Origin of the sequence: Paenibacillus contaminans, assembly GCF_003285015.1 — a bacterium.
Lineage (GTDB): Bacteria > Bacillota > Bacilli > Paenibacillales > NBRC-103111 > Paenibacillus_V > Paenibacillus_V contaminans.
Map to the genome: position 1 here is coordinate 1 of NZ_QMFB01000022.1, position 57,671 is coordinate 57,671.

The 57,671-nt window shown below is 54.5% G+C and carries 41 protein-coding genes and 1 pseudogene (1 of these 42 running past the window's edge); 19 read left to right on the top strand and 23 right to left on the bottom strand.

Going from position 1 to position 57,671, the window contains the following annotated elements; translation table 11 throughout:
• Positions 1 to 84 precede the first annotated feature (84 nt).
• Both DQG23_RS28965 and DQG23_RS28970 read right to left on the bottom strand, forming a co-directional pair.
• Positions 85 to 435, bottom strand: coding sequence for a thioredoxin family protein (locus DQG23_RS28965; RefSeq protein WP_113034539.1), 351 nt, complete (start codon positions 433 to 435; stop codon positions 85 to 87).
• A complete protein-coding gene (locus tag DQG23_RS28970; protein ID WP_113034633.1) occupies positions 426 to 806 on the bottom strand; it encodes a MerR family transcriptional regulator in 381 nt (126 codons plus the stop codon). Before DQG23_RS28970 ends, DQG23_RS28965 begins: the two co-directional genes overlap by 10 nt.
• A gap of 208 nt (positions 807 to 1,014) precedes the next feature.
• Here DQG23_RS28970 and DQG23_RS28975 point away from each other — a divergent pair, with 208 nt between their 5' ends.
• Complete coding sequence (locus DQG23_RS28975) at positions 1,015 to 2,421, top strand: protoporphyrinogen oxidase (protein WP_113034540.1); 1,407 nt, start codon at positions 1,015 to 1,017, stop codon at positions 2,419 to 2,421.
• 87 nt (positions 2,422 to 2,508) lie between these two features.
• Here DQG23_RS28975 and DQG23_RS28980 read toward each other — a convergent pair whose 3' ends face one another.
• Together DQG23_RS28980 and DQG23_RS28985 are read right to left on the bottom strand one after the other, a co-directional pair.
• On the bottom strand, positions 2,509 to 3,456 hold the full coding sequence (locus DQG23_RS28980) for an aldo/keto reductase family protein (protein ID WP_113034541.1): 948 nt from the start codon (positions 3,454 to 3,456) through the stop codon (positions 2,509 to 2,511).
• 35 nt (positions 3,457 to 3,491) lie between these two features.
• On the bottom strand, positions 3,492 to 4,370 hold the full coding sequence (locus DQG23_RS28985) for an NAD-dependent epimerase/dehydratase family protein (protein ID WP_238178090.1): 879 nt from the start codon (positions 4,368 to 4,370) through the stop codon (positions 3,492 to 3,494).
• Positions 4,371 to 4,526: 156 nt separating this feature from the next.
• Between DQG23_RS28985 and DQG23_RS28990 the strand changes: the two genes are divergently transcribed.
• The 5 genes from DQG23_RS28990 (at position 4,527) to DQG23_RS29010 (ending at position 8,483) form a co-directional block, all read left to right on the top strand.
• The gene (locus DQG23_RS28990; protein WP_113034543.1) at positions 4,527 to 4,904 is read left to right on the top strand and encodes a winged helix-turn-helix transcriptional regulator; all 378 of its coding nucleotides are present in this window, start codon (positions 4,527 to 4,529) and stop codon (positions 4,902 to 4,904) included.
• Complete coding sequence (locus DQG23_RS28995) at positions 4,895 to 5,857, top strand: phosphotransferase enzyme family protein (RefSeq protein WP_146762402.1); 963 nt, start codon at positions 4,895 to 4,897, stop codon at positions 5,855 to 5,857. The genes DQG23_RS28990 and DQG23_RS28995 overlap by 10 nt, the downstream gene beginning before the upstream one ends.
• A 107-nt stretch (positions 5,858 to 5,964) precedes the next feature.
• Entirely contained in the window at positions 5,965 to 7,128 is a 1,164-nt protein-coding gene (locus DQG23_RS29000; protein ID WP_113034545.1) for an iron-containing alcohol dehydrogenase, read from the top strand.
• 118 nt (positions 7,129 to 7,246) lie between these two features.
• Entirely contained in the window at positions 7,247 to 7,423 is a 177-nt protein-coding gene (locus tag DQG23_RS42310) for a hypothetical protein (protein WP_158560745.1), read from the top strand.
• Positions 7,424 to 7,820: 397 nt separating this feature from the next.
• Positions 7,821 to 8,483 carry a YitT family protein gene (locus DQG23_RS29010; protein ID WP_337589419.1) on the top strand — a complete coding sequence of 221 codons (663 nt, stop codon included), beginning with the start codon at positions 7,821 to 7,823 and terminating at the stop codon, positions 8,481 to 8,483.
• A gap of 80 nt (positions 8,484 to 8,563) precedes the next feature.
• On the opposite strand, the gene DQG23_RS29015 is transcribed toward DQG23_RS29010, so the two are convergent.
• Together DQG23_RS29015 and DQG23_RS29020 are read right to left on the bottom strand one after the other, a co-directional pair.
• Positions 8,564 to 8,932, bottom strand: a complete 369-nt coding sequence (locus DQG23_RS29015) for a 4Fe-4S dicluster domain-containing protein (RefSeq protein WP_113034547.1) — start codon at positions 8,930 to 8,932, stop codon at positions 8,564 to 8,566.
• Positions 8,929 to 10,563: an FAD-dependent oxidoreductase gene (locus DQG23_RS29020; RefSeq protein WP_113034634.1), complete on the bottom strand. Its 1,635-nt coding sequence runs from the start codon at positions 10,561 to 10,563 to the stop codon at positions 8,929 to 8,931. Before DQG23_RS29020 ends, DQG23_RS29015 begins: the two co-directional genes overlap by 4 nt.
• A 536-nt stretch (positions 10,564 to 11,099) precedes the next feature.
• Here DQG23_RS29020 and DQG23_RS29030 point away from each other — a divergent pair.
• On the top strand, positions 11,100 to 12,056 hold the full coding sequence (locus tag DQG23_RS29030; protein ID WP_113034549.1) for an alpha/beta hydrolase: 957 nt from the start codon (positions 11,100 to 11,102) through the stop codon (positions 12,054 to 12,056).
• Between the two features lie 268 nt (positions 12,057 to 12,324).
• On the opposite strand, the gene DQG23_RS29035 is transcribed toward DQG23_RS29030, so the two are convergent.
• The gene (locus DQG23_RS29035; protein ID WP_158560746.1) at positions 12,325 to 13,518 is read right to left on the bottom strand and encodes a copper amine oxidase N-terminal domain-containing protein; all 1,194 of its coding nucleotides are present in this window, start codon (positions 13,516 to 13,518) and stop codon (positions 12,325 to 12,327) included.
• 654 nt (positions 13,519 to 14,172) lie between these two features.
• Here DQG23_RS29035 and DQG23_RS29040 point away from each other — a divergent pair.
• Positions 14,173 to 15,030, top strand: coding sequence for an AraC family transcriptional regulator (locus DQG23_RS29040; protein WP_113034551.1), 858 nt, complete (start codon positions 14,173 to 14,175; stop codon positions 15,028 to 15,030).
• Positions 15,031 to 15,191: 161 nt separating this feature from the next.
• On the opposite strand, the gene DQG23_RS43115 is transcribed toward DQG23_RS29040, so the two are convergent.
• From DQG23_RS43115 to DQG23_RS29080, 8 genes are all read right to left on the bottom strand, one after another.
• On the bottom strand, positions 15,192 to 15,386 hold the full coding sequence (locus DQG23_RS43115) for a hypothetical protein (RefSeq protein ID WP_113034552.1): 195 nt from the start codon (positions 15,384 to 15,386) through the stop codon (positions 15,192 to 15,194).
• 50 nt (positions 15,387 to 15,436) lie between these two features.
• Positions 15,437 to 17,005, bottom strand: coding sequence for an FAD-dependent oxidoreductase (locus DQG23_RS29050; RefSeq protein ID WP_113034553.1), 1,569 nt, complete (start codon positions 17,003 to 17,005; stop codon positions 15,437 to 15,439).
• A 257-nt stretch (positions 17,006 to 17,262) separates the two neighbouring features.
• Positions 17,263 to 18,051 carry an alpha/beta hydrolase gene (locus DQG23_RS29055; RefSeq protein WP_113034554.1) on the bottom strand — a complete coding sequence of 263 codons (789 nt, stop codon included), beginning with the start codon at positions 18,049 to 18,051 and terminating at the stop codon, positions 17,263 to 17,265.
• Positions 18,052 to 18,165: 114 nt separating this feature from the next.
• The gene (locus tag DQG23_RS29060; RefSeq protein ID WP_113034555.1) at positions 18,166 to 19,002 is read right to left on the bottom strand and encodes a carbohydrate ABC transporter permease; all 837 of its coding nucleotides are present in this window, start codon (positions 19,000 to 19,002) and stop codon (positions 18,166 to 18,168) included.
• 267 nt (positions 19,003 to 19,269) lie between these two features.
• On the bottom strand, positions 19,270 to 20,220 hold the full coding sequence (locus DQG23_RS29065; RefSeq protein WP_238178091.1) for a carbohydrate ABC transporter permease: 951 nt from the start codon (positions 20,218 to 20,220) through the stop codon (positions 19,270 to 19,272).
• Positions 20,221 to 20,317: 97 nt separating this feature from the next.
• Complete coding sequence (locus DQG23_RS29070; RefSeq protein ID WP_113034556.1) at positions 20,318 to 21,796, bottom strand: extracellular solute-binding protein; 1,479 nt, start codon at positions 21,794 to 21,796, stop codon at positions 20,318 to 20,320.
• A gap of 27 nt (positions 21,797 to 21,823) precedes the next feature.
• A complete protein-coding gene (locus tag DQG23_RS29075) occupies positions 21,824 to 25,216 on the bottom strand; it encodes a DUF4838 domain-containing protein (protein WP_113034557.1) in 3,393 nt (1,130 codons plus the stop codon).
• Between the two features lie 274 nt (positions 25,217 to 25,490).
• Positions 25,491 to 27,737 (bottom strand): helix-turn-helix domain-containing protein, encoded by a 2,247-nt coding sequence (locus DQG23_RS29080; protein WP_113034558.1) that lies wholly within the window; start codon positions 27,735 to 27,737, stop codon positions 25,491 to 25,493.
• Between the two features lie 298 nt (positions 27,738 to 28,035).
• On the opposite strand from DQG23_RS29080, the pseudogene DQG23_RS29085 reads away from it, so the two are divergent.
• From DQG23_RS29085 to DQG23_RS29095, 4 genes and pseudogenes are all read left to right on the top strand, one after another.
• Positions 28,036 to 28,167, top strand: a pseudogene (locus DQG23_RS29085) (IS200/IS605 family transposase); the annotation flags it as partial.
• A gap of 27 nt (positions 28,168 to 28,194) precedes the next feature.
• Positions 28,195 to 29,274: an RNA-guided endonuclease InsQ/TnpB family protein gene (locus DQG23_RS29090; protein ID WP_113034560.1), complete on the top strand. Its 1,080-nt coding sequence runs from the start codon at positions 28,195 to 28,197 to the stop codon at positions 29,272 to 29,274.
• Between the two features lie 122 nt (positions 29,275 to 29,396).
• Positions 29,397 to 29,537: a hypothetical protein gene (locus tag DQG23_RS42315; RefSeq protein WP_158560747.1), complete on the top strand. Its 141-nt coding sequence runs from the start codon at positions 29,397 to 29,399 to the stop codon at positions 29,535 to 29,537.
• Between the two features lie 80 nt (positions 29,538 to 29,617).
• A complete protein-coding gene (locus tag DQG23_RS29095; RefSeq protein ID WP_113034561.1) occupies positions 29,618 to 30,100 on the top strand; it encodes a hypothetical protein in 483 nt (160 codons plus the stop codon).
• A gap of 304 nt (positions 30,101 to 30,404) precedes the next feature.
• Here DQG23_RS29095 and DQG23_RS29100 read toward each other — a convergent pair whose 3' ends face one another.
• On the bottom strand, positions 30,405 to 32,420 hold the full coding sequence (locus tag DQG23_RS29100; protein WP_113034562.1) for a YhgE/Pip domain-containing protein: 2,016 nt from the start codon (positions 32,418 to 32,420) through the stop codon (positions 30,405 to 30,407).
• Between the two features lie 120 nt (positions 32,421 to 32,540).
• Positions 32,541 to 33,116 carry a TetR/AcrR family transcriptional regulator gene (locus tag DQG23_RS29105; RefSeq protein WP_113034563.1) on the bottom strand — a complete coding sequence of 192 codons (576 nt, stop codon included), beginning with the start codon at positions 33,114 to 33,116 and terminating at the stop codon, positions 32,541 to 32,543.
• Positions 33,117 to 33,487: 371 nt separating this feature from the next.
• On the opposite strand from DQG23_RS29105, the gene DQG23_RS29110 reads away from it, so the two are divergent.
• The 7 genes from DQG23_RS29110 to DQG23_RS29140 all read left to right on the top strand — a co-directional run bounded on the left by DQG23_RS29110 (position 33,488) and on the right by DQG23_RS29140 (position 48,301).
• Complete coding sequence (locus DQG23_RS29110; RefSeq protein WP_113034564.1) at positions 33,488 to 34,198, top strand: FadR/GntR family transcriptional regulator; 711 nt, start codon at positions 33,488 to 33,490, stop codon at positions 34,196 to 34,198.
• Positions 34,195 to 35,424 (top strand): CynX/NimT family MFS transporter, encoded by a 1,230-nt coding sequence (locus tag DQG23_RS29115; protein ID WP_113034565.1) that lies wholly within the window; start codon positions 34,195 to 34,197, stop codon positions 35,422 to 35,424. Before DQG23_RS29110 ends, DQG23_RS29115 begins: the two co-directional genes overlap by 4 nt.
• 1,268 nt (positions 35,425 to 36,692) lie before the next feature.
• Positions 36,693 to 41,813 (top strand): FIMAH domain-containing protein, encoded by a 5,121-nt coding sequence (locus tag DQG23_RS29120; RefSeq protein ID WP_238178099.1) that lies wholly within the window; start codon positions 36,693 to 36,695, stop codon positions 41,811 to 41,813.
• A gap of 173 nt (positions 41,814 to 41,986) precedes the next feature.
• On the top strand, positions 41,987 to 44,401 hold the full coding sequence (locus DQG23_RS29125) for a helix-turn-helix domain-containing protein (RefSeq protein ID WP_146762404.1): 2,415 nt from the start codon (positions 41,987 to 41,989) through the stop codon (positions 44,399 to 44,401).
• A gap of 437 nt (positions 44,402 to 44,838) precedes the next feature.
• The gene (locus tag DQG23_RS29130) at positions 44,839 to 46,473 is read left to right on the top strand and encodes an extracellular solute-binding protein (protein WP_113034568.1); all 1,635 of its coding nucleotides are present in this window, start codon (positions 44,839 to 44,841) and stop codon (positions 46,471 to 46,473) included.
• Between the two features lie 25 nt (positions 46,474 to 46,498).
• Positions 46,499 to 47,407 carry an ABC transporter permease gene (locus DQG23_RS29135; protein WP_113034569.1) on the top strand — a complete coding sequence of 303 codons (909 nt, stop codon included), beginning with the start codon at positions 46,499 to 46,501 and terminating at the stop codon, positions 47,405 to 47,407.
• Positions 47,408 to 47,419: 12 nt separating this feature from the next.
• Entirely contained in the window at positions 47,420 to 48,301 is an 882-nt protein-coding gene (locus DQG23_RS29140; RefSeq protein WP_113034570.1) for a carbohydrate ABC transporter permease, read from the top strand.
• 156 nt (positions 48,302 to 48,457) lie between these two features.
• Here DQG23_RS29140 and DQG23_RS29145 read toward each other — a convergent pair whose 3' ends face one another.
• The 6 genes from DQG23_RS29145 to DQG23_RS29170 form a co-directional block, all read right to left on the bottom strand.
• Positions 48,458 to 50,059 (bottom strand): type 2 periplasmic-binding domain-containing protein, encoded by a 1,602-nt coding sequence (locus DQG23_RS29145; protein WP_113034571.1) that lies wholly within the window; start codon positions 50,057 to 50,059, stop codon positions 48,458 to 48,460.
• A gap of 429 nt (positions 50,060 to 50,488) precedes the next feature.
• The gene (locus tag DQG23_RS29150) at positions 50,489 to 51,379 is read right to left on the bottom strand and encodes a carbohydrate ABC transporter permease (protein ID WP_113034572.1); all 891 of its coding nucleotides are present in this window, start codon (positions 51,377 to 51,379) and stop codon (positions 50,489 to 50,491) included.
• Between the two features lie 12 nt (positions 51,380 to 51,391).
• Positions 51,392 to 52,345 (bottom strand): ABC transporter permease, encoded by a 954-nt coding sequence (locus DQG23_RS29155; RefSeq protein ID WP_113034573.1) that lies wholly within the window; start codon positions 52,343 to 52,345, stop codon positions 51,392 to 51,394.
• Between the two features lie 33 nt (positions 52,346 to 52,378).
• Positions 52,379 to 54,697 (bottom strand): glycoside hydrolase family 36 protein, encoded by a 2,319-nt coding sequence (locus DQG23_RS29160; protein WP_158560748.1) that lies wholly within the window; start codon positions 54,695 to 54,697, stop codon positions 52,379 to 52,381.
• Entirely contained in the window at positions 54,694 to 55,986 is a 1,293-nt protein-coding gene (locus tag DQG23_RS29165) for an FAD-dependent oxidoreductase (protein WP_202865970.1), read from the bottom strand. Before DQG23_RS29165 ends, DQG23_RS29160 begins: the two co-directional genes overlap by 4 nt.
• Before the next feature lie 200 nt (positions 55,987 to 56,186).
• Positions 56,187 to 57,671 carry the 3' portion of an AraC family transcriptional regulator gene (locus DQG23_RS29170; RefSeq protein WP_158560749.1) on the bottom strand. Its footprint extends 786 nt past the window's final position, so 1,485 of the gene's 2,271 nt are visible here — the last part of the coding sequence; the start codon falls outside the window, past its right edge; its stop codon occupies positions 56,187 to 56,189.

Here is a 57,671-nt window from a genome sequence, read left to right on the forward strand (position 1 = left end):
GAGTACCGACGCCAGCTTGTTGCCTAGGGCTTTTTACAGTGTCCACAAATAAGGGTCTTGACCATCATGCCGAGGGGCTCTTTTTTATCGGGCGGCTGCAGGCGATTCCGGCGAAAGAGCCGCAGCCTTAGCAAGAACTGCGGCGTATGCCGCCTTCGAGCGCAGGCCGACCAGCTTCTCGACCGGCTCCCCGTCATGAAAGACGATCACAGTCGGCATCGCCATGACACCGAAGCGTCCGGCGGAAACCGGCGATTCGTCGACGTCCACCGTCAGGATCGGGACGCTGTCGCCAAGCTCGGCGGAAAGCTCCTCTAGGATAGGCAGCAGCACTTTGCATGGCGGGCACCACGGGGCGCCGAACTCGGCCATCGTCACTCCGCCCTTTTGAACCATAGATGCAAAATTATCGTCATTCACATGAATCAAGGACATGATAATCCCTCCGTTATATTTGGATTTTCGGCTTTGATAGCGTGGATCCGCTCCTCCAAGTTCGATTTGATCGACGTAAGGAGCTGAATCTGGTTTTCAATTTCCGTCAGCTTTTGCATATAAACCGGCAAAATTTCCTGGCAGAACGCCTCTTTGTTTTTCATCACGCAATGCAAAAAGCCGGCAATTTGCTCCGTTGTCAAGCCGAGGCTGAGATAAAGCTTTACCGTTTGCACCTGTTCGACGGCAAAAGGGGAATATTCCCGATAGCCGCTAGCCGTCCGCCATGCCGTCAGAAGGCCTTGCTTTTCATAATACCGCAGCGAACGGACGCTAACGCCGGTCGCTTTGGACAGCTCGCCGATTTTCAATGCCATAACCGATTACTCCCCTGCAGGTGGATGTATCCTCATTATAAACCTTGACACTAATGTCAGAGTCAACATCTTTATTCGGCTCGGCGTACTTAACAACGCGGATAAAAAGCGCCGTGGCATCCGTCACATTGATTCGTGCGGAAGTCTGCTATAATGGTGTTTAGCGAAATAAGATTACGGTTGCGATCGAGGTGCTTATTTTATGAAGAAGGTCATGATTATCGGAGGAGGCATTACGGGGCTTGCTGCCGCATATTATCTGCAAAAAATCGCGAAAGAAAATCAGCTCGCTCTGGATATCCACTTGGTTGAAGCCGCTGAAGCGCTTGGAGGCAAAATCAATACGGTTCATCACGGCGAATTTATAATGGAAGCGGGAGCGGACTCCATCGTCGCGCGTAAGCAGAACGTGGCCCCCTTAATCGAAGAGCTGGGCTTGCAGGATGAGGTCGTATACAATGCGACGGGCAAATCGTTCATTCATGCGGACGGCGAGCTGAAGCCGATTCCGGAGGAAACCGTGTTCGGTATCCCGCTAAGTATAGAATCGCTGGCCAAGAGCGGGCTGATTTCGGCGGAAGGGAAAGTCGAGGCGCTGAAGGATTTTTACACCGCAAACGAGACGTTTACGAAAAACGATTCGATCGGGCGTTTCCTGACGAGCTTTCTTGGGAAGGAGCTTGTCGAGAAACAAATTGCACCGGTTTTATCCGGCGTTTACTCCGGCGAAATCGATGAGCTGACCATCGCCTCTACGCTGCCCTATCTGCTGGATTACAAAAACGAATACGGCAGCATAATCAAAGGACTGTCGGAAAACCGGGCAACGTTTATGCGGCCGGGGAACAAAAAGTTTTTGTCGTTCAAAAACGGGATGTCTGCGTTGGTCGACAGATTCGAAAGCCGGTTGAGCGAGGTTGATATTACGAAAGGAGTCAGAGCCGAAAAAATCGACAAGTCGCAGGACCGGTACGTCGTCGCTTTGTCCAATGGCGAACGTGTCGAAACGGATTTTGTCGTGCTCGGCACGCCGCATTCCGCCGCGCAAGCGCTGCTTCGCTCCGGGGAGCTGAACGAGCATTTCGACCGGCTTAAGGACAGCTCTTTGATCAGCGTCTACTTGGGCTTCGACATCCCGGACGAACGGCTGCCTGCCGACGGAACCGGCTTTATTGCCGCCGATTCAAGCGATTTGATTTGCAATGCCTGCACGTGGACGAGCAGAAAATGGGAGCACACGTCCAAATCCAGCCGGTTATTGGTCAGGCTTTTCTACAAAAGCTCGAAAGCGGCCTTTGAGGACTTGCGCAAGCGATCGGAGGAGGAGCTGTTGAAGGTCGCTTTGCAGGATGTGGAGCGTTCTTTAGGCATCGCCGCCGATCCGCTGACGTTTATTGTGACGAACTGGTACGAGGCGATGCCGAATTACCATATCAGGCACAATGAAATCGTGCAAGCGCTGGAGAAGGAAATGGAGAAGCATTTCCCCCATGTGATTTTGGCGGGATGCTCGTATTACGGCGTAGGCATTCCGGATTGCATCGCAAACGGCGAAAAAACCGCGAAGCTGATCGCGGGCAAGCTGATCGGCTCTCCGGCCGGCTCGTAGAACAACAAAAAGGGGCAGGCGCTGCGGCGCGCTGCCCTTTTCGCGTGAAGCCCCGGTCGATAGGGACTCCTTATCGTTTCGTCGCGCTTATGCCAAAATCGCTTCGATCTCCAGCAATTCCTCGGCACTGAACGTCACGCCGGACGCCTTCGCATTGTCCTCGATTTGCTGCGGGCTGGAAGCGCCGACGATGCAGCTGGAAACGTTCGGCAGCCGCAAAATCCAGGCAAGTGCCAGCTGCGTAACCGCTATTTCCTTGCGCGCGGCGATTTCTTGGAGCCGTTCCACCTTGCGCAGCACCTCATCCTGCAGCACGCTCTGCATGAACATGTTCGAATTATTGTCGGTCGCCCGGGAGCCTTCCGGCAGCGGTGCGCCCGGCTTGTATTTGCCCGTCAACACGCCTTGCGCCAGCGGCGAAAATACGATTTGCCCGACGCCGAGACGTTCGGATGTCGGCACGACGTCCGCTTCGATTTTCCGCTGCAGCATGTTGTACTGCGGCTGGTTGGAGACGATTTGATCCCAATTGCGCTCCTTCGCCGTATGTACGGCTTCGCTGATCTGTACCGCGCTCCACTCGCTGACGCCGGTATACAAAACTTTGCCTTGTCTGACCAGGTCGTCCAACGCGCGAAGCGTTTCGTCCAGCGGCGCCTCCTGATCGTACCGGTGACACTGGTACAGATCGAAGTATTCCATATTCATCCGCTTCAAGCTTGCCTCGCACTGCTCCATAATATGCTTCCGGGAAAGCCCGCGGTCATTAGGACCGTCCCCCATCGGAAAAAAGCATTTCGTCGCAAGCACATATGAATCGCGTTTATATTTACGAAGCGCCTTGCCCATAATCTCTTCAGCGGCGCCGCGGTAGTAGACATTGGCCGTATCGAAAAAATTGATGCCGAGCTCATACGCCTTGTCGATAACCGCCTCCGACCGGCCTGCATCGACGGAGCCTCCATATGTCAGCCAGCTTCCCAAGCTGATTTCGCTTACTTTCAGTCCGCTTCTTCCTAAACGACGGTACTTCATCTATTCCTGCACCCTTCCTTCGAAAAGTAATATGTTCAATACGGAGCGTTCTCCTGCAAAAAATATTGCTGGCGCCAGCCGAGCAGCTGTTTCGCCTTCTCATTGCAGAGCAGCGACGGGCGGCCTTCAACCGGCAGCCTGTTTTCCTTCACGCCGGGCAAATACCGGCTTATCAACTCCGACGTAGCTACGTTCGAAGACGTATCGTCAGCCGCCAAAATCATCGCTTGCGCGCCGAGGCCGTCTTTCTCGATCGCCATCCGGCAAGCGGCGGCCACATCGCGCGCGTCGATGTACGACCATAAAATGATTTTGCGCGCTTCCGGTTCGCTGAAGCTCCCGATGACGCGAGGATAGTCCGAAGGCTCCAATATATTGCCCAGCCGAAAAGACACGACCTGCATGCCCGTTCGCCGGTTAAACGTTTCGCCTGTCAGCTCGTTTACGACCTTGGAAAGCCCGTAGCTGTCTTCCGGCAGCTGCGGATGCGCTTCGTCGACAGGCAAGTACTGCGGGGAGAAAAATTCCGACGCATATACGATCCCGTACGACGATTCGCTCGAAGCGGTTACCGCCTTCGGGATCCCGAGATTGGCCGCCGCCTCCAGCACGTTATAGGTAGTCATGACGTTGTTGCGGAACGTCACGTCGTTCGTATGTGTGAACGCTTGCGGGATAGCCGCGAAATGAATGACGGCTTCGATCGGTCTCCGATCCCGCGTGCCCAAAGCCGATAACGCATTATGCACCTGTCCGAGATCGTTCAGATCGGCGATCACCGTCTCGCAAAGCTTTTCTTCCGGCAAGCGGGTATCTACGTTCAACACATCATAGCCGTGATCCAGAAGCTCCCGCACGATCCATTTGCCCGCCTTGCCGCTGCCTCCGGTCACCACGACGCGTCCCTGCCCCACATTCATCCACTCCTTTGTTTTTCTATTGCCATTGTAGTCCCCCCGCTACATAATGAAAAGTAGTGAAATGTTTGTGACATTATCACATAATGTATAGTTCGTTACCTGGAGGTAACTAACTATATAGAGGAAAGAAATATATAGGGAGTGACCTCGATGCAAACCGAGCGACTTGAAGAGGGCGGCACGGTCCGCACGAAACCGAAAGCAAACAGCTACATCCCCAAAAACCCCGACGGCATCGAATGCTCGATCGAGCAAACGCTTAACGTGATCGGGGGCAAATGGTCGTTTCTCGTGCTGCGCGAATTGTTCTGCGGCGTGAAACGATTCGGCGAGCTGCAGCGGCAAATTTGCGGCATTAGTCCGAAGGCGCTGACCGACACGCTGCGCCATCTTGAGGAGCAAGGCGTGCTCGAGCGGGAAGCGTTTCCGACGGTTCCCGTCACCGTGCAATACCGGTTGACGCCGAAGGGCGAGGATCTGCACAATATTTTGCAGGCGATGAAGCTTTGGGCGGCCAAATGGACGTAGCGAAATTGCTGACCGTTTATCCGCTCCGCAATCCTGAAGTCGAATTCATCAGACACAATGAAAATATGACTTACCGAATAACCGACCGGGCGAACGGGAAATCCTACCTGTTGCGCATTCACAAGCCTATTACCGAAAACCTGCAAGGCATCCAGCACACGCATGAGGGCTTGCGCTCGGAATTGCAGCTGCTGGAGGACATGGCCGCCCAAACGGAGCTGATCGTGCAAACTCCCGTCCGCACCCTTTCCGGCCGGACGGTCGCCGTATGGGAATCTGCCGGTGAAGCCGTCCCGTATACGCTGTTGAACTGGATTGACGGCAAAACGTTGGAGCGCGAGGATCTGAACGAGGATACCGGCGTGCGGATGCTCGGCCGGGAGCTGGCGCTGCTGCATCGCTTCTTGCGGCAGTATCCGGACAGTCCGCCGCTTACAAGGCCCCGTTACGGCTTGGATCGAAATATCGAATCGCTGGAACGCATTCGGTACGGCGCCGAAATCGGCATTATCGGCAGCGGCGATATGGATACGATCGAAAAATCGTTCGCGAGGATTAACCTCCGCCTCGGCGAACTTGAGAGCCGGCCGGAGCTGTGGGGGCTCATCCATGCCGACCTGAACATAGGCAACATGATCGTAACGGAGCGCGGCTTCGGCTTCATCGATTTTTGCCTGTCCGGCTTCGGCTTCTACATGCAGGACGTCGCCCATTGCGCGCTGAGCGTCCGGAAGGAAAGCCGGGATGTTTTTCTTGACGCATATGCGCAGACATTCCCTTTGCCGGCGCAGCCTATCGACCATTTATCCTGCTTTATGCTGGCCGCCATTTTCGGCAATTACGCGTTTCAAATGAAAAATCCCGCCAAGCGGGAGCGTATACGGGAGCGGCTGCCGATCGTTTGCGAAACGTACTGCAAGCCGTTTTTGGAAGGCGGGGAAAGCATTTTTTAAAATCTCAGGGCAGAAAATATATCTCCGCTGATTGTTCGATTTCCCGGTAAACGCCCCAGTCTCGATAAAATAACCGCTTCTTACGGAAGCCTCAGGAGGTACGATCGATGAACACATTCACGTTTCATAACCCGACCCGGCTCATTTTCGGCAAAGGCACGCTGGAGCAGCTCCGCGCGTTGGTTCCGCAATACGGCACGAATGTTCTTCTCGTCTACGGCGGGGGTAGCATCAAACGAAACGGTATATACGATCATGTCATTCGTCTCCTGCAGGAATTGAATGCGACGGTTCACGAGCTCGCCGGCGTCGAGCCGAATCCGCGTCTGACCACCGTACACCGGGGCGTCGATATTTGCAAAAAAGAAAACATCGACGTCATCCTCGCCGTAGGCGGAGGCAGCGTGATCGACTGCGTCAAAGCGATTGCCGTAGGCGCCAAATACGACGGCGACGTATGGGATATTATCACCCGCAAAGCGAAGGTTACCGGGGCGCTTCCCTTCGGCACCGTGCTGACATTGGCGGCTACCGGCTCGGAAATGAACCCGAGCTCCGTCATCACAAACTGGGAGACGCAGGAAAAACACGGCTGGGGAAGCCCGCATGCATATCCCCAATTTTCGATCCTCGATCCCGAGCATACGTACACGGTGCCGAAGGATCAGACGATTTACGGCATCGTGGACATCATGTCGCATATTTTCGAGCAATATTTTCACCGCACGCCTAACGCGCCGGTGCAGGACGCCTTTTGCGAAGCGCTTCTGCGTACCGTCATCGCCGCAGCGCCGGAGCTGCTCGAGCGGCCGGACAGCTACGAGCTTCGCGAAACGATTTTGTACAGCGGCACGCTCGCGCTGAACGGCATGCTTTCCATGGGCACGCGCGGCGACTGGGCCACCCATAACATCGAGCACGCGGCGAGCGCCGTATACGATATCCCGCACGGCGGCGGCCTGGCCATCCTGTTCCCGAGCTGGATGGAGCATGTCCTTGATGCGGGCGTCGACCGCTTCAAGCAGCTTGCCGTAAACGTGTTCGGCATCGACTCGGCCGGCAAGGCCGACCGGGAAACCGCGCTCGAGGGCATTCGGGCGCTGCGCGCCTTTTGGACTTTGATCGGCGCGCCGGCCAAGCTCGCCGACTACGGCATCGGCGACGACAAGCTTGAGCTGATGACCGACAAGGCGATGGTTTACGGGCCGTTCGGCAACTTCCAAAAGCTCGAACGCGGCGACGTGCTGGCGATTTACCGGAATTCGCTGTAACGCCCGATCGCGCGCGGCAAGCATACGCCGCTCCTCCATGGGATTCCCCTGTGGAGGGGCGGCTTTATATTTCAAGTAAAAAGCCGCCTCTCTCGCGAAAATTCGCGAGAAGGCGGCTTTGGTACGTTTACCGCAGCGTTTCGGCGGCAAGAAATGCGATCTCGTCCGGCGCGAGCGCCCGGTCGAATACCGCAAGCCCGCCGAGCGAGCCGGTGAAAAAATTGCCGGGCTCGCCCGAACGGTCGACCGCCCCGACCGTAAAACCGGCGCCGTCCGTTCCCCCAACCGCCGGTAGATAGTACGGCCGATTCAGACTGCTTCATGTTATACACCATCCTCCTACATTGTGCTTGTGCTTGACTGCAAACGCTCAAACGGCTGCTCTCCTTTAAGCATACGTTGCCGGAACGGTTGTTTACATACAGCTTTTCCGCATTTGCATGCACTTTTTTGCGAAGCGTCACAGGGACGAACGTCTGCCGGTGCCGTTGACGTGATCCTTACGATGCCCTTTTCGAGCTCCCGGGCTTCCGATACCCGAACAAACCGGACTCGGAGCCCCCCTTCTCACTACGCGGGAAAATTATCGGTCCTCAGGTTCCATTTTCTAGGAAAAATGTTGGAAAAGCCGCATATAATTCAGACAGGCCTAACTTTTGGATCGGATCGGCGGCTGCTTGGAATGGTCTCGTTTGGATACAAGGTTTAACCGCTATTTAGCCGTCTTTATTAGGGAGCTGGTTAGTTTGCTGTCGCTGCAAAAACTGGCCGTAACCGTCGTCGGAAGCTTGCTGCTCGCCATCGGAATCAACTTTTTTCTGGTTCCGTTTATGGTGCTGGACGGCGGCGTTATCGGGATTTCACTTATCGCAAACTATTTGTTCGGAATCAAAATCGGCCTTTCCATGCTCCTGTCCAGCCTCCCTATCTTCGTTCTCGCCTGGTTCTACGATCGCGCGGTTCTGTTCAACAGTCTGCACGGGTTATTGCTTTCCTCTTACTTCATCGATCTGTTGGAGCCGCTGCAATACTATTTCCTTTATGAAGTGGAATTAACTCCCTTTAGCAGCTCGGCGCTCGGAGGCTGGTTCATCGGAGCCGGAATCGGAATCATGCTGCGGTATGGGGCCAGCACCGGAGGAACCGATATGCTGGCTCATTTGCTGGCGAAAATCGTCAAAATCAATGTAGGCATATTCGTGTTTATCATCGACGGTATTATCGTCAGTCTGGGCGGCCTGCTTATTTCGCCGGAAACCTTCCTGCTGTCCATCGTCTCGATTACGGCCGGCGGCATTGCGACGAGCCTGTGCACGATGCGATGGAAGAGGGTGCGCAAAACCCACACCCCGTAACGGTGTGGGTTTATTCTGAGCCGCGTCTTCACGAAAACCATGAATATGAGTCCTTCGGAATTCCGAAGGACTCATCGGGTTTAACGGATCGTATGAATGCCTTTCCCTTGCTTGCCGAATACCGGATGAATCCGGTCGATAAAAGCCGTAGTATCGATAGCCGCAAGCTTCGTTCTGCCCGGCCCCCAGCCAATCTTCTCCCTCCAGCTGCCGAGCAGCCCGCGTTCGATCAAGTCGCTCTCTTCCACGTGCTCCGGAAGGTCCGCCTGCGGAGAAACGTAGAGCGCATCGACCGGGCAGTACGCTTCGCAAACGAAGCAAGTCTGGCAGTCCTCCTGCCTGGCGATGACCGGAATGCCGTCCTCGCCGGCATCGAATACGTTGGTCGGGCACACCTTGACGCAAAGCTTGCACTGCACGCAGCGATCCTCGCTGACCAGTTCGATCATATCCGCCGCACCTCCCCGGCAACCGCGATTTGACTTTCTGCGCCCGCATGGAACGTTTCGGGCCGAACGCTAATGTCCTCCAGACCGGAGACGAGCAGACGGTGCTGCATGGCCGGATTCTGATCCGGATATTCCGCCAGCGTATGCATGCCTCTCGTCTCTTTGCGGGCCAGCGCGGCCGTATACATCCAGCGGGCGGTCGCCGCCATCGCAACAGCCTCCCTCGCTTTGACGCGGCCTTGCACGCTCTCGGGCGCCCGGCCTCTCAGCTGCGGCCACAAGCGATGCAGCCGCTCGAGCGACATGGACAGCCCGGACTCGCTCCGGAAATAGTTGATTTCCAGCGGATGCACTTCGTTCTGGACCGCTTCGATAACCGCCTTCGTATCGATCGTACCGGACGAATTTTCGCCTTGGCTCACGCCGTAACGCCCCGCGCTGCGCAGATTCCGCTGCGAAGCGTCCTTTCCGTTCGCCAGGGCGAAGGCGGCCGCTCCTTGGCCGGCCCATGTTCCGGAGCATATCGCCCACGAGGCATTGAACGCGCCGCCGCCCGTCCTCGCTCCCGTCACCCGTTCGCGGGTAGCGGCATCGCCCGCCGCGTATAAGCCGGCGACGGTCGTCCGGCAGTCTTCGCCGATCAAACGCAGCCCGCCGGTGCCTCTGACCGTTCCTTCGCAGCGCAGCGTAAGCGGGAACGGCTGCGTGAACGGATCGATTCCGGCTCGATCGTAGGGCAGGAAAAAGACGGCGTGGGAGCCTCTCAATATTTTTTGTTTTTCGGGCGTATCGGCCTTGTTCATTATGGCGTACACCGGGCCTTTGAGCAGCATCCGGGCAAGAAAACCGTCGGCATTCGCGCCGCCGCCCGTTCCCCCGGAATCCAGCACGTTTCCGTCCTTGTCGTAATAAGTGGCCCAGCCGAGCAGCCTCCCTCTCGTCACGGTGCCGAAGGCAGCGCTAGGCGCGAACTGCCTGGAAAATTCCATGCCGGACAGCTCGGCGCCAAGCTCGGAAGCCATCAGCAGCCCGTCGCCCGTCAGCACGTTGCAGCCGAGCCCCTTGCTCAGAAACGCGCAGCCGCCCGTCGCGATGACGACGGCATTCGCCCGCACCTCCCAGGAGCGGCCGCTCAGCCGGTTTATGCCTTTGGCCCCGCCGACCCCGTGCTCGTCGGCCAGCAGCTCAAGCGCCGGCGACTGATCGAGGATGGTCACGCCCGCTTTTTTGACGACACGCCGCATCAGGCTCATGTACTCAAGTCCCTGCAGATGATCCCGCATTGGCGTCCCTTGTTCGTCGCGGACGAACGGATAGCCCCATTTCTCAACCAGCTCCAGGTTTTGATAAACCTGATCGAGCACCCGATGGATCCACGCTTCCTCGGACAGGTAACCGCCCGCTTTCATGCGCTGCTTCACCGCTTCCTCTCGCATGACCGGATCAGGCGGCAAGTACAGCAGGTTCGTTCCGCCCGGCGCAGTCGCTCCGCTGGAGCCGAGATAACCCTTGTCGGCCAAAACGACCTTCGCCCCCTGCGAGGCTGCGCTCCAAGCCGACCATGCGCCGGCCGGTCCTCCGCCGATGACCAGAACGTCGGCGGTCAGTTGCAATTCCATTTTGTCCGTCATCATGCTCACTCCCATGCTCTTACTCTCTTGACGAGAAAAGCTTATTCTGCAACAACAAGGATAAGCGGCTGCGTCGTCTTTTAAAGGATTGGCGCGTTTACCGAGAAATCGAACAATCCGCGGAAATATACATTCTGAGATTTCAAGGATAAACGGCCGTGTCGTTCTTTTGGACGAGCGCATTTACATAGATTTAAGCCGCTTCCGCCATGTACTTATCCGATAAACCGAAAAAGACGCGCTTCAATTGGAAGCACGTCTCCGTTCGTACGGTTGACTCCGATTTATTCCGATAATTCCTACCGGAAATAATAAATATAGTATCACCGAAGGCAAAGCTTGTAAAGCGGTTTTCGCTGAAATAAATGCGGCGAACGCCTAATTGCAAATTCCGCCGGTTTGACACAGACACTGGGAGCCCCCGTGGAAATCTCTTGCTTCCGCTCGTGACGCGCAAAACATTAAAGGAATGAACGGCATGAGCCGCGAAATAATTATGAAGTAAAATGAAGCGCGGACTGAAGGAGTGACTTTGGATGGAGCATGCGGAAAGCTTTTCCTTTGCTTTCACCTTTACCGATCCGGAAGGGGTCGATATTTACGTTTACCGCCGGCTGCCTGTTAGGCGTACGCCTATCCGGGGGATCGTGCAGATCGCCCACGGCATGGCGGAAACGGCAGCACGCTACGCGAGATTCGCGGAGAAGCTTGCGGCAGCCGGTTTTGCCGTATACGCCAACGATCATCGGGGACATGGCCGAACGGCGGGAAAACCCGACAATATCGGTTATTTAGGTAAGGACGGCTTTAATCGGATGGCCGATAACGTAAGCCAACTGACTGAGATCCTCGAGGAAGCGCATCCCGAGCTTCCGATATTTTTGTTCGGGCACAGCATGGGCTCCTTCGTTACGCAAAAAGTGATGTATACGCATCCCGAGCCATATGCCGGAATCGTGCTGTCGGGCTCCAACGGCAAGCGGGGGCCGGAGCTTCATATAGGCAAACGAATAGCCCGCTGGGAAGCGGCCCGCAAAGGGGACCGGCACCGCAGCGAGCTGATGAACAACTTGTCGTTCGGCGGCTTCAACCGGGCATTCCGGCCGAACCGTACCGACTTCGACTGGCTTAGCAGCGACGAAGCCGAGGTCGACGCTTACATCGCCGATCCGTACTGCGGCGGCGTGTTTACGTCGGGCTTCTTCAGAGACTTTTTATACGGCCTTGCCGATATTCACCGTCCGGACAACATGCGGCGCATTCCCCGCGGTTTGCCGGTCCTGCTCGTCGCCGGCGACCGCGACCCGGTCGGCCGTTTCGGCAAAGGCGTGCTCAGCCTCGCAGCGGCATACCGAAAGCTCGGCATGGCGCATATCGACTGCCGATTGTATCCCGGCGGACGGCACGAGCTGCTGAACGAAACGAATCGCGAGGAAGTCATGCGCGACATTATCGACTGGATCGAGAAACGGCTGCCTGTGTCAGGTCGCTGAAATTCTTAGCGCAAGCAGCTGCCTGGCCGGATCGGCGCTTGCAAGCGCGCCACTTTGCGGCGCAGCGGAGAGGCGGCTCCCGGAATGCCGCCCGCCTCTTCGATTGCAGCTCAATAGACGAATTGCTGACTATACGGCTGCTATACGCCCGCATGAAGGGCACGAGGTTTAACCGCCGACATGTGACCGCGCGCCGCGCGCCGTGAGGCGCGCGGTGCAGCCCCGCTCACCATGCAGGCGCGTGGGGAGGCTCCAAGCCGGCTCCGGCTTATTTCAAGTTAGCTGTCTTGAGCAGGTCGGCGGCATCCGTATTCCCGCTTTCCGCCTTGTCGCCGAGGAACTTCCGCCATGCGGCTTTCTTATCTGCATCATCGCTCAGCACTGACTGTAATACGCCCGAAAAATTGTCTTTGGACGCGTCGCCGAGGGAGACGTACTTCTCGAAGATCACGGCAATTTTGGCGGAATCGGCCCCTGCAGCCTGGAGGGCGCCGGCCATAATGTTGCCTAGCACTTGCGCGTCCTTCTCCGTCGCGAAGCTGTCGGCAAGCGCCGGCAGCGCGGCTTCCGCCTTGGAAGCGGAGATGATGTAAGCAATGTTGTACCGGACGGCTGCGTTCGGATGCTTGAGCAGCAGATCCGCAAGCGTCGAGAAGCTGGCTTCTCCGGGAAGCGCCGCAAGCAGCTTGTTGACCTTGTACCCTGCTTGATCGGAGGAGGCCTGGCCGATCGAATAATCAGCAATCGCCTGCAAGCCCGCCGACCAGAACTGTTTGACAAAGTTGACGATTTCCATATTCGTTTGACCGTATTCGAAGGTCATATCGTACATGTCGACCAGCTTGCCGGCCAATACCGCTCTGTCCATAGCCAGCAAGCCGTTGACCGTCTCGGTCTGCTCCGCCGACAACTCTTCCACGCTGCTGCCGTAAAGCGAGGCGATCGCTTCCTCTACGCTTAGCGATAAGACGACGGGCTGCTGCGCCGGCTTGTCCGGCTCGCCTGACGAAGGCTTCGCCGCCGTAACGGTACCGGTGTCGGCATCGAAGCCGACTTCGTAGCCGAGCGCCTCGGCAACTGCGCGGGCCGGCAAGTAGACGCGTCCGTCGACATTCGCCGCGGGTACGTCAAGCACCGTAAACAATTGACCGTTGCGGTAAAAAGCTTTTTGACCGACAGCCAGCTCAATGCGAATTTCGCCCTTGATGACCGTCACCGACTGCTTGTCCCCGTCCCAGACGATGTGCTTGTCGTCGTTCTCGACGCCGAGCGCGACAAGCAAATCGCGCAGTGGAAACAGGCTTCTGCCGCTCTCCAAATACGGCTTGCCGTATTCGAATGCGACTGCAGTGCCGTTCACCTGCATTTGCAGATCGGCTGCGTGCGCCGGTACACTAAGTCCTGCGGAAGCCACGCCAATCGAGGCGGCGAGCACAAGGGAGCGGACCCATTTTTTGGACATTCGTATCATCTCCGTTTATGTATAATCCAGTTGATTGACGAGTTGAATTATATCACCGGACCGTCCCTTTGAAAATGTTTCCTTTTTCCGTCGCACGGGGTTTGACACCCGACGTGTTGCCGAACTCCGCGCGCCGGGTCATGCGCGCTACGGAAAGTTTCCGCTCAATAGCCACAAGACCGGGAGGAACCGGAAGGCTGCGGATCGGCTCCGCTTTTTTGGGAGCGATAATAAGGCAAAAACGACTAATAGTGAGGCAACCCTCATTGTTTCTCACCCCTTACCCGCGTTTAGGACGGATAATGAGGCAAAAGCAACTAATAGTGAGTCAAACGAAATTGATAATTGCGTTTGCCCCACTATTGGGCGAGAACGAGCATTTTACCGGTGAAATAGTGAGGACAGCCTCATAAACAATAAGGTTTTCTCCACTACGCGCACGGTCCATGCATAATCATTACGATATCCGTTTTTGTTTTCGTAACCGAGTCTTCATCTATTGCTAGTTTTAGACTTGATCGGGCACCAGTACACGATCAGCTCTTAACCTGCGGATGGAAATTCGTTTTGCGGGCCAGTATATCAGGGGAGTTTTGTCGTACAGATTCCACATTATTTAGCTGATCGTCTACTAATCTATCGGGAGGATCGGGCATGCATATCGGGGAGCATACGCCGTCTACCTATGCCGTTTCGCAGCACACGCACAAGGAGCTTGAAATAGGTCTTTGCCTTGAGGGCAAGGGCTGGTTTTACTTCGGCCAAAAAACGTACGAGGTCAAGCAAGGCGACGTCTTCGTCGTTAATGCCGGCGTCGAGCCTCATATCGCGCAATCCGATCCGGTGCATCCGAGCAAATATGTGTTCCTCAGCTTCGAGCCGTCTGCGCTGGGTCCTGACCGGCAGGAGCTGCTGCTTCCGTTCGTCTACCGGTCGGACCGTTTTCAGAACCGCATCCCGGCCGAGCTACCGGCCGCGCAGCAAATTGGCACGCTGATGCGGCAGTTTATGGTGGAATACCGGAGCAAGGAGGAAGCCTATATTTACATGCTGCAAGGGCTGCTCTTGCAGCTGTGCACCGTGCTTGTCCGGCATTACGGGCCGAACGCGCTTCATGGCGACTGGTCCCGAGCGATGCGGCGGTACGGCGATCTGCAGCCCGGGCTCGCCTTTATCCGCGATCATTTCCGCGAGCCGATCACGGCGAAGGATGTTGCCGCAGCCTTGTCCCTCAGCATTTCCCGCACGCTGCATCTGTTCAGCGACACGCTGGGCACGGGACTTAAGCAGATCATCCTGCAGCATCGGCTGCACGAAGCGATGAGACTGCTGGCCGAGACCGATCGGCCCGCGACCGAAATCGCGCTTGCCTGCGGCTTCCAGAGCTTGGCGTCCTTCTATCGCAAGTTTACGGAGACAGTCGGCGTTTCGCCGCTGGAATTTCGAAGACGCTCCGCTCATATGGCCGTTTTCGAGAAAAATCCGGCAAGCGAGGAGAAGCTGAAATTATGAACCGGTCAAGACAGCGCAAGAATACCCGATAACATAAAATAAACCGGCTGTCTCAAAAGTCATTTTTGTAATTTTTCCGTCCCACTTCGAGCACTAAATTAACAGTAAAAGAAGCTTCCAGCCCTACTTGTCAGTAGTTTTGGAAGCTTCAGCTTCTTTGTTTACAATTTGGGACTGGTCGATTTCGCACTGCCCTTTTTGGGACGGCCCCCGAATATTTCGTTGTGCTTGTCTTCGCTTTCCAAGCTTTCCAATGCCCTAAGCATCATGATCGTCGGTTCCGCCCGCGCCGCCGTATCGCTCGGAACGAACCGACTCCCGACGCGGCTATCGACGGCTTGCGTGCCGCCCTCCACAACTCCCTTAACATCATCGCTTCATTCGAATTGAAATCTCCGAGGCAGCTTCATACTTGAAACGGCCACTTCAGCTCTACTCCTTGCCGCTCAAGTACGCGCTGGAATTCGGCGAGCAAGTTCTCGTCGTTCCGAACAGCACGGGGTGTCGTCTGTCTGCTCAAGCAGAATGCGGCCAAATGTCCCGCCGCTTCGCCGATTCCCCATTCCACAGGGTGCAGCCGGTAACAGCCGTTCGTAATGTGCGTCGTTCCGATGTTTTTGCATGCCGGCAGTAAGTTGTTGACGCGAACGGGCAGCAAGCTGCCGAGCGGAATCTGAAACGGTACGCTGGCGAAATCGATATAATGCCTGTTGCCTGTGCTCGGGTGCAAGTCGATAGGGTAGTAACCGATCCCAACCGAATCGTAAAACTCCTTCGCCACACCGCTGCTGTTACACGCCTTGCTGACGTGCTGCTCAAGCACGGTAAATTCAGCGCAAATCCGCCGAGACTCCCTAATATACGGATATTTCGCCAGACCGTCCTCGGTACCTACCACATCTTTGCGCAGTCTTAAACCCGGGTAGCCAATCTTGCCGTCCGGGCGCGGCGCTTCCGTCTGCATCCAATATAAGAGAGACAAACTGAGCTGCTTGGCCTGCTCGAGATGCCGCGTCCTTTCCTCTTCTCCCACATCGATGACCGGGCCGATAAAATAATCGTTCTGAGGCCAGTTGATGATCGTAATATCGCTTGCGAACGTTCCAGGCCGAAAATGGCTTTTATCGATAATACGTCGGTATCTCCACAGGTCGAACCCTTCGCCCGCTGGAAAAAAATCGTAGATCCGATGCTCCAGCGTGGACGGATAAACCCCCGACCAGCTAAGCAGCTTATCCGGCCAAAAGTCGGGCTTATAGTCCCGCCAGAACGAATAGTCTTTCGGTTTGTCGATCGTATGGTCTTCCCCGTCCAAATGATCGACGGCAAATACATGAGTGATCGCCTGCATATCGTACGGCTGAGCCGGGCCTTCCAACGCATGATCCTCACCGGTCTCCGCTTTGGACTCCGAGCCGGTTACGTACTCCACACCGGCAAGAGGAAGCATGTCTCCGCATTCCGTAGCATCGAGGAAATAAGAAGCCGCAATAACCGTGCGCTCATTCGAGTCCAGACTGCGGACCGTAACGGAACGAATATCGTCTCCTTCGGTTTCCGCCTGCTCTGGCACATGCCGAAGCATGAGCATGATGCGGCCGCTGTGAATGTAAGGCGCCAGCATCTGCTGCAGGACGGCGAGAGCCGTCCGCGGTTCATGCGCGATCCGGCTGACAAAAGCGCTGCCCGGATTGAAGTTGTCGACCGACCGCGCTTCAGCCGTCAAAGGAAAATGGTTCCGGTAATAATCCCGCACCCCCTTGCGGAATTTTCGATAGCAGTGTGTGGAGCCGAACTTTTCAATCCATCCGTGCTCATCAGGGGGGACGGCTTGGCTTGTCATTTGGCCGCCGATCCAATCCGTTTCTTCCGTAAGAACGACGGTTTTCCCCATGCTCGCCGCAGCCAATGCGGCAGCACAGCCCCCCATTCCTCCGCCGATGACGGCGATGTCGACATTCCGTTCCTTGGTCATACCAGTAAAGCCTCCATAAATTCGGTTTATTTGCAACCTTCACGTGGGAGCATTTCAATTCGAAACAAAAAAATGAGAAGGCATGTTCACTGCACAAGGACATACATAGCTTGCTTTAAACATCTTGTTTTGCGTTTCCTTGATTGTATGGGCATTCGGATTGTCGAAACGCAAAGCCAAAACTCGCCTGCCCTGTATGTTCCTTGTTCCGCTCACTTCGCCTTTCTAGGTTAGTTGTGCCGAATATATAGTTCCCGTCAACCGTACCGCTCCAGAAACGGCTCGAGCACCTTTAGCGCTTCCTGCTGGTGTTCGCTGTCCACACCGTAAAAGAATCCGTGCTCCGCCTCCGGGAACAGGACGACATCTGCATGTCTGCCGTGTTTCTGCAGCTTCCCGCTCATCTCGTAGACATAGGCGTGCGGGAAATATTTTTCTTTACCGACGATCAGAAAAAGAAAGTCCGGCGCATTCTCATCGACATACGTCATCGGCGATGCTTTGCGGAACGCCTCCGTCTCTTCCCCGTATGCCGCGCCGATCACTTCCTCGATGCTCTTTCGGATATCGGCGTTCATGTCGTCCCACTGCTCCATCGTGCCGGGCCCGTTAATGGACACGCAAGCGGCCGGCTTCAGCCACGGATTTCGAAGCTTCGCTTCCCCATTCCACTGTTGCGGCTCGGTTAACGCAAGCAGGGAAGCCAGATGCGCCCCCGCGGAACTGCCCAGCACGATAACGCGGTCGATTGGCAGTTCCTTTTCGCGAATGTCGGCGATAAACGTATCGTAGCCGGCAATGACATCCTTCATCTGCTCCGCCAACCGTACGGACGGTGCGAGCCGGTACCCGGCAGATGCGCAAACGTAACCTCTTCGCGAGAAATACTGCAAATGCTCATGGAAAATGTCCCTCGCTCCCGCAGACCAGCCTCCGCCATGAACATAAAACAGCGCCGTCCGCCTGCTCAGACGCTTTGGCAATGCGATATCTACCGCGCGCTTCAGCACAAGGTTTTCATCATAATATTTCGTATACAGCTCCATTCCTGTTCTGCACCTCCCGGCTCATTTTCTATCACTACTCATGTGTCCGGTCCTGCATTCGCATAAAGTGCTTCCTGCAAGCACGGCAGACTCACCGGGAAATCATCCGCCGCCTTATCCCTTCACCGCGCCAAGCGTAGCGCCTTCCATAATCCAGCGCTGGAAGAAGACGAACATAATGACCGAAGGCACCATCGCGATCATGACTCCCGCGAACATAGTGACCCAGTCCGACGTGTACTGCATCATTTGATTCGCCGCATACATGCTGACGCCGATCGTATATTTTGTTTGATCGCTTAAATAAATAAAGGGTCCGAGAAAATTATTGTAGAGCCCGAGAAATTTGAAAATCGCTACCGTCACGATGCCCGGAACCGAAAGCGGCAGCATGATGCGCGCAAATACTTGAAAAATAGAAGCGCCGTCTATGAACGCGCTCTCCTCGAGTTCTTTCGGCAGAGACCTCATGAAACCGCCGAGAAGCATAAGAAAAAAGACATTTTCCCCAAGGCAGTCGAGAATAATGAGCCCCGTCAAGCTGTTCGTCAGATGCAAATCGCGCATCAATACATACTGGGGAATCAAGGCATTAATCCCGGGCAAAAACAAGGAAAGCATGATCAAGGCCCAGATCAGCTTCCTGCCCTTAAACTCCATTCTGGTGAGCGCGTAAGCGTTGAGCGTCGTCAGGAACGTCCCGATGACGAGAGATATCCCAACGTAATAAAGCGTGTTAATCATCGAGTTGCCGATGCCGTATTTTACCCAGGCGGTTTTATAATTGGCCCATTCAAGCGCTTGAGGTAACGCCCAAACGTCCATAAAAAACTCCCGGTTCGTTTTCAACGATTCATAGAAAATCCACCCAAGCGGAAATAAAATCGCCAAAGACCAAAGGACCAGCACGATCCACCATATCAAATCGACCGCCGTACGTTTTTCATTCATTGTCGTTCACTCCTTAAGGCGTGTCTGAATACTCCGAGGGGAGTAGATTTTGCCGAATTTTTGTTCCTCCATTAGCAAGGTTAGCTACGCTTTACCTTGCTGATTCCGCTACGGTAAACGCCACCGCCCAAAGGAGGGCTGAAACGTTTATCCTTGCATGCAAGGCGCGTTTGTGAAGGCGTACCGGGGGTCGGCCTGCGCAAACGGAACGAAGCAGAGGGCGATAAGGCGGTGAAAGATGACCACGAGTGGGTTTTCAGACACGCCCTAGTACTCGACGGATCGGTCAGGCAAATATTTGTCCATCAATAGTTTGGAAACGACCAGAATGACGAACAGAAACATCCCGACCGCCGAAGCATACCCGTAATTGTGATATTCCGCCCCAAAGGCAAGATTAAAAATATACAAGCCGATGACATCCGTCGACCCCGAGGGACCTCCGTTCGTCAAAATCATTTGCTTTTCGAAGCCTTTCAAGGCACCCAGCATGAGGAACAGCGCGCTGACGCGAATAATCGGCATGATGAGCGGAATCGTAATTCGAAACAGCCGAGTCATATGGCCTGCGCCTTCCAATATCGCCGATTCGTAAAGCGATTTCGGAATTGTTGCCATTGCGTTCATGAAGATGATGACATACAGCCCCACGCCTCCCCACACGTAAGGCGGGACGATCGCCGCCAACGCCGTCTTGGCTTCTCCCAGCCAGTAATAATTCCCGATCGGAACGCCCAGCAGCCTCAGCAGCCCGTTCAGCAGGCCGAAGCTTCCGTCATAAATGAAAGCCCAAAGCAGGGCGATCACGACCGTGGAGAGCACGTTGGGAAAGAAAAACAGCACTTTAAAAAACGGCGTTCCCCGGTATCCTTTGTTAGACAGCAAGTAACCGAGCAGAAGCGATATGAAAATGACGCTAACGGGAACAACCGCCATAAAGAATAAATTGTGCAGCAACGCCCGCCATACGTATTTGTCCTGAAATAATGTTACATAATTGTCCAAACCGACGAATTTCGGCGCAGAGATGCCGTCCCAGGCAAGCAGCGAGTAATAAACCGATACCAGGTTCGGGTATAGCGTAAACAGCAAGTAGCCGCCAAAAGGAGGAGTTATAGCCAGTAATAAGAAAATAATTTGCTGCGTCTTTGCTTTGCTCCTCCACTTTTTCTTCATGCTCGGAGATGCAGGCGCATTTGCATAAGATGGTTGATTCAATTAGGCAGCTCCTTCCGTCAGGGAAGGGCCGGGAGTGGAAGACGTTCTCCTTCCCGGCCTCGATTTGCCGACTTTCGCGGCTGCGACCCCGAAGTCGTTATTTTTTCTGTGCTTCAATCGCCTTTTGCATTAATTTTTCCGCTTCCTCCAGAATAGGACCAGGCTCCTTCTTGCCGGACGTAATCTCGACGGTGCCTTCTGCAATAACCTTAGTCGCTTGCGAGAAGCTTGGATCGGTCAACGTTTGGTCGCGGTTTGCGCTTTCCATCTTCGTTTTGTTGTTGTTCATGAATTCGAACATTGCTTTGGGCGCCTTCTGCAGCTTAGCGGAGCGCGTCTTATCATCCGAGAAGTCTTTGCGTACGGGAAGCTGGCCGCCTTTCTCCGCAATAACCTCCTGGACGTCGAGATTCCACAGCCATACGTTAAACTCCTTGGCCCATTTCTTATTCAGCTCCGGCTTGCCTGCCCAAATGTAATGTCCGTTCGACGCCGTTGAACGAATCCACCGCGTGCTGTCCGGGTTATCGCTCATCGGTACGGACATATAACCCCATTCGAAATCCGCAGGCAATGCCGATTTCATTTCGTTCTCTACATAAACGCCGGTGGAAACCATTGCGGCCTGCCCCTGAATCATTTGCATCTGCGATTGGGTATGCGTCAATGCCGCCACGCCTTCCGGGAAGTAGCCTTTTTGACCAAGCTCATAGATCCTCTTCCATACTTCGACACTCTCCGGAGCAAGATGCTGCGGCAGCTTGAAATTCCGGTAATTGTCTGTAAAGGAGGTCAGATTTCCCTTAATCTCAGCCATCTCGAACATTTTGACGGGACCGAAAGCATGCTCGATATAGTTCGGGTATTTGCCCGGATACGTAATGGGAATAATGCCTTTCGCCTTAATATCGGCAAGCAGTTTGACGAACTCGCTCCACGTTTTCGGATTTTGATTCCAGCCGTTTTTCTCAAACAGCCCTTTGTTGAAAAACAGCCCTGAACCGCTGCCCGATACAGGAAGTGCGTATAACTTTCCCGATACCCTGCCGACAGCAGCCTCGACAGTGCCTGCGAGCGCCATTTCCTTTATCGTTTTGCCGCTGTTGTCGAATAATTTATGGTCCCACAGATCGTCCTGCGGCTCCAGCTTGCCTGACGTGACTAGCGAACTGATCCCGCCTGGAATCGTTCCGTTGAACAAGTCGAACATATCCCCGTCGTCATTAGCCGATATTTTGGCGTTGATAATATCGCCGATTTTCGGCGAGTATACGACCTCGAAGCTGACATTCGGGAATTTCTTCTTGAACGTATCCATGGCGTAATCGATATATTCTCGTCCCATCCCGCCTTCGAAGAAGCCGAACTTCAGCGTCACCTTTTGGTCCTTCGGCAACCCGTTCTCCGGATATACGTTAGCTTGAGCCGAAGCCGACGGAGAACTCGAATTCGTTGCCCCTTTCGTCTTGTCGTCCCCGCTGTTGCCTTTATCGCCGCTGCCGCAGGCGGTCATCGACATCACCAGCGCCGAGCCTAACAGTATAGCCGAAACCGATTTCATTTTACTTGCTTTCATTGAAAGTCCCCCTTAGGTCTCTAGTATTCAACTTCCACTCGCCGCATTGAAGAATTTCACATCGTCGATATAAACCTCTATCGGCTGCCCGCTTTCGATAAGAAAGTTCAGGCGCACCTTGCTCACCGGTATCCCCTTGACCATTGACGGAATTTCTCCTGTAAGCTTGGCTTCCAGCCATACGCCTTCCGCGTTCTCCAAGCTTGTAACCGGCGAACGAACGGTACTGAAATTGAGCCAGTTACCTTGTTCGTCCAGCAAATCGTATCCCCACTGCATGCTCGTCGCCGTATTGCCGCCTGTAGGGATATGGTACTGGAACGAGAAGCTTGCCAAACCCGGCTCCACCGAAATGACCTGGCTTGGACCGCCCCAACCTTTCCCGTAAACAAGCATACTCACGGTATCCGTGTGTCCCGTTCCTTCCGCGCGCTTGACAGCGCGAGTTGAAGTCGACCGGGATAATAACTCCCACGGCGGCGCTTTTGTCGCATCTCCCGCATCCGCATCCTGGAAGGATGGATTTTGCACCAGGTTTGGCTCGGATACCGTTTGCAGCAGCATCGCCGCAAAATCTCTCGAACTCGCCGAAGGATGCGTAGCAGCTAGATCGGCTGCGCGAACCCGCACAGGTCCGCCGTTCGCTTCCTGATCCTTCATGTATTCGACAAGCTGCCAAAACTCGGATACATTCCAGCCGGACCAAACAAGCTGATTAAACTTTCGGGCGTCAAATGGTTGAAAGAGCACCGGATCACTCTTAAATTGTTCCAATAAAAGCATCCGTTTCTCGGCCATCTGCAGCCGTTCTTCGAATACGTCTACCGCTTGTTCCAGCATTGCGATCGCAGCAGTTGAATCGGCAGGCGGCTCACTGCTTTGCGGGTAACTAAGAACGGACGCTTCATAATACTCAAATGCTTGGAGAAGCAAATTTGCCCTCGCCTTCTGCTTGTCGGTTACCGCATTCGCAACAACCTGTTCCAGCAGCCCTCTGCTAATGGAAATATCCGCGGCCGTTACAGCGTTTACATATGCCGGATCGTAAAAATTCTGATAAATCGCGCCAGGTAAAAACCACGGCTCCTGAATCGCCCGTTCCGTCCAGAACTGCTCCCAATAATCGTAGTATTCCTCCAGGTATGGCGCCGCCGATTCGCCTACTGCCCGCGAATACCACTCTTCTAGCAGTACATCGACATCCAGTTCGGGATTCCAAAGCAGCTTTGCCGCTATCCAGGCTTTTGCTCCTTCGCCCCAGTTCGGATACAGTTCGGCGTAGTACGACTCTACTCCCCGCTCTTGCGCAATCTGGAAATTGTCCGCCATTAGATGCGGGTATACACGCGGTACAAGATAGGGACTGCCGTAAATATAGTCATAATAGGCGACCTGCTCCGTCACTTGCAGCCAGCTTTCCTGAGCCGCGAGATCACGAGCCTTCTGATCCGGATCAAGCCAAGCCGTTCTATCCTTTGTAATAAAAGGAATGACACGCGGGTTCAAAGGAAATGATGGCGGTCTGTTAATCGACTGGTAAACCAGAAATCCAAACCATTTATCCGGGTAAACCTGCAACACGCGTTCTACGACCTGATTAACCCAATTGAAGTATGCGGGAACAGGATCGCTCTCACAAAAACCGTTTCCGTCGTTCGTGCCGAGCGAATACGACTGCGCATTCGGATTGGCCTGAAAATAGGCAAGAATCTCCGTTACTGCCGCATCGATAGTAGCCGGATTCGAGAAGCACGGTTGCCAGCCTTCTATTGAATTCGCCGCCGGCGGCTTGCCGTTCGGATAAAATTCCGGATTGCTCACCCCGTACTTGGCTATCGGAAATAAATTATACATATTGTGATGAAAACTGATTGGGGCATTATAGAAGCCTTGCAGCCTGTTTCTCTGCGCCCATCTGTATTGCTCCTGCCACACGCTCGCGCTGTTGTCCGGCTTGGCATGCAGAGGACTGAAAACCCGGAAACCGAAAGCCGGTTCTTCGCGCACGACATCTCTTGCTATCTTTAAGTCAATGTGTTGCGGAACATCCTCGCCGTCAGGTCCAGGCATGAGCCAGCGTACGCCGACATAACGCTCCAAAAAGTCCGTTACGCCGTTGACGGCCCCCCAAATGCCGGCTCCGGCAATGGTTACCCGATCTTCTTGCGGGTAAATGACAAAACCGTCACGATCCAACTCTTCCAGCAAATCGTCCAGTCCGTGATCATCGCCTGAAACGCTTTCAGCGGTGCCGAGGCGAATAACTATCGTACCAGGATCGACGCCTTCAACCAAATAATCTGCTTCCTGCATCACGGGCAGGAGAGCGCCTGTAGATTTCTGCACATATTCGACAAGCGTATCAATTGCGGCGCTGCTGCTGGAAACAAGCGGCTCGAAGCCCGGATTCGCCAGCGGTATGGTTTCGCCACTGGCCGACTTCAGCGCAACATCGTCGAAGTAGAGGCTCGCTGGCGACAGACTGGTAAATAAGATAGCCGATGCGTAGGCTGCAGTCGGCGGCGCCGTTGCCGTTATGGAAACGGTCTCCCATCCCGCAAGCGGGGTCGTTCTGACTCCCCCTTGCTGGTCGATTCTAACTTTATTCGCGTTATAGTAACGAATAAATAATTGAGGATCTCTGCCTGATTCGCGATATACGGCTGCAGAGACGGTATAGGCTGCTCCTCCGGTTATCGCTACCGGATCGCTAACCACCCCATATGATGCGTTATTCGTGGCATTGATATGAAGGCTTCTGGCGCCGGAGCGGCTGCGCGTATTGTTTACGGCAATACTTCCTGTCCCGTATTCCTGCTTCCATCCCCGAATGCCGCTTGGCTCCGCTACTTCCGTCCTTTCATACACCGTGTCGTCAACGACTATGACCGCATTGGCCTGTCCCCCGCTGACGATCTCCAGCGGCTCAGGCGTCGGCGCAGGAGTTGGCGTAGGCTCGACCGTAGGCTCCGGTGTTGGGGTCGGCTCGACTGTCGGTTCGGGCGTTAGCGTAGGGGTCGGCGTAGGGCTTTGTCCGTTATGTCCGTTATGTCCGTTGTGCCCATTATTCCCGTTATGCCCGTTATTGCCGTTGTGCCCATTATTCCCGTTATTGCCGTTGTGCCCGTTATTCCCGTTATTGCCATTGTGTCCGTTATTGCCGTTATTGCCGTTATTGCCGTTATTGCCGTTATTGCCGTTATTGCCGTTATTACCGTTATTACCGTTATTGCCGTTATTGCCGTTATTGCCGTTTTGTCCGTTCTTTGCATAGGAAGATTCGATGTCCGTTATCTGCGGCGCAGCTCCATATGCAACCCCGGGTACTCGAAAGCCTCCAAGCGATAGAGCCGAAACCAGCAAAACAACGACAAGCAGCTTTGCCATAACGCTTCGTACATGCCTTTTAACGTAAAGCATTTACCATCCTCCTCGAACCTGAAGTACTTTGTCCCCAAGCAGCAAGCCGTTCTCTATCTATTCAATGGCTCCCCCCTCGCTTTCAAATGCAGTCATGTTACCCGCGATTAACCATAACACCTCCCCTTTTCCCCCGTATATATAGCGTTTTTGACCGGATCGACGAAAATTAAAAAACGGCTTCGAAAGGAATCGAAGCCGCTGCTGCGACGTTTTTTGACCGGATCGACTTTAATCGGAATTACGGACAATGTAGGGGTTATTCTATTTTCTATCAAATCAAGTCCTTCCGAAAATTGCCCGGCGTGCTTCCCGTATATTTCTTGAATGCCCGAATGAATGTGATTCCATGCATATATCCGACCTGCTCCGCTATCGCCTGGACGGTCTTGTCCGGGTATTCCTTCAGCAGCTCGATCGCTTTCTCGATTCGGGTCTGCGACACGTAATCGATGAACTTGACTCCAAATTCCTCTTTGAACAATCGGCTCAAGTAACTGGCGGTCAGACCGAACTCGCTCTCCAGATGAGCATGCGACAAATCCGGATTGTTGTAATGATCGTTTACATATTGCTTGACGCTGCGGATCAGGTGATGATTATGCTTGCTTTCTCTCAGCTCGCGCATTCTCGCGGCCGTTTCCCTCAAGACGCGGGCATACTCCTCGCGAATCGACTCCAGCGTCTCCCCTCGCTTCGCAATCCCGTTCAGCTCCGCATGCGCCCCTCCGTTCCAGATCGCCTGAAACTCTTCCGGAAGCTCCGCCATTTCTCTATGAAGCTGGTAAACCAAATAATTCAGCAAGCCGATCAAATCTTCCTTGGACACCAGTTGCTGCCACAATTCCCCGAACATGTCGTCCCAATACCGCTCCCACTCGCCGTCGCCCGTCCGAAACGATTGGCAAATAGCGCGTACCCGCTGCGCTTGCCTGACGAGCTCAAACGGCGTCTTTGCGGCAAAATCGGCCGAGCGGATCATCCGGCTCGTACCGAGCGACGTTTTATAGCTAAGCGCTTCCAGCGCCTGTTCATACGATTCCGCGATATTGGCGGCATCCTTCTCGCAAGACCCGACGCCGACCGTGACCGTATACGGCAAATGCCGCTCGGCCCACCCCGTCATTTTGGTCAGAAGCTCGAAAACCTCCTTCTCCATGCCTCCATCCCGATCCAGCATAAACAACAGGCCTAGCTGGTGCCGGTCTACCCATTCCGCCCATAAGCTCAGCTGGGCTGGCTCCGCCATTTCATGTAAGACAGTATTCAAGACGTGCTTCAGCAAGTATTGATCGCGATGGTTATACTTCCCGTTAAACTCGCTGTAATCGTCGATTTCGATCATGGCGACCAAAAGTCCGCAGTCGGCGAGCGAATAGCCGAATTGTCCGATCTCCTCTTTCCATTCCTGCGTTTGCCCCGCGACCGCCCCTTCAAGCAATTGCAAAAAAACATATCGTCGGCGGTAAGCAAGGTTCTCCTTGTTCTGTTCCAAAAGCTGGCTGGATTGATCGAACAGCTCTTCAATCGCCGTTTCGATATATTGCAGCTCATCGTCCTGGTCCTCAAGCTTCAGCTCCTGCTGCTTCTGCCGAAAATATTCGTTCATGCGCTGCGATATCGATTGGATCGGCCGGTAGTTGCGCCTCGTCACGTAAACGAGCCATGCAATGCCTGCCGCTATAATCAGAAAACCAAGCGCAATCCATACATAGAAAAAGGAGGAAATCCACTGTATTATACTGCCTTGGTAGACGCCGCTTCGAACCGTCCACCCCGTATAGTCCGAGCTGGCCTTCGACCATTCTTCCCCGTTTTCGCGGACATCCCGATCTTGCTTCGAGGGGTCCGCCCAATCCCGCGATGCTACGCGCTTTCCATCCGTATCCAAAAGCTCGATATATTGAAAACCGGATCCCGCCATATCGCGGATCAACCGGCTCAACCGTTCCGTATCGACATGTACGATAACCAGACTTCTTTCGGACAAGTTGGCATATTTGACAAGGCTGACCACATTCGACTCGGTTACGCCCGGCTGCTCGGCATACGGACGACGCTCCGTCCATCGAAACGGATGCAAGGCGGAAAGCTGCTTGCCTATAAATTGTTTATCTCCGAAGTTATCCAACCGGGTAAACGTCGTCGGCGTCAAAACCATATTGTCGCTGATCCGGTACAAATTAATCGAACGGATTAGCGGATGATTGGCCATCATTTCATTCAAAGCAGCCGCAGTCTGATAGTCCCAGAACTGCCTGTCCTGCATAGATTCGGATTGAAAGAAGCGCCTGACCTTTTCATTCTCCAGCAGTTGTCCGGTAATCGCCATATCGATCCTTTTCAAGGATTCGTCGATCGTCTGAATGATGTTATGCGACAACATGTTATTGGCTTTTAACGCCGACTGCTTGGTTACCTCGCTTAAAGTCAAATATGCGATAAAGAGCAGACTAAGGCCGACCACGAACATAACCGGCAAATACGAAAGCTGGATACGATGCAGCCGCTTGATCCGCATAAACTCCTCCTGAACGTGCGATTTCAATAAATCTTACCTTTATCGTTTCCGATTGTAAACGGGGTTTTAAAAAAAGTCGATAAGATCAAAAAACGTCGATACGTCCGGCGGTTGACACTTCTTTCAAAAATAGGTAGCCTTATATTGTAAATCCCGATTTCTATGCGATACGTGAGGCAGCACCTCCGATCAGACTCTTGCAGTCTGTATTGGGGGTGTTTTTTGTTGCTCTTCGCGAGGTGATTTTGTTTCGTTCGACCGTTAAATGATGACTGTTTCTGCTATACTGAAAGGGCATCTGAAAGGATATACGTCGCGTATTCTACGCCTTGATTTCAAGCAGCTTGCTTCTCGGCTTCCCTCACTTTGGACGAATAGCTATTTCGTCGCTACGGTGGGAAGCGTATCGCTTGAAACCGTAAAGCGATAGATCGAAGAGCAAAAGGAGCGTTGAACCATGCTGAAAGCCTACAAATACCGACTATATCCAAACCGAGAACAGCGTAAGGCGATTGCCTTCACGCTTGAGCGTTGCCACTTGCTCTATAACCGCTTGCTTGGGGAACGTATTCACGCCTACAAGAGCGAAGGCAAGAACGTTACCTATTACGATCAAGCGAACACGCTCAGCGAGCGTAAGCGGCATATTCCTACGCTCAAGCACGTGCATAGCCAAGTCCTTCAAGATGTTGTTCGGCGACTAGATAAGGCATTTCAAGCATTTTTTCGTCGCGTAAAGCGTGGAGAAACACCAGGATTTCCACGTTTCAAGTCGGCAACCCAATACGATTCATTCACCTATCCGCAAGGTGGCTATACGATAAGTGGCAATAAGATCAAGCTGTCCAAGATCGGAGAAGTGAAAATCAAGTTGCACCGCCCAATCGAAGGCAAGATCAAGACTTGCACCATCATTCAAAAGAACAGCAAGTGTTACGTTTGCTTGTCTTGTGAAGTCGATAGCGTCCCTTTGCCTGATTCCGCTGAACGTGTAGGCGTTGATCTAGGCGTTAAGACGCTTGCCGTAACAAGTGATGGCGAATATTTCGAGTCTCCTACATACCTTCGGAAATCGGAAAAACGTCTCAAGCGTCTTCAGCGATCCGTTAGTCGTAAGAAAAAGGGCTCTAGTCGACGAAAAAAGGCTGTATGTGTGCTTGCAAGGCTGCATGAACGTGTAGCCAATCAGCGTAAGGACTACGCTCACAAGGTTAGCCGCCGGCTTGTGAACCGCTACGGATTGATAGCCTTTGAAGAATTGAACGTCATTGGCATGATCAAAAACCATAAGCTAGCCAAGAGCATAGCGGATAGTGGCTGGAGTCAGCTTGTCACATTCACAACCTACAAGGCTGAGAGTGCCGGTAGAGTCGTGAAACAAGTTGACCCGCGCAATACAACACAACTTTGCTCAAACTGCAGTGAAATCGTCAAGAAAGCGTTAAGCGTTCGCGTCCATAGGTGCAAGAATTGCGGATTCGTTGCGGATCGAGACGAAAACGCTGCTAAGAATATCCTACAAAGAGCAATAGCCTAAACCATATTCGGCTCGGATGGAGCCTTCGGGGAGAGATACGGGTTGCCGTTCTCAACGATCCGAAAAGCCCCTGCCTTTAGGTATGGGGAGTCATCACCTACTTCAGCAGGCTGCCCCGCATTTTGCCGATTGCCGTGTTCAACAACAAACGCGTCGGCGAAGAAACGGACGAATTCCGCGTGGCGTTCCCATTTTTCAACGTTTTGCAATTCAGATTCCAGAAGCTGGAGTTAAACAAGGATAAACGGCTTCGCCGTCCTTAAGAACAGGAGCGTTTACCGGGAAATCGAACAATCAGCGGAGATATACTTTCTGAGATTTCAAAATAAATTGGCGAGACTATTTGAAACAGGACAATCCTGTCGCCGCAGCGCTTCTAAGCAACATGGACTTCAAAGAAATGGAACGGGTCGAGGTCAAAAAGGAATTTTTGCGAATGCTGGCCCGGCTTGAGCTGGACCCGGCGCGCATGTCGTTAATTATCGGCTTTTTCGAATCTTATTTGCCGTGGAAAGAAGAGGACGAGCGCCGGTTGGCCGCGGAATTGCACGAATTACAAAACGGTGAGGAGGAGCGGATTATGGAATTAAAGACGTACTGGGAGCGAAAAGCGGAAGAACGGGCGGATGCGCGTGCGGAGGAACGCATCAAAGAACTCGTCGGCAAGTTTCTCCATGCCCAATTCGGCGAAGCGGCACAAGGACTGCAAGCGGAGCTTGCCAAAGTGACGGATGCCGCCGCGCTGGACCGAATCGCCGCGTCGCTTTTTCAAGCCCGCAGCTTGGAGGAAGCCGCAGCGATTATTGCGCAAAACATGCAAGCATAATCTTCTCAAGCGAATAGAAGCGGAAGAGCGCTCGCATATAGAGAGTCATGCAGCGTTCATCCGCCTGAAATATTGAAATTGGCATTCGTGAAGGCGTGCCGCCACGGCTTTCGCCGACCTTTATGGACAAGGCGCATTTATCGAGTTTTAAAGCCGCTTCTGTTAAATTCTTTTTGCCAATCGCAAAAAACCGCCCGCGGCGCCAGCGCCGGGACGGTTCCTTCCACCTTCGCACCTCGCGCCGGCTCCCGGCGTGCGGTGCGAAGCTCGTATACGAACTGCAAACACCCGTACTGTCATACTTTTATGCCGCACTCACGGCCGTATCGCCGATTGCCTTCAGCTTTTTGAACGTGATCATGAAATAGATCATCGTCAGCAAAGCGAAGCCAAGGCCGAAGCCTCCGATGACGGCGGCATTTTGCCACATGTACGCGAAGTCGCCGCTGGAGATGACGGCCCGGAAGCCAGGCACCGAATATGCCATCGGCAACCAGCCGTTGACGCGTTGCAAGCCGTCCGGGATCAGCTCGAGCGGGAATGTGCCCGCTGAAGTCGTAAGCTGCATGATCAGAATAATGATGGCGATAAACCGCCCCGGGTTCCCCATCGTAGTGACGAGCAGCTGGATGAGCGCCATGAACGACCAGCTTGTGATCAAGCTGAGCGCGAAAAACAGCGGTACGCTTTTCACTTCCAGCCCGATGCCGTACAGTGCCACCAGATCGACGATAACCGTCTGAATGGTGCCGACAATGAGCATAAACCCAAGCTTGCCGAGAAACATTGCAAACCCGGATTTCGGTGCTCCCGCCGGTTCTGTCAGCGAGAATACGATCGTCAAAAGCAGCGCCCCGACGAACAAACCGAGCGAAATAAAATAAGGCGCAATCCCGGTCCCGTAATTCGGTACGGGATTTAGCTTTTCTTCGTCTACCTTTACAGGCTGCGAAACCTTGTCGTACGTCTCGTCGTTGTCTTTGATTCCCGACGTTTGATCGGTGGCCTCCTTCAGCTTGCCGGAAAGCTCCGAGCTTCCGCTGGCGACCGTTCCGGCTCCTTCGGTCAGCGATTTAGCCCCTTCTTCGAGCTTGATCGTGCCGTCCGAAAGCTGCGTTACGCCGCCTGCAAGCGAAGCTAAACCGTTCTTCAGCTTGGCGCTTCCCTCGATAAGCGAGCTTGCGCCGGCTTCGACGCTTTGCCCTCCTTGCTTAGCTTCTCCAAGCTTCTGCCCAAACATGTCCATCCCTGCGCTTAATTGTCCGCCGCCCGAAGCGAGCTTGCCCGCTCCTTCAGCAAGCGTCTTTTGGCCGGCTTCCAGCGAATCCGCGCCGCTTGCCGTCGCTTTGGCCGTTTCGACGATCTGCATGAAAGCAGGATCCTTGGCCAGATCCGGATGCGCCGCGACGTACTGCTCAAGCCCCGAAGCAACTCCGGCCGTGCCGGCCTTCACCTTGCCCGCTCCGTCGGCCGCTCCGTCCAGACCGGATTTTAATTGCGCCGCGCCGGTTTCCGACTGTTTGGCGCCTTCCGCAAGCTGTTTATGACCGTCCTCCAGCTGTCCCAATCCTGACGTCAGCTGTCCTGCGCCTTGCTTCAGCTGAGTCAAACCGCCTTCCAACTGCACAGCACCGTCAAACAGCTCGGATGCGCCGTTTTTGAGCGGAATGGCTCCTTCTACGAGCTTCGAAATATTTTCGCTGACCTGGACGATGCCGTCCTCAACCTTTTTGGTGCCGTCAGTCAGCTTCTGAGCGCCGTCGGCCGCTGCGGAAACGCCGTCAGTCAGCTTGTGGATATTCGTAAACATCGTTTCCGTGTAAGCCTTCGTCAGCTCGCCGGACAGCTCGCCCTTCATTTTCTCGACGGCAGAGCGGCCCATTTGCGACGATGTAAAATTATAGCTCTCATTCGGGTAAAATTTAAAAACCGCCGCATCCGGATGCTCGTCAAGCACGTTCGTCGCTTTGGCCGAGAAGTTCTCGGGTATTTCAAAAGCCAAATAATAGCGGTTATCCTTTAATCCCTGCATGGCTTCTTCCTGGGTTACGAATTGCCAGTCAAAGGTTTTCGATTCCTTGAGCTTATCGACGAATTCGTCGCCAAGCTTCATATCTTTGCCGTCAAAAACCGCTCCCTTGTCCTCGTTTACGACCGCAACCGGCAAATCGCTCAGCTTCCCGTACGGATCCCAGAACGCCCACAAAAAAATCGAACTGTACAACAACGGGATGACAATGACCCCGATGACCGGAATAAGCACCTTCCAATTTCGCAAAACGGCCAGCAGCTCGACCATCACATATTTTAAGCTTTTCATGTTCTTCCCTCTCTTATCCTGTTTATTCGAAATCCAATTTCGGTCAAGCCGCTGCATGTCACACAACACCAAATGACTATTATAACCAATTGGTCATATCAAGGAAAGAAAAACGGCTGCCTATTTCACAGCCAGTCCTTCTACGATATACGTTTGAAAAAGCTCGGCAATCTTCTCGTTGCTAAGCGGCGGGTTCAGCTTTTCCCAATCGTGGACGAAGGCGACATACAGCTTCACAATTACGAACGCCGTAATTTCCGGATCGCAAGTCTTGATTTCGCCTTTATCCAGCGCCTCCTGTACCTTCTTCTGCACAAAAGCAAGAATGGCCTGCTCAATCTGCCGCATTCCCTCCTGCGCCTTCGGCGTCCCCATTTCCTTCACTTCGTGAGACAGGCGGATCGTCAGCTCATGCTTTCTGCGGAAATCCAGCAGCTCGTACAGCAGCGGGTGCAAATTATCGAAGAGCGGCTTTTGCGGATCCATCACTTTCTCTGCAATTTGCCTCATCTCAACAATAAAATTGTGCATGATTTCGTCGAACAATTCCTCCTTCTGCGCGAAAAAGGTGTAGATCGTTCCTTTGCCGACTCCGGCGATTTTCGCCACCTGCTCCATCGTGGTCGCCTTATATCCAAAAAACGCGAATGACTTCGTGGCAGCTTCGACGATCTGCTTTCTGCGGTCTACCGACATGAGCGGATACCTCCTGCAAATGATTTTCCCGAAACCGACTGACCAAAATTATTTTCCGGTCATTTCGTTCTGATTATAAAGCAAATATTCTCGTTTCGCAAGTCCACCGTAGTTCGGCTCAGCAGCTTCCGGCAATTTTATCTAAGTTCCACATATCGCTGAAGCAGTACCGTCGGTAAGAAGAAAATCGAACTCGCATCGCGTATTTTCTGCTTTGCGCCGCTTCTCCGAACGCGGACATGCCAGCACAAAGACAGGTAAATAGAATGGCATTCCCTATTTTTATGAAGATTAATCTTGTTTTTTCGCTCAAATAGGTGTAAAGTAGGCAACAACAAATTTAAACATCCTATGTTTGGAGGTTTGCAATAATGGAGTTAAAACAAGCTTCGCGGACGACGCTTGTCGAGCAGGTCGTTTCGCAAATGGAAGCTCTCATAGAAGAAGCTCAATGGGCCGTCGGAACGCGAATACCAGCCGAGCCGGACCTGGTGCAGCAGCTCGGCGTCAGCCGAAATACGGTACGGGAAGCCGTCAGGGCGCTGATTCACGCCGGACTTCTGGCTGCGCGACCGGGTGACGGCACGTATGTATGCTCGTCCAGCAGCCTCGGTCCCGTTATCAAGAGGCGGCTGCAGCGCTCCAGACTGGAGGAAACGATGGAAGTTCGTCATGCGCTAGAGCAAGAGGCAGCACGGCTGGCAGCCGAACGACGGACCCCCGAGCAATTGGAGACGCTTCAGGAATGCTTGCGGCTTTGCAGCGAAGCGGCCGAAGCCGCCGACCCCGGCGCATACGCGCAAGCGGACTTCCGCCTGCATCGAACGATCGTAGATGCTGCGCATAACGACGTCCTGGCCGAACTTTACGGCCATATTACAGACACCGTCCGTCTGGCGATCGGCAGCGCTTTGGAGCGCCGCTCTCCTTTCCGCCGCCATTTGGAAATGCACGGTAGGCTAGTCGAGGCCATTGCCGCCAAACATCCGCTCGATGCAGCGGATGCCGTACGCGCCATTATCGACCTGTCCTTGACCGCAATCGCGAATTCCGAACTTCAGCATGAGGAGCATCTAGAATGACACCGAAACAGGCATCCGTTTTACAACCTAACGCTAACGCTTCATCTTCATACGCCGCATCGGTGGGACTGCTCATCCTCGGCATTATTCTTGTGGCAGCCAACCTGCGGGCGCCTATTACGGCGGTCGGCCCGATCATCGGTGAAATTCGCGGCTCCATCGGCCTCTCCAACACGATGGCCGGATTTTTAACGACGCTGCCGCTGCTCGCCTTTGCTCTTCTGTCTCCTTTCGCGCCTAGTCTTGCCGCCCGATTCGGCACGGAGACTACACTGTTTGCAGGCATGGTCGTCCTGACCGTCGGTATCGTGATTCGTTCGCTGCCCGGCGCAGCGGCTCTATTTGCGGGCACTGCCATACTCGGGCTGGCGATTGCGGCTTGCAACGTACTCGTCCCCAGCCTGCTAAAGAGAGACTTCCCTCACAAAATCGGCTTAATGACCGGCATATACTCCGTATCCATGAATTTATGCGGGGCGATCGCCTCCGGCGTCAGCATGCCGCTTACACGGAAGCTTTCCCTCGGATGGGGCGGAGCGCTCGGCTGCTGGGCGATCCTCTCCTGCATCGCCGCCGTCGTGTGGCTGCCTTTGCTCCGTCTGCAGAGAAAACAGGGCAACCCAACGGCCCAGTCGAAAAAAGGCAACCCCCGACTATGGCGTTCGCCCCTTGCCTGGACGGTCACCATCTATATGGGCCTGCAATCGCTTATGTTTTACGTCATCGTGGCATGGATTCCGGAAATTTTGCTCCAATACGGGCTAAGCGCCGAGTTCGCAGGTTGGATGCTTTCGCTCATGCAGTTCGTGCTGCTTGCCGTCTCCTTCGTCGTTCCGCTGATCGCCGCGCGTCTCTCCAGCCAGAGAGGGCTTGTAGCCATCGCAGCCGGTTGCTTCGCAGCCGGCGTTATCGGATTGCTAAGCGGCAATATGTCGCTTGCCGTTCTTTGGTTCGCCCTTCTCGGAATGGGCGGTGGCGGATCATTCAGCCTGGCGATGATGTTCATCGTCCTGCGTTCCCGAGACGCGCAGCAGTCCGCCTCGCTTTCCGGCATGTCCCAATCCGCAGGCTATTTGCTTGCCGCCGCCGGACCGACGCTGTTCGGGCTGCTCCACGATGTGACGGAAAGCTGGACGATCCCGCTTCTGCTGCTCGTCGCCGTATCCGGCTTGCTATTGATTTTCGGGTTCATCGCCGGACGCAAAGGGTATGTGACCGGGAGTTGACCGGCATCTGGGATAATCGCTTCGCCGTCCTATAAGGATAGGCGCGTTTACCGATGAAATACTAGGCCTATGTGAAACATATAAATACTGATATTTAATGAAAAACCGTCCGAAAATCACGGGCGGTTCTTCGTGTTATGAACCGTTGATAATTCGGCTAGAGGAAATTGTCGATGTGAATCGATACGGCGAAGTGTTCCATATGTCGATATGGACCGAACAGCCGGCGCAATGCGAGAAAGGCCATCGGGCCCGTTCGGCAAATCATCTTGGGATGGCAAATTTACAGCCACGGCTGTCGGTACATTGATCTGTTGCTCTGGTAATTGGGACGCCCGGTGAAAGTATTGCATGCTGGAACGAATGTCGGAACAAATTGAATATAAATGGAAGGTGGCAATGCTGGAAGTGAATTGTACTGACTGGCTCAATCTTACAATGGCAAGGACGTACGCTTAGTGGAGAAAACCTCATTGTTCATAAGGCTGTCCTCACTATCCCACCGCTAAAACGATCGTTCTCGCCGAATAGTGAGGCAAACGCAACTATCAATTTCGTTTGCCTTATTATTAGTTGCGTTTGCCTCATTATCTCGCCGGAACACGGGTTTTCCGCGAGGGATAGTGAGGGTGGCCTCACTGATAATAACCTTTGCCTCATTATGCCTCCCGAACATGGGTTTTCGGTGAGAGATAGTGAAACTTGCCTTAGTAGCAGCAGTTTTTACCTTACTAGTTCTCCAGGACACAAGTTATCAGCAGCTTGGAATATGTAAAACTCTGAGGTTTTCGGTCTTCGGTCTTCGGTCTTCGGTTTTCGGTTTTCGGTTTTCGGGTTGATGACGACGATAAAGTGTGCGGTTTCAGCATCGAAAGTAACGGCATCTAACTCACAACGAATTTCCTCACCTCCACTATCCTCTCAAACTCCGGAATTGAACACACCGCCTTCTGAATCACTGAACATCCCTTCACTTCCCTCTCAATATCCGTCTCCGCATCGGTAACCAGTCGCTCACCTCCAATCTACGCCCCCTCCCATATGCATCGCGGTATAAAGCCCTATAGGACAGCGATCTTCCGATCGGTTAAGCCCGCTTAAATATGTACTATTGACGGTTCGATCGCCCGAATACTACTCTAAAGCTTGTTAAGCGAGCCTTTTTCGGAAAGCGCTTGCAACAAACAAACGAGCAATGCCCCATCCCAGAGAGCGCACATGTAAGCACATTTATTCATCTTAAACTTAAAGGAGGAAATGGATTGAACGTGACAGCTTATGTAAAGAAAAAGCTGGCCTGCCTTCTTGTCTCCGCCCTGTTGCTCGGGATCGGACTGCCGGCTCCCGGCACGCTGACGGGAACGGCTTTCGCCGAAGGCCCGAATGCCGCTGATATCGGCAGTATACCTGCACCGGACGATGCAGCGCCCCTCGATCCGGACGCCGCGAGCGGCGGCGATATGCAACCGGCGGCTGCAAGCATGCCGGACGACAGTCCCGCTTTATTAACCGCGGCCCCCAACCCGGTCGCAAACGGCAGCTTCGAAGCGACGGACGCGCTCGGCATGCCGTCAGGATGGGCGTTCGCCAGGTTCAGCGGATCGTACGCCGCCACCGTGGATACGGCGGTTTACGCCGACGGACTGCAATCCCTGCGCATTCAAGCCGCGCAAACGGCTAGAGTCGCCGCCTACCAGGATGTGCCCGTAACCGGCGGTCAAAGCGTAACGTTAAGTCAAAGCTTAAAGCTGGAAAACATCGTTTCCGCAAGCTTAGGAGTAACGATTCGCGTACAATATTACAATGCGGCAGGCAGCAATTTGGGCAGCACGTTTTACGGCGGATGGAAAGGAACGCAAAATTGGTTCCGTCAAGGCTTTGTCCTGCAGCCTCCGGCCGCTGCCGTAAAAGCAAGACTGGAATATTTCCTGTGGGAAGCTTCAGGATCCGTTTGGTTCGACGCGATCCGGCTCGATGAAGCTCCGCTTGCAATCGAAAAAATCCGCAATGGCGGCTTCGAATATCACGACGGCAGCGGAAAGCCGGCGGATTGGTCGTTCGCCAAATTCAGCGGAACGTCCGAAGCGGCGGTTAGCGCTGCCGACTATCGGGAAGGACTCAAGTCGCTCCGCATTCACGCTGCGGCGCCTGCGCGGGTCAGCGCCGTCCAAGACATCACCGTCACTCCCGGACAATATGTCAAGCTAAGTCAGTGGGTAAAGACGGAAGCCGTCGAAGGCGAGCTAGGGGCCGTGCTTCGCGTGCAATATTACGATTCGGCAAATACGAGCCTTAGCACCGTCTATTTCGACCAATGGAAAGGAACGAACGACTGGTTCTTGTCCACCTACTTTATTCGGCCGCCGGCTAACGCCGTGAAAGCAAGACTCGAATTTTTCCTATGGAATTCTTCGGGAACGCTATGGCTGGATGACGTATCGGCCGTTTCCAGCAAATATCCGCCGCCGTCCGTCTCGAAAGCCGTTTACCGGCCGAACGGGCAAGCGCAGCTATTTTGGAATCCGGGGACTGTAACGGGCAGCGGCGTAACGGTTTCCGTTTATGCGCATTCCGCGCCGCTTGACGACAGCAATCTCCCGTCGGCCGTTCTTGTACAGTCTGGCTTCCCGATTGCGGCAGGGAATGCGGCGTTCGTCATCGATCCCAACGCTTACCCTTATGTCGGCATAGTCGTTCACCATCCGTCCGACGGGGACTCGGCGGTGGCCGGCAAACGTCTTGAGCCTTATCGGGTTCCGGTTCCGCTGACATTCGAAAGCGTTCGCGGATTTGACGGAAACATCGTGTCGGCATGGAAAGTATCGAACGAGGACTCCGTGCTCCTGACGGGCGCAACCGTTTCCTTGTATACCTCCGACGTGCCGGTAACGGAACAAAATATCGCGCAAGCCCGCCTGTTAAGCAGCGGCATTCCCGCAGCCCGTGCAAGCGCAGAAAGCGCTCCTGGAGGAAGCTCGGCAACCGATACGCATATCGGCATGGTGATAACCGATTCGCAAGGCACGGCATCCGCCGTCATTCCAGCGGAGATCAAGTCGGTTCCGCAAATTTTGCCGAAGGTCGACGACCAGGCTCCTGCGGTTCGAAGCCATCCGTTTTTGTTTTACACGTCCGAAGCGCTCGATAACGCCAAGACCAAAATAACGACCTACACGTGGGCGAGCAATGCTCTTCAACAGCTGAAAAAACGCGTCGACCCGCTTGTCTCGGCGCCTGAGGTCGTTTACCCGACGTTCGGCACCGGTTCGCGCGACGCCTCCGACCCGATTATTCAGTTTATGACGAAAACGAGGGATGCCGGGCTCTTGTACCAATTGACGAACGAACCGCAATATGCCGAGTACGTCAAAAAAGTGCTGCTTGGTCTTGCTTCCTCTTATTTGGATTTGCCTTATGTAGACGCCACGCGGGCGCGCTGGGATTTCGAGCTGCTGGCGGAAATCCGGCATATGATGCATTTGATGAGCGCATATGATTTGATTATGCCGAGCGGAATTTTAAATGCGGAGGAGCAAAGCCTGATCAAAAATCGGCTGTTCCTGACGAATTACGAGAACAGCAGACGTTATATCGAAATCTATCCGAATATGCGCTATTCGAACTGGGTGACCTGGATGGATTTCTCCGTCGGAGCGACGGGGATCCTGTTGAACCGTCCAGATTGGGTCGATTTTGCGGTTAACCATCCGGTAACCGGCATCAAGAACAACCTGCTGAACAATGTGAACGAAGACGGATTTTTTCTCGAAAACTCTGTCGCTTATCTGAAATTCACCACCGCAGCCGCCATCGGTTTCGCCGAGGCTCTGTACCACTCGAATCTGGACCTGTATCATACGCCGATAAGCGGCATCCGGGAGAGGGACGGTCTGAGCATACAAAACAAGTATCCGATCCGGGAAATGCTCGCCGCGCTCGATTATTACCGGTTCTCAAACAACGCCGTGCCGCCTGTCGGGGATTCCGGCATCATTTCGTACAGCCCGCTGATCAGCATCATGCTGAACGAAAGCGAGCTCGCTTATGCGCGATACGGGCTCGATCCCGATCTCGGCAAGGCGCTGGCCGCCGCGATCGGCTACGACCGCTCGGGAATGCCGCGCGACGCCGGATTTATTTACGCCGAGCCGCTCGACGCGATCGCGCAGGGGCCGTTTACGATCGGCACGAACGATTTCGCGAACGCCGGCTACAATTGGCTCGGCAGCACCGTATTGGAAGATACGGGTGCGGCGTTCTTCCGTTCTTCCGGAGGCGGAAACGCGAGCAATCTCAACATGTATTGGGATCCTTACGGCGCAGCCACAGGCCACTACCATTCGGATAAATTAAGCTTGAATATTCATATGCTCGGACAAAAAGCCATCCAGGAAGCGGGCTCCTTCGCCTACGACCAAACGGGACCTCAGATCCCCTGGGGCCGGACAACGCTTGCCCACAATACGATTGTGGTAGACGAAACAAGCCAGGCGCCGCAAGCTTTCGCTCCATGGGCGATGTGGGCCGGCGATACGGCCGCACGGTCTTCGGCGGGCGAAAAGAAAGCGCTGGGCATCGGCCCCCTATTCAAGGTTATCCGCGCTTACAATGACACGGCGTATGGCGGAGTATTGCCGATATACGGCTCCACCTTCAGCCAGACCAAGCTCGAAGACCGCCTGTTCGATACGAAGCTCGACCGGACCGTAGCGATGATCGGCGATTACGTCATCGATCTGTTTCATGCAAGCAGTCCCGGACAGCATCAATACGATTACCCGCTTCATTTTCCCGTCCCGCAGCAATCGGGCACGTACGCCGGCGATACGCCGCTGCAGCCGTCTTCCGGTCCGCTCGGCGCGAAGAACGGCTACGACAAAGTCGATTCCGTCAGCCGCGCGGCGACGGATCAGGACTGGACTTACACGCTGGCGCTGGACGACGCCAATGTCGGCATTCGCATGATCGGCGAACCTGGCACCGAAATCATCAAGGGTTCGACGATCGGCAATAATTCGATACTGCTCGCTCGAAGGAGCGGCCGGCAGGAAACGCACTACGCTTCTTTATTCGAGCCTTACACGAACGCATCCAATATTGTGCAGTTCGCATATACGCCGGTTGCCGGTCCGGTCAAAGGGCTGAAAGTGGAGCGTTTGGACGGCGGCAAAGATTACTTGCTGGTCGGGCAAGGAACTGGCGTTAAGTCAGCTTCCGAAACGACGCTGTCAACGGACGGCAACGTCGCATTCAAGCGCCTTGATCCGGCCGGAGCGACTGCCGCGCTCGCGTTCACCGAAGGGACGAACGCGTCTGCTGGAACTGTCTCCATAGGGAGCGACCGGCAAGCAGGCAGTCTGCAATGGACGAAGCTCGGCTCCGGCAGCGCCAGGATCGATTTTATGGGCGATTCCGGCACGGTCATTACGGTTGCCGACGTACCGTCCGATCGGAACGTGTATGTACTGGATGCCGACGGTCAGGCGGTCAACCAGCTTGCGGCCGTTCGCAGCGGCAGCCAAGTATCGTTCGCAGCCGGGTCGGAGCGCCAGGCATTCTGCATCTGCACCGCCGGGGCGCTTACAGAGCTGCCGCCGGCCGACAAAGTAACCGTGGAAAGCGACAATCCTTACGCCAATTTACCGTCGGCGGTTCTGGGCGAGCCGGGCGGCGACAGCCCGGGCAGCGTTAAAATAACCGTGGAAGCGGAGCAAATCGCCGAGCAATCCGGAGGCAGCGTCACGCTGACGGATAAGCCGGGAGCTCAACCTGCCGGCACGATCAACTCGTTCAGGGGCTGGGACAATATCGGACATACGATCCGTTGGAACATGCATGTCGACAATCCCGGGCAATACATGGTCCGGTTCCGCTATGCCGCCGCGCTCGATCAATCGTACCGGACGTTCCGCATCGACAATTCCGGCGATTACAACATCTACTTCCCGAATACGGGCGGCTGGAATGATTGGGATCTCACGGGGCTGCATACACCGAACGGCGGCTACCTCCTATTCACGCTGACGGAAGGAGATCATACGATCACGATGACGAATTCCAGCTTGGCGGACGGCACCGGCACAAATCTGGATTACATCGAGCTCGTCCGGATCGAGGATACGCCTATGAGCGTTGCGGTCATGAGCGGCCTAATCGATCGTTTTGCCGGGCTGGACGAACTTCGCGGACCGCTGCTCCCGCAGCTGAGAAATCGTCTGAACCAAGCGGAGCATCATTTCGGCAAAGGACATAACGAGCAAGCGGAGAAGCATATGAACGACTTCATCGCAAGCTTGCAGAAAGGATCCATGCAGCAGCACATTTCCGCAACAGCGAAAGCCGAGCTGCTGGCCGGCGCGAACGCACTCCTCGCCGTTTGGCGGGATTGATTCCATCAGGCGCCCTACCGACGGTGGGGCGCTTTTTCCGCCTTATCTCGAAAAGGCATTTCACATATGGGATTTAAACGAGCTTCCATATTCTCTCGAAAAAGGGGACGGGACGACTTATACTGAAATGGACAAATATTCCGTTGATACCATTCGCAAGGAGGCCATCACGCGTGAACAGACTTCTGTCCCGCAAGCGATCCTCGACAACCGTGCGCAGGAGCATTCTTATAACGCTGCTCGTCTCGTACATCGCCGTCTTGATCATCCCCGTGGGCATCGCCGTATTTCTGTACGGGAAAATCGAAAGCATTCTGGTCGAGAACGCCGAGCGCTCCAATCTCGCTCTTCTGGAGCAGGTGAAGCAGACGATGGACAGCCGGTTAAAGGAAGTCGAATGGTTATCCAGGCAAATCGTGTTTAACCCGAAGCTCCAATGGCTGCTCAGCAATGCGGACCCCGACGACTTACAGAGCCAATACCGGTTTATCGAATTCCAGAATGAGCTTTCCCGTTATCAGAAGGACAGCAGCTTTATTTACCAGTTTTTCATTTACTTCGCGGGCAGCGGTACGGTCGTTTCATCGGCGCAAAAGACCGATGCGGCTACATACTTTCGCGATATCGTGCCCTTTAGGGATCGGACGCCCGAGGAGATGCTGAAGGCCGTATTTCCGGGAAGGGCAATCCGCGCTTATTTGCCCTCTGCCCCGGTTCAGGACAGCATTTTCGGCAAACAGCTGGTCACCTACGTACAATCGCTGCCGATCGACGAGAACCGGGATGTCAAAGGCTCGCTCGTCATTCTGATCGACGAACAGCAAATACGGGATATGCACGCGCAGATCGAGTTATTGAACAAGGGCGATATTTACATATTGGATGAAAATAAGCAGGTCGTCATGAGCACGGGACAAAACGAAAAATTTTTAACCGGGCTCGAGCCGCAATTCCATTTGGAAAGCGCCTCCAACCATTACTCCTACAGAGGCAGCGACATCATGCTTTCGCATACGTCCTCCGATTTGAACGGCTGGACATACATATCGGCATTCCCTCTCGACGTCGTGATGGGCAAGGTGAACCGGATCAAAGCGCTCGCCTTCGCGCTTCTTCTCGTTTGCCTTATTGCGGGAACCGCCCTCTCCTACTGGCTCGCATACAAAAACTACAGGCCGATCCGTGCCGTCGTCGGCGATATCGTAAGAAGAAAGCTGCCGCCGGGTCCGATCATGCGCGACGAAATGGAGCTGATCCGCAGCACGCTCACAGCCTCCTTCGACGAAGAACGGCAGCTGAAGCAAACGCTGGAGCGGCAAGCTCCCGTCATGATGGCGAACTTTTTGACACGGCTTATTAAAGGCCATCTCGATCCGCATACGATCAGCAAACCGAATCTGGATTTTATGGGCATCCGCTTCGAATACCGGCATTTTGCCGTCCTGCTGATCGACATCGACGACTGCCGCGAGCTGATTAGCAGCGATTTGGAAAAGGAATGGGCGTTCGTCCGGTTCATCGTCGCGAATGTAAGCCGGGATATGCTGCCTGGCGGCGTCTATCCTGCCGAGCTGGACAAAAACAGGGTAGCCGTGCTGGTCAACCTTCCTGAAATGCCGCATGCCCGGCCGGATTCCGCATCGGATGCGGCGAAAGCCCCCGACTCGCCGGAAGCGAGTGCCGCGGGGCCAAACGGCGGCGAAGCCGACCGCCATGCGCTGCGACAAGCGGCCGAGGAGCTGAAGCTGCTGCTCGAGCAGCGTTTCGGCATGCAGATTACGGCTGCCGTCAGCGAGCCTTGCCAAGGCATGGAAGAAATCGGCCGCTGCTACCGGGAAGCGCTGGTCGCTCTCGATTACAAGATGGTGCACGGCTCGGGCAACGTCATCCTTTATGAGCGGATCAAGCATTTGAAATTTAAATATTATTTATACCCGATGGAAACCGAAGTCCAGCTCATGAACCTCGCCAAAAGCGGAGATTGGGCCGGGGCCGAGAAGCTGCTCGACCAGCTGTACGCCATGAACGTCGAAGCCGGCGGCATGACCCCCGAGATGGGAAAATGCCTGTTCATCGATATGCTGAGCACGATCTTCAAACTGCTCCACACCTTGAAGGTGGAGGAAGGGGTTATTTTCCGGGACGGCGAGGATCCGGTCAAAACGATTTCCTCCTGCGCCACGGTGGAGGAGATGCTCGAGCAGACGAAGCGGCTGTACCAAACCGTATGCACGCATGTTAAGGCGGGACGTCCCGACCGCAGCGAGAAGCTGTACGGCATGATCACCCGTTATATCGGCGAGCGATATCAGGAAAGCATGCTGAGCCTGACGACGCTGGCGGATCATTTCGAGCTGTCGCCGCAGCATTTATCCGCATTTTTCAAGAAGCATAGCGGGCAGACGATCACCGATTACATTACGGCCCTGAGAATGGAGCACGCCAAAAAAATGCTGGCCGACCCGACGCTGACCCTCTCGGCCGTCGCGCAAAAAGTCGGTTATTCGACCGACGTCGGCTTTATTCGCGTATTCAAAAAATACGAGGGCATCACGCCGGGCAAGTACCGCGAAACGGTGGAAAGCTAGGCAAAATGCGGCGAAAACGCAGCAATCCGAAATGCGGCATGCCTCACTTAAAATCGGAATACCGGCAATCTTAAAGACGGTTAACGGATTTTCCGAATCGGCTATATTCGATTGAGAGACGCGGATTTATGATCGGAAGCAAGTCGAAAGACTAGGGCGTGTCTGAAAACCCACTCAGTGGCATCTTTCACCGCCTTTTCGCCCCCTGCTTCGTTCCGTTTGCTTGACGCACCCCCGGTACGCCTTCACAAACGCGCCTTGCAGGCCAGGATAAACGTTTCCGCCCTCCTTTGGGCGGTGGCGTTTACCGTAGCGGAATCAGCAAGGTAAGCGTAGCTAACCTTGCTAATGGAGGAACGAAAATTCGGCAAAATCTGCTACCCTCGGAGTTCTCAGACACGCCCTAATTCCTAAATCCAAAAGGGAGGCTCTCAAGAATGAAAAAAGAAACGGGAACGATCGTTTCCCTGCTGCTCGTTTCATCCATGCTCTTAAGCGCATGCGGAGGAAACGCGCCCGAGACCGCGCCGTCAAGCAAACCGGGAGACGGAGCCAGCGCCGCGCCGCAATCGCCTGACAAAAAGGAAGTCGGCTATCCCGCATCCTTGACTTACTGGGCAACCTTAAACGCCAATGTTTCGGCAACGTTAAAAAGCTACGGCGAAGTGGCCGCCTACAAGGAGCTGGAGAAAAAGACCGGAACGAAGGTCGAGTTTCAGCACCCGACAGCCGGTCAGGAGAAAGACCAGCTCAACCTGATGCTCGCGTCGGGCAAGCTTCCGGACGTTATCGAGTACAGCTGGGCGACCGTCAACAAAGGCGCGGACTCGCTGATCAAGGATAAATCGATCATCCGCCTGAACGAGCTCATCGAGCAGCACGCCCCCAACTTGACCAAGCTTCTGAAGGAGCATCCCGAATACCGCAAAATGATCACGACCGACGAAGGCAATATTTACGCCTTCCCGTTCATCAGAGGCGACGATTATTTGCTTACTTACGGCGGCATCACCTTGCGGACGGACTGGCTGGAGAAGCTGAATTTGCCGATGCCGCAAACGATCGACGACTATTACAACGTTTACAAAGCCTTTAAAACCGGCGATCCGAACGGAAACGGCAAGCCGGACGAAATTCCGCTCCTGGTCAATTTCAACAGCGGCAGCAACGGCTATTATTTCCTTTATGCTTGGGGCATTTCCGACGGCTTTTATCAGGAGAACGGAAAAATAAAATTCGGCGCAATCGAGCCGTCTTTCAAAGAGTTCGTTACGGTCATGAATAAATGGTTCAAGGAAGGACTTATCGACAAGGATTATGCCGCAACGGATCCTAAGCTGCAGGACTCCAAGGTGACCAACAGCCAGCTTGGCTCCGTTCCGGTGCTGGTCGGCAGCGGAGTCGGCAGATATATGGACTTAATGAGGGAAAAAGATCCGAAGTTCAAGCTTACCGGCTCCCCTTACCCTGTGCTGAAAGCCGGCGACAAACCGGAGCTCGGCCAGAAGGAAGCCCCTTTCTCGGGAATAGGCGCCGCGATTACGGCCTCCGCCAAAAATCCGGAAGCGATCGTCAAGTGGCTCGATTATAAATACGGACAGGAAGGGCATATGCTGTTCAACTTCGGCATTGAAGGCGAAAGCTACGCCATGGCGGACGGCTATCCGAAATATACCGACAAAATTTTGAAGAACCCGGATAAGCTGCCGATCGCCCAAGCGATGGGCCAGTATATTATGGCGATGGGCAACGGGCCGTTCGTGCAGGACCGCCGCTATATGGAGCAATACGCCGGACTTCCCGAGCAGCAGAACGCCATCAAAACATGGATGAACGCCAAAAACGAAAAATGGCTTCCCGTTTTGACGCAAACGGCGGAGGAAAGCACCAAATTCAATTCGATCATGAACGATGTGAACACCTACTTCAATGAAACCATCAACAAATTCGTTATGGGCATCGAGCCTCTCGACAACTTCGACAAATTCGTCGGAACGTTGAAATCGATGGGGATCGAGGAGGCGATCAAGCTTCGGCAGGCGGCATTGGACCGTTACAACAAACGCCAATGACGAATGCGATTGGGGCTGACATGACATGCTGAAGACGACGGCTGCCAAAGATTTTCGCAAAAACAAAACGATTTATTTATTGGCGCTCCCCGTTATCGCTTATTATCTTGTATTCCATTACGGTCCGATGTACGGCGTTCAGATCGCCTTTAAGGACTTTTCACCGAGTCTCGGCATTGCGGACAGCCCTTGGGTCGGGTTCCGGCATTTCACCGAGTTTTTCAACGGTTTTTACTTTTGGCGGGTCATCCGCAATACCTTGTTGATCAGCTTGTACAGCATCGCCTTCGGTTTTCCCGCTTCGATCGTGCTCGCGCTGCTGCTCAACGAGCTGAGAAGCCGCCTCTTCAAACGGACGGTGCAGTCGATCACCTATTTGCCGCACTTCATTTCGCTCGTCGTCGTCGTGGGCATGATGGTCGATTTTCTGTCCGCCGACGGCCTGATCAATCAAATCATCGCCGCGTTCGGCTTCGAGACGCGCTCGTTCCTGCAGGAGCCGAAATGGTTCCGTTTTCTCTACGTGTCCTCAGGCATCTGGCAGGAGGTGGGCTGGGGTTCGATTATTTATTTGGCGGCGATCGCGGGAATCGATCCGACCTTGTACGAAGCGGCGAAGGTGGACGGGGCCGGGCGGTTCAAGCAGATTCTTCACATCACCATTCCGGGCATCATGCCGACTATCGCGATTTTGTTCATTTTGCGGATGGGCTCCGTCATGTCCGTCGGCGACGAGAAAATATTGCTCATGTACAACCCGATGACCTACGAAACGGCCGACGTTATCGGCACCTACGTATACCGCAAAGGGATTTTGGAGACGAGCTACAGCTTCAGCTCCGCCGTAGGGCTGTTCAACGCCGTTATCAACTTCGCGTTCCTGCTCTTGACCAATCTGATCAGCAAACGGTCCGGCGGCACAAAGCTGTTTTAGGAGGGAGTAAACATGCCGCTGCAAAGAACGGCCGGCGAACGATTATTCGATATCGGAAATGCGCTGTTTATGATCGTTTTGTCGATCGCAACCTTATATCCGTTCCTTTACGTCTTGTTCGCATCCGTCAGCGATCCCGCCTCCTTCGTCCAATATAGAGGCATTCTGCTCAAGCCGCTCGGGTTTACGATCGAGTCCTACAAAATGGTGTTTAAAAACCCGATGATCTCGCTCGGTTATTTGAACACGCTGTTTTACGTCGGCGTCGGAACGGCTCTGAATATATTGATGACGTCGCTGGGGGCCTATTGCCTGTCCCGGCAGGGACTGCTGTGGAAAAACCATATGATGATGCTGATCGTCATCACGATGTTTTTCTCGGGCGGGCTTATCCCCACCTATCTGCTGGTTAGCGGCATCGGCTTGATGGATTCGCGGTGGGCGCTTATCATTCCGGGCGCCATGAGCGCCTATAACATGATCATTATGCGTACAGCATTCCAAGCGGTGCCCGTCAGCCTGGAGGAGTCGGCACGGCTTGACGGGGCGGGCGACCTGACGATCTTGTTCCGGATCGTGCTGCCGCTTTCTTTGCCGGTACTGGCCGTCATGGTGCTGTTCTACGGGGTAGGCCACTGGAATGCGTGGTTTTCGGCGATGATCTACTTGCGGACGCGCGATCTATGGCCGCTGCAGCTTGTGATGCGCGAAATTCTCATCCAGAACGCGACCGACAACATGATGACGTCCGTCGGCGGCGGGGACCGGATGCCGGTCGGCGAAACGATCAAATATGCGACGATTATCGTCGCGACCGTCCCGATCCTGCTCCTGTACCCGTTCCTGCAAAAATATTTCGTCAAAGGCGTCATGATCGGAGCGGTGAAGGAATAGGCGGGCAGTCACTAATCGTTACGTTCGCATGCTGCAACTGCGAACTCCTCGGATACATGTCATTCGACGTTCTCTCCGACTCATTCAAAAAGGCTGTCCGTCCGGTAAACACTCTACCGAACGGGCAGCCTTCCCGCTTATAGACTAGGCCCGCGCTTACTTGCTGTTTTTCTTCCAGGCGGCGTAGGCGTCCTGATGGATTTTCAGATACTCGTCCAGCCCCATCTTCTTAATCGTATCGACATATTTGTCCCAGTTATCGAGCGGCTCCTTGCCGGTGATGAACTTCGCTTCCATCTGCTCGACGTACGTGTTCAAATCCGCTTCAAGCACGTTTACCCGCTTCTGCTGCTCTTCGCTGAAATAGACGAGCGGGAACGCTTCCTTCCATACTTTCACATACTTGGCGTCGACCTGTTCGGCGATCGGTCCGATAATTTGATCGTTCGCCCGCTTCGACAGAAAGTCCAGCTTGCGGATCGTCGGTACCTGTACTCCGGCCGCAGGCGTCACTTTGCCGCCCCTGTATTCTTCCGGATTCATGCCCTCCGGCCATGTGCGCTCCCACCGGGTTTTGCCGGCGTCGAGCCACTTATAGCCTTCGCCCTCTTTGCCGAAGATGACAAGCACGGAGCCTTCGTCCGAATACAAATGATCGATCCACCGGATCGTCGCTTCCGGATGTTTATTGGCGCTTGTGATCGCGAACAGTCCGCGAATGACGTTCGACGCTTTCGGCCAAACCGCCTTGCTGTTAACCGCGCTGGTCAAAGGCGGCAGCAGCTCGTATTCGGCGTTGCGTTCCTCAGGCACGACCGTAAAAGCAGCGGCCCCGACGAACGCGCCCAAAATGTTGTCCTTGCCCTTCGCATTCAGCTGCTGCGTCGTTTGCGTAAAGCTTTCGTTATCGAGCAAACCCTCGGCATAAAGCTTGCGCATGAAAGCCAAATACTCTTTATACCCCGGCTGCGTAGGATAATACGCCATCGAGCCGTCCGTTTCATTCACCGCGTTCGTGCCGAGCAAGCCGTAAGCGGCCAAAATAGCCGGGCGGACATCGGCGATGCGGATCGAGGTCAGCGGCATCTCGTCAGCCTTCTTGTTGCCGTTCGGATCTTTTTCTTTGAACGCTTTCAACACCGTGTACAGCTCATCGACAGTCGAGGGCATTTTCAGTCCCACATTGGCAATCCACTGCTTATTGATCCACATCTTGGTCGTCAAATCGCCGGGAACGTCATTCACTTGCGGTAGCGCGTAAATGTGGCCGTCCGGGGCGGTTATCGCACTGCGCACTTCCGGTTTCTGCTCCAAAATCCGTTTCAGGTTCGGCGCATATTTGTCGATCAGCGTCTCCAGCGGAATGAGCAGTCCCTGCTTGCCGTACGTAACCTCGTCCTTCGGTGTCAGCGGCCCGCCGAAGAATACATCAGGCAGCTCGTTGCCCGCAAAGGTAAGATTCTTTTTCTCAGCGAACGTTTCCGCCGCCGGCGTATCGAACTCGAAATGGATATTCGTCAGCTTCTCCATCTCGGTAAACAGATCCATTTTGTCCCACGGACCATGGATCGCGGCTTTCGGTCCCATCATTTTCAGCGTAATTTTCTCATTGACGACCGGATATCCCGTCTGGTTAAAGGCACTACCCGCACCCGCCGTCTGAGCCGGCGACGGGGCGTTTTTGTCTCCGCCGGAGCAGCCTGCTGCGGCAACGGCGGCAACCGCTGCAGCGCATACGACGATCCCGATTTTTTTCATTGGAAAATCCCCCTTCGATTGAAATCGTTTGCAATCCGTTCTGCTTAGACTACTTTCAAGCTTCTTTGTGTCTGCCGGCAGTTGTGCCAGCAGGCTCTTGCTCTCATTTGCTCTAAGGCTTCGCTTTCAGCTTAGCTCTCACGTTCTACTCACAGTTATGCTCTCTATCCCGCTCACAGCTCCGCTTTCGTCCCGCTCCAAGTCCTGCAGCTTTCGTTATGAACTACGCAAGCTTTCCACCTTGCTTTCTCCCAGACCCTTCTGCTGTTCTTCGTTAGCGCCTGTCTACTTTTTCGACGAAGCGGCATCACCTCCTTCATGTTCCGGCTAAATGGCAAACGCTAATCCGCGTCTATGACGCTGTCGTTTCCCCTTCCCCTAGATTCAGAATCGCTTTCACAATAGCCCTACCGGTAAACAAACAACCGCTCATCCTTTGATCGAGCCGATCATAACCCCTTTGACGAAAAACCGCTGCAGAAACGGATACGCAACCAACAAAGGAAGCGCAGAAACGATCATGACGGCGTATTTGATCATATCGGCGATTTTCGCCTGCTCCGCTACCGCTTTGACGCTATCGCCATCCATCGTCAGGGCGCTTATTTCGTTCAGCACCAATATTTCCCGCAAAATCAGCTGTAGCGGAAACAACGAACGGTTCGACAAGTAAATCATTGCACTGAAATATTGATTCCAGTGCGAGACGCCGTAAAACAGCGCCATGACCGCCACGATCGGCAGCGATAAGGGCAATATAATGCGGAGCATCAGGGTAAAATGGCTGCAGCCGTCCATCTCGGCCGCTTCCTCCAGCTCCCTCGGGATCGTCGATTGGAAAAACGTGCGCGTCACGATCAAATTCCACATCGAGGCCGCATTCGGAATGAGCAGCGCCCAGATCGAATTGTGCATGCCGAGCGATTTGACCAGCAGGAACGTCGGGATCAGCCCGCCGCTGAAAAACATCGTGAAGACGAACACCGCCATCAGCGCGTTTCGTCCTGCTACGTCTCTGCGCGACAGCGCGTAAGCGCACGGAATCGTCAAAAGCAGGTTGATCGCCGTTCCGAGGAGCGTGTATCCGATCGTGTTGCGGTACCCTATCCATATTTCCTTGTTGGCGAATACCCTTTCGTAGCCTTCCAGCGTTATGCCCTTCGGCCATAGCCACATGCTGCCGTTATTGACCAGCGACGGGTCGCTGATCGAAGCGCTCGTAATATACACAAGCGGATAGAGGATCGCAACCAACAGCACCGTCATGACGATGCGATTGCCGATAAGAAAAAGTTTATCTGCAAAGCTGTCCCGGACCATGAAACGCCCTCCTTACCATAAGCTCGTTTGCGCGGCTCTTTTGGAAATCTGATTCACCGCAATGAGCAGGACAAAATTGATGACGGAATTGAACAAGCCGATCGCCGCTGAAAAGCTGTACTGCCCTTCCAACAGTCCACTGCGGTAGACATACGTCTGAATGACGTCGGATGCTTCCAGATTCAGCTTGTTTTGCAGCAAATATATTTTTTCGAAGCCGATCGACATGAAGCTCCCCATATTAAGAATGAACAGAATGAGCACGGTCGGCATAATGCCGGGAAGATTGATGTGCCAAATACGCTTCAGGCGCGAGGCGCCGTCTATTGTCGCAGCCTCATGCAGATCGGGATTGATTGCCGTTAATGCCGCCAAATAAATGATGGCTCCCCAGCCAAGGTTCTGCCATTCCCCGGACAGCACGAACACCGTCTTGAACCAGCCGGGCTCCGTCAGGAAGGCGACCGGTTCTCCGCCGAGCGCTTGAATGATTTTGTTGACGATGCCCTTCGTCGGGTTCAGGAACGCCGCGATCATTCCGGTCATCACGACGACGGAAATGAAATGCGGAGCGTAAGACACCGTTTGCACCATTTTTTTGAAAATGCCGTTCTTCAACTCGTTCATCAGCAGCGCCGCAACGACGGGAAGCGGGAACAGGGCGAGCTGATACAGATTGAGCAGCACCGTGTTTTTGATCAGGGTCCAAAAATAATACGACTTGAAAAACCTTTCCAAATGCTCGGTTCCCACCCACTCGCTTCCCCATATTCCTTTGGATGCGACAAACTCCTTGAAGGCGATCTGCACGCCGTACATCGGGAAATAGTGAAACACGAGCACATAAGCGAGCATCGGAAAAATAAACAGATACAGCTGCCAATTTTTCATAGCCGCCTTCAGCTGCGACCGTTTGCGCTTTGCCGCCGCGGGCAATGCCGTTCCCTCTCGGTTGGCCAATTCCATCGCTGTCTTCCTTTCTTCTTGAACGTTCGCGCCTTACAGAGGCACGAAACGAATCTTCAGCTCCTCGGCGCCATGCCGCTGCCGCAGCAGAAGCAGCTGCCCTCGCTTCTCCCAATGGTCCGCGTTCGTTTCTATACGTTCGTACGCGTACGCTTCGGGCACATGGACAACTACGATCCCTCTCTGGACATAGTCCGGCCGCCATACGACGTTCATCGTGTGATCCGCCCATCCGGCGCTAGCAAATTCCGCCCAGCCCTGCGTAAAGTGCATGTCGGTGCCCAGAAGCTGCGGCCTATAGGTGCGGGCATGGAGCGCCAGCAGCTGCATCGAGCGCGGGCGTACGGCCGGCAGCGTCAATCGGCCGCAGCCGGAGACGTAAGAACGACTCCAAAATTCCAAACCATGAACGCTTTCTTCCGCTGCAAAGCCGAGCGATTCCAAATCGATGGTCATATCCCGGCATTCCTCGCCCCAGTTGAAAACGCCAAGCACCGTCCATTGCTCGTCGCCCCGCCGAACCGCCAGCTTCCACCGTTCAGGAACGTCCGGATTGAAAAAGTCGAGCGGAACGGCAGCCGCCGGCCCGATCGGATAAAGCTGCCTTAGGATGGGCTTGCGGTCTTCTTCAAGCTCCGAAAGCTTGTCGTTATAGAACAGCATGCCGCCTGACAGCGCGACGACGCCCGCCCATACTTTCGCCTCGTCCGGAGTCGGCTTGTAATCATCCGATATGCCCTCAGGCTCATGCCCGCGGACGACCAGCACGTCGGGGTCATTGAAGCCGATTTTACCGTGCAAAAAATACCGGGCGGCCATCGTTCTGCCGCAAAGCTTCACAAGCTCCCATGCGCTCGGCCTTACGGGGTTGGCGGTATAATTCCGCCTTGTAATGTCCGGCGTCATCCGGTTTGCGTCGATGAGATTTCCTGCGCTGGCGAACAGCGGCGCCGCGCAGCCCAGAATAAAGCAATCGTCTCCCGCCGCTTCTCGTATGACCTGCATGGTATTCCGGTAAGCCGCGGCGGTAGACATGCCCGGGAAATAAACCTGATCCCGGCCGAGGCTCGAATGATTCCCCCGGTCCGTGAACAAAGCGCGAACGAGGAAATCGAGCTTGATATAACGGTATCCCCATTCCCGCGTAACCTTGCGGAACAATACGCGCAAATAATCGAGCACATCGGGATTGGTCAAATCGAGGACGTATTTGACGTTATTTTTCTCGTGAAGCTCAAGGACGTCGCTGCCGTTCGGATTCATGCCGGCTACCGGCATTCCGTTGTTCCGGAGTACCCAATCGGGATGGTCGCGGAGCAGCTTCGAGCCGGAATCGGCCAGAAGCGGCGAAAACCATAACCCCGGCTTGAAGCCCGCTTCCGTGATCCGATCGGCAAGCCGCTTCATATCGTAATGGAATTTGCCGTTCGGCTCCCAATCGCCGAAGCCGGTTTCCAGAAACCAACCAGAATCGACGACGATATAGTCGACGGGCAGCTCGGGAAACTGCTCGCGCAAGGCTGTCGCATTGTCCATCATGTCCTGCTCCGTCACGGTCCCATAGTAGTAATACCAGGAAAGCCAGCCGGTAGGCGGCTTGGTGAAGCTGCTGCGCGGCTCCATTTGACGGCATACTTTGTCCATGTAGGCTTCCAGCAGGCGGTCATGACCATCCGTGCCGAACAGCAAAACCGCCTTCTCGGTTGCCGCCGATGCTCCCGGCATGAGCTTCAACCGGTCGAGCGATGCCGCAACGGTCACATCGAAGACCGCCTCCGCTCTTTGAGTAACCAGCACATGCGAAAAGTACGACGCGAACGAAATGCAGCCCAGCAGTATCTCCCATTGCCAATCAGCTTGATGCAGCAGCGTAAAGGAATCGAAATAGGAAGTGCGGTTCGGCTGAATCGTTTCGATGCCTGCGTGCATATCCGTCGATTGCAGGCCTACGTTGAGCGCCATCCAAGGGCGGTATGCCTTTTCATTGCTAAAATGCCGCAGCTCTCCTTCCGCCATGCTCACCCTCTCAAGCACGACAGGCTCCGCGCCGAGGTTGACGATGCCGATCGACCATACAGCTGCTCGTTCCCGTTCGTCCAATTCCAGCTCAACCGTCACCTCGAGCAAATCGTTCCGATAGCGAACGGTTCCGCTAGTTCCGCCGGCGCTTTCGCCGCGGGTGACGATGCCGCTGTCGCCGACCTGCTCGAAGTCCCGCTCCGTGAACGAGACGCCCCCTTCCAGTTCGATTCGGAAACCGAATATGAACTGCGCCGCAACTTCCCCGCCGACGCAGCGGATATGCAGTCTTCCGTCGTTTTCTTTCATGTCCATAGCCGCCGAGCGGTTCATTTCCATTCCTCCAACCTGTTCAATGCATGCGCAATGTCCTGCCAAGCCAGCTGCTGCGGCAGCGTTCCGCTTAACGCTGCCAATCCGGCGGCCGTACCGGCAGCTTGCCCCATCGTGACCGCATTGCCGGTCACCCGGTAGCTCGAATGCGCGACGAAGTCCCCGCTGATGCAGCGTCCGGCCATCAGCAGCCCGTCGACATCTGCGGCGATCAGCGCGCGAAGCGGTATGTCGTACGGCATGCTGCTCTTGCCGTCGTTGCCGAACCCTTTCCCGCCGGAAGGATCGGTCGAATGGATGTCGATGCCGTACCGGACGCTGCAGACCGCATCCTCATGCTTGAGCCCTCTCTTCAGATCGGCCTCCGTCACCTGATACAGCCCGCGGATGCGCCGCCCTTCGCGGACGCCGATCTGGTTAGCCGTGCTGACGATATGCAGCCCGGCCCACCGTCCTCCCAGCTGCCGCAGTCCGTCGACGAGGCGATGCAGCTCTTTTCTGGCGCGCATGGTCGCCCCGCTTATTTGCGAAGCGTCAACTGCCGATACTCCATATTCGTGATTCGCCATTATCGCGAACAACCCGTCCCTGATCCGGAACAACGACGGGGCCGAGTAGGACGGGGTTACCCCCGCCTTCGTCATCTGCTCAAGCAGTTTATGCTTAGGCTCCTCGTGAACGCCGTTCATCGTAAAAGCCTCGACCTCCTCCGGACGAATACCGGCAACGAGCGCCATCAAGCTCATCGGCTGCGCTTCTCCGGTTCCCGGACGTCCAAGCTCGTACCGGCAGCCGGCGCGGGCTGCCAAATCGCCGTCTCCGGTCGCGTCGACGAACAGATTCGCAGACCAGGCCTGCCTGCCGGACTTGGATTCGGTTATGACCATGCGCAGCCGCCTGCTTTCATCCTTTGCCGCATCTACCACCCGCGCATGCAGCAAGACGGTTACACCCGCTTCCTCGCACATTTCCTCGAGCAGCAGCTTCATTTGTTCGGCGTCGTACGTAAAATCGCTGCCCTTGCTCTGCAGCCGCGCCCCCCGCCGGTCGAGCCGGGCGATTACTTCCGCCATAATGCCGCTTTTATTTCCGGCATCGATAATCCAGGACAAGAGGCCAGACGTCCAAATGCCTCCCAAGCAGCCGTGACCCTCCAATAAAACGGTACCGGCGCCCGTACGCGCCGCTGCGACCGCAGCCGCCACTCCGGCTGGTCCGCCTCCGCAGACGATTACATCCGCGCTTGCCGCAACGGGGATTTCTTTAGACGGTTCTCTATAGACGTTCATCGTACCCCTCCTCGTTAATCGCTCCATCGTTATGGATTCCCCGATGCCACTCATCATAGAGAACCCGCGCCACAGCTGTAAATGTACGGTTCTTGCACGATATCCGATTCTTATTTCCGCAGGCCCTGAAACAAAAAGAAAGCCTGCAAGATCCGGCATTCCGCCGTTTCCCGCAAGCTCTCTTCCCGTTTATTTCCTATTCAGCCGCCATGCAGCTTCCTGTATTCGCCGGGCGTCATTCCTTCGGCTTTTTTGAACTTCTCGATAAAATGGGACACCCCGATATAACCGTTTCTGGCAATAATGTCTTTGATCGGGTTTGTCGTTAGCTTCAATTCCCTCTTGATTTCTTCCAGACGCAGAGAAGCTACGTAGTCGGTAAACGTGCTTCCCGTCTGCTCCTTAATGAAACGGCTCAGGAACGGCACCGACAAGCCGAACCGGTCCGCCGCATTTTCGAGACTCATTTCGTAGAACCGGAAATTGTCGTGGATATACCGGAGCACGTCATCGCGAAGATCCTTGTTTTTCGTTTCCCTGTTCCGCTCGACCGCATCGCATATGTCCGTCACCAGTTCCTTCAATTTCTCCTCGAACTCGCGGAGCGTAGCGAACAGGACGAGCTCATGAAGCTGCTTCGAGAAATCGCCCGCATTCATGACGCTGACGGTTTTCAATACGGTATTGATCAAGTCCGAGCACATGCATTTCAACAACAGGATGGAGCGTTCCTTCTGGGCGATGCTTCCCATCATGGCCGCAAGCGAATCGAGCGCGACCTTCCGGTCCCCCTGCTTCAGCCCTTGAACGAACCGTACCTGCTCATCCGCCGGATACCACGTATGATCCTCCTGCCAGTGCACGATATCCTCGAAAAAAACGATAGCCCCCGGTTCCGTCTTCAGCTCGTATTCCCTCGCAGCGGAAGCTTCGACGAACGACTGGTTGACGTGAATCAGCTCGGTATAAGCGCCGCCGGCGAATATCGCTGCGGAAAGCCTAAAATGTTCTTTAAGATAAGCCGAAATATTGGCGGCATGCCGCTGCTGCATTTCCCGGAAGCGCCCGTTTTCCGCTTGCCCGTTGACGACAATCGCAAACGCCTTGTCATGAATCAACTCTACGCCCCATCGTAATAGCCCCGAATTCTCCGAATTTTCCAGGTAGCCGTATAGCTCATCCCGCTGCTGCGAGCTGAGCGGCGGACAATGGCGCATCGAAACGAGCAGGACAAAAAAACAATTGCCCGTAAAATCGAGAAACAAGGAACGCAGCACTTGCTCGACTTCATCCGCATGCCGATAATCGCCCCGCAGCAGCTTGGTCGCAAGCTGATCCCTTACGAACGGCCGGTGCGCATCCGCCTGTTGAAGCAGCTTTTGGCGATCCGTAATCGCGCTCTCGATCGTATCCCGCAGCCAACTCCATTCATTCTTCTTCTCCCTCCGCAAAGAAACGCGGTAGGGACCGACCGCCTTCAGCAAGCCTCGGATCGGCTTATACTGCACATTGGATACGGCGATTACAAGCCCCAATCCGAAAATGAACAAAGCCATGACGACAAGCGCCACGAACGTTTTCATTTCGATTACGCGGCCCAGAAACTGATCCGTCGGCATAACTATCACGACTGACCAGCCCGTCTGGCTCGATGCCGCAGCAGCGAGCGAGTAATCCTTGTTCCG

Bases quoted from the DNA above. Each gene is read 5' to 3' on its own strand.
- DQG23_RS29030 (WP_113034549.1), top strand. From the start codon at position 11,100: ATGGAGCATGCGGAAAGCTTTTCCTTTGCTTTCACCTTTACCGATCCG.
- DQG23_RS29165 (WP_202865970.1), bottom strand. From the start codon at position 55,986: ATGAACGTCTATAGAGAACCGTCTAAAGAAATCCCCGTTGCGGCAAGC.
- DQG23_RS29110 (WP_113034564.1), top strand. From the start codon at position 33,488: ATGGAGTTAAAACAAGCTTCGCGGACGACGCTTGTCGAGCAGGTCGTT.
- DQG23_RS29080 (WP_113034558.1), bottom strand. From the start codon at position 27,737: ATGCGGATCAAGCGGCTGCATCGTATCCAGCTTTCGTATTTGCCGGTT.
- DQG23_RS29090 (WP_113034560.1), top strand. From the start codon at position 28,195: ATGCTGAAAGCCTACAAATACCGACTATATCCAAACCGAGAACAGCGT.
- DQG23_RS29070 (WP_113034556.1), bottom strand. From the start codon at position 21,796: ATGAAAGCAAGTAAAATGAAATCGGTTTCGGCTATACTGTTAGGCTCG.
- DQG23_RS29145 (WP_113034571.1), bottom strand. From the start codon at position 50,059: ATGAAAAAAATCGGGATCGTCGTATGCGCTGCAGCGGTTGCCGCCGTT.
- DQG23_RS28965 (WP_113034539.1), bottom strand. From the start codon at position 435: ATGTCCTTGATTCATGTGAATGACGATAATTTTGCATCTATGGTTCAA.
- DQG23_RS29105 (WP_113034563.1), bottom strand. From the start codon at position 33,116: ATGTCGGTAGACCGCAGAAAGCAGATCGTCGAAGCTGCCACGAAGTCA.
- DQG23_RS29055 (WP_113034554.1), bottom strand. From the start codon at position 18,051: ATGGAGCTGTATACGAAATATTATGATGAAAACCTTGTGCTGAAGCGC.
- DQG23_RS29060 (WP_113034555.1), bottom strand. From the start codon at position 19,002: ATGAATGAAAAACGTACGGCGGTCGATTTGATATGGTGGATCGTGCTG.
- DQG23_RS29155 (WP_113034573.1), bottom strand. From the start codon at position 52,345: ATGGAATTGGCCAACCGAGAGGGAACGGCATTGCCCGCGGCGGCAAAG.
- DQG23_RS28995 (WP_146762402.1), top strand. From the start codon at position 4,895: ATGGACGTAGCGAAATTGCTGACCGTTTATCCGCTCCGCAATCCTGAA.
- DQG23_RS29130 (WP_113034568.1), top strand. From the start codon at position 44,839: ATGAAAAAAGAAACGGGAACGATCGTTTCCCTGCTGCTCGTTTCATCC.
- DQG23_RS29160 (WP_158560748.1), bottom strand. From the start codon at position 54,697: ATGAACCGCTCGGCGGCTATGGACATGAAAGAAAACGACGGAAGACTG.
- DQG23_RS29140 (WP_113034570.1), top strand. From the start codon at position 47,420: ATGCCGCTGCAAAGAACGGCCGGCGAACGATTATTCGATATCGGAAAT.
- DQG23_RS29015 (WP_113034547.1), bottom strand. From the start codon at position 8,932: ATGATCGAACTGGTCAGCGAGGATCGCTGCGTGCAGTGCAAGCTTTGC.
- DQG23_RS29035 (WP_158560746.1), bottom strand. From the start codon at position 13,518: ATGTCCAAAAAATGGGTCCGCTCCCTTGTGCTCGCCGCCTCGATTGGC.
- DQG23_RS28975 (WP_113034540.1), top strand. From the start codon at position 1,015: ATGAAGAAGGTCATGATTATCGGAGGAGGCATTACGGGGCTTGCTGCC.
- DQG23_RS29115 (WP_113034565.1), top strand. From the start codon at position 34,195: ATGACACCGAAACAGGCATCCGTTTTACAACCTAACGCTAACGCTTCA.
- DQG23_RS28980 (WP_113034541.1), bottom strand. From the start codon at position 3,456: ATGAAGTACCGTCGTTTAGGAAGAAGCGGACTGAAAGTAAGCGAAATC.
- DQG23_RS29135 (WP_113034569.1), top strand. From the start codon at position 46,499: ATGCTGAAGACGACGGCTGCCAAAGATTTTCGCAAAAACAAAACGATT.
- DQG23_RS29075 (WP_113034557.1), bottom strand. From the start codon at position 25,216: ATGCTTTACGTTAAAAGGCATGTACGAAGCGTTATGGCAAAGCTGCTT.
- DQG23_RS29050 (WP_113034553.1), bottom strand. From the start codon at position 17,005: ATGACCAAGGAACGGAATGTCGACATCGCCGTCATCGGCGGAGGAATG.
- DQG23_RS29040 (WP_113034551.1), top strand. From the start codon at position 14,173: ATGCATATCGGGGAGCATACGCCGTCTACCTATGCCGTTTCGCAGCAC.
- DQG23_RS29000 (WP_113034545.1), top strand. From the start codon at position 5,965: ATGAACACATTCACGTTTCATAACCCGACCCGGCTCATTTTCGGCAAA.
- DQG23_RS28990 (WP_113034543.1), top strand. From the start codon at position 4,527: ATGCAAACCGAGCGACTTGAAGAGGGCGGCACGGTCCGCACGAAACCG.
- DQG23_RS29150 (WP_113034572.1), bottom strand. From the start codon at position 51,379: ATGGTCCGGGACAGCTTTGCAGATAAACTTTTTCTTATCGGCAATCGC.
- DQG23_RS29020 (WP_113034634.1), bottom strand. From the start codon at position 10,563: ATGACGGACAAAATGGAATTGCAACTGACCGCCGACGTTCTGGTCATC.
- DQG23_RS29100 (WP_113034562.1), bottom strand. From the start codon at position 32,420: ATGAAAAGCTTAAAATATGTGATGGTCGAGCTGCTGGCCGTTTTGCGA.